General features: G+C 74.2%; 45 protein-coding genes and 3 tRNA genes (1 of these 48 running past the window's edge). 15 read left to right on the forward strand and 33 right to left on the reverse strand.

Annotated elements, in window-relative coordinates; all coding sequences use genetic code 11:
- Positions 1 to 3 precede the first annotated feature (3 nt).
- The 4 genes from ACSNN9_RS08090 to ACSNN9_RS08105 form a co-directional block, all read right to left on the reverse strand.
- Positions 4 to 76: transfer RNA gene (locus ACSNN9_RS08090), tRNA-Glu, on the reverse strand.
- 265 nt (positions 77 to 341) lie between these two features.
- Positions 342 to 414: transfer RNA gene (locus ACSNN9_RS08095), tRNA-Glu, on the reverse strand.
- 134 nt (positions 415 to 548) lie between these two features.
- A tRNA-Gln gene (locus ACSNN9_RS08100) sits at positions 549 to 620 on the reverse strand.
- 106 nt (positions 621 to 726) lie between these two features.
- The gene (locus ACSNN9_RS08105) at positions 727 to 1,530 is read right to left on the reverse strand and encodes a fumarylacetoacetate hydrolase family protein (RefSeq protein ID WP_436672235.1); all 804 of its coding nucleotides are present in this window, start codon (positions 1,528 to 1,530) and stop codon (positions 727 to 729) included.
- A 195-nt stretch (positions 1,531 to 1,725) separates the two neighbouring features.
- On the opposite strand from ACSNN9_RS08105, the gene ACSNN9_RS08110 reads away from it, so the two are divergent.
- Together ACSNN9_RS08110 and ACSNN9_RS08115 are read left to right on the forward strand one after the other, a co-directional pair.
- Positions 1,726 to 3,006, forward strand: coding sequence for a hypothetical protein (locus ACSNN9_RS08110; protein WP_436672236.1), 1,281 nt, complete (start codon positions 1,726 to 1,728; stop codon positions 3,004 to 3,006).
- Positions 3,007 to 3,040: 34 nt separating this feature from the next.
- A complete protein-coding gene (locus tag ACSNN9_RS08115) occupies positions 3,041 to 3,931 on the forward strand; it encodes a 3-methyladenine DNA glycosylase (RefSeq protein ID WP_436672238.1) in 891 nt (296 codons plus the stop codon).
- 69 nt (positions 3,932 to 4,000) lie between these two features.
- Here the strand turns inward: ACSNN9_RS08115 and arfB are convergent, their stop codons facing one another.
- The 7 genes from arfB to ACSNN9_RS08150 form a co-directional block, all read right to left on the reverse strand.
- Positions 4,001 to 4,426 (reverse strand): alternative ribosome rescue aminoacyl-tRNA hydrolase ArfB, encoded by a 426-nt coding sequence (gene arfB, locus ACSNN9_RS08120; RefSeq protein WP_436672239.1) that lies wholly within the window; start codon positions 4,424 to 4,426, stop codon positions 4,001 to 4,003.
- 9 nt (positions 4,427 to 4,435) lie between these two features.
- On the reverse strand, positions 4,436 to 4,738 hold the full coding sequence (locus ACSNN9_RS08125) for a hypothetical protein (RefSeq protein ID WP_436672241.1): 303 nt from the start codon (positions 4,736 to 4,738) through the stop codon (positions 4,436 to 4,438).
- Between the two features lie 109 nt (positions 4,739 to 4,847).
- Positions 4,848 to 5,711, reverse strand: coding sequence for a S1C family serine protease (locus ACSNN9_RS08130; RefSeq protein WP_436672242.1), 864 nt, complete (start codon positions 5,709 to 5,711; stop codon positions 4,848 to 4,850).
- A gap of 44 nt (positions 5,712 to 5,755) precedes the next feature.
- Positions 5,756 to 6,715, reverse strand: coding sequence for a VWA domain-containing protein (locus ACSNN9_RS08135; protein WP_358084593.1), 960 nt, complete (start codon positions 6,713 to 6,715; stop codon positions 5,756 to 5,758).
- Positions 6,712 to 7,698: a DUF58 domain-containing protein gene (locus ACSNN9_RS08140; protein WP_436672290.1), complete on the reverse strand. Its 987-nt coding sequence runs from the start codon at positions 7,696 to 7,698 to the stop codon at positions 6,712 to 6,714. Before ACSNN9_RS08140 ends, ACSNN9_RS08135 begins: the two co-directional genes overlap by 4 nt.
- Before the next feature lie 29 nt (positions 7,699 to 7,727).
- Positions 7,728 to 8,777, reverse strand: a complete 1,050-nt coding sequence (locus ACSNN9_RS08145) for an AAA family ATPase (RefSeq protein ID WP_436672243.1) — start codon at positions 8,775 to 8,777, stop codon at positions 7,728 to 7,730.
- A 190-nt stretch (positions 8,778 to 8,967) separates the two neighbouring features.
- The gene (locus ACSNN9_RS08150) at positions 8,968 to 9,486 is read right to left on the reverse strand and encodes a hypothetical protein (RefSeq protein ID WP_436672244.1); all 519 of its coding nucleotides are present in this window, start codon (positions 9,484 to 9,486) and stop codon (positions 8,968 to 8,970) included.
- A 447-nt stretch (positions 9,487 to 9,933) separates the two neighbouring features.
- On the opposite strand from ACSNN9_RS08150, the gene ACSNN9_RS08155 reads away from it, so the two are divergent.
- Positions 9,934 to 10,881, forward strand: coding sequence for an endonuclease/exonuclease/phosphatase family protein (locus tag ACSNN9_RS08155; protein ID WP_436672292.1), 948 nt, complete (start codon positions 9,934 to 9,936; stop codon positions 10,879 to 10,881).
- 4 nt (positions 10,882 to 10,885) lie between these two features.
- Here ACSNN9_RS08155 and cimA read toward each other — a convergent pair whose 3' ends face one another.
- Positions 10,886 to 12,466: a citramalate synthase gene (gene cimA / locus ACSNN9_RS08160; protein ID WP_436672246.1), complete on the reverse strand. Its 1,581-nt coding sequence runs from the start codon at positions 12,464 to 12,466 to the stop codon at positions 10,886 to 10,888.
- Between the two features lie 328 nt (positions 12,467 to 12,794).
- Here cimA and ACSNN9_RS08165 point away from each other — a divergent pair, with 328 nt between their 5' ends.
- The 4 genes from ACSNN9_RS08165 (at position 12,795) to ACSNN9_RS08180 (ending at position 15,310) form a co-directional block, all read left to right on the forward strand.
- On the forward strand, positions 12,795 to 13,355 hold the full coding sequence (locus ACSNN9_RS08165; protein ID WP_121396157.1) for a peroxiredoxin: 561 nt from the start codon (positions 12,795 to 12,797) through the stop codon (positions 13,353 to 13,355).
- A 2-nt stretch (positions 13,356 to 13,357) separates the two neighbouring features.
- A complete protein-coding gene (locus ACSNN9_RS08170) occupies positions 13,358 to 13,888 on the forward strand; it encodes a carboxymuconolactone decarboxylase family protein (protein WP_436672247.1) in 531 nt (176 codons plus the stop codon).
- 169 nt (positions 13,889 to 14,057) lie between these two features.
- Positions 14,058 to 14,516, forward strand: a complete 459-nt coding sequence (locus ACSNN9_RS08175; protein ID WP_357879794.1) for a PRC-barrel domain-containing protein — start codon at positions 14,058 to 14,060, stop codon at positions 14,514 to 14,516.
- 32 nt (positions 14,517 to 14,548) lie between these two features.
- Entirely contained in the window at positions 14,549 to 15,310 is a 762-nt protein-coding gene (locus tag ACSNN9_RS08180) for a tyrosine-protein phosphatase (RefSeq protein WP_436672249.1), read from the forward strand.
- A 65-nt stretch (positions 15,311 to 15,375) separates the two neighbouring features.
- Here ACSNN9_RS08180 and ACSNN9_RS08185 read toward each other — a convergent pair whose 3' ends face one another.
- On the reverse strand, positions 15,376 to 16,473 hold the full coding sequence (locus ACSNN9_RS08185; protein ID WP_436672251.1) for a branched-chain amino acid aminotransferase: 1,098 nt from the start codon (positions 16,471 to 16,473) through the stop codon (positions 15,376 to 15,378).
- A gap of 196 nt (positions 16,474 to 16,669) precedes the next feature.
- The gene (locus tag ACSNN9_RS08190) at positions 16,670 to 17,701 is read right to left on the reverse strand and encodes a 3-isopropylmalate dehydrogenase (RefSeq protein WP_436672253.1); all 1,032 of its coding nucleotides are present in this window, start codon (positions 17,699 to 17,701) and stop codon (positions 16,670 to 16,672) included.
- A gap of 223 nt (positions 17,702 to 17,924) precedes the next feature.
- Here ACSNN9_RS08190 and ACSNN9_RS08195 point away from each other — a divergent pair, with 223 nt between their 5' ends.
- Complete coding sequence (locus ACSNN9_RS08195; RefSeq protein ID WP_436672254.1) at positions 17,925 to 18,770, forward strand: FAD:protein FMN transferase; 846 nt, start codon at positions 17,925 to 17,927, stop codon at positions 18,768 to 18,770.
- Between the two features lie 316 nt (positions 18,771 to 19,086).
- Entirely contained in the window at positions 19,087 to 19,443 is a 357-nt protein-coding gene (locus tag ACSNN9_RS08200) for a hypothetical protein (protein ID WP_436672255.1), read from the forward strand.
- 64 nt (positions 19,444 to 19,507) lie between these two features.
- Here ACSNN9_RS08200 and serA read toward each other — a convergent pair whose 3' ends face one another.
- From serA to ACSNN9_RS08225, 5 genes are all read right to left on the reverse strand, one after another.
- Positions 19,508 to 21,106 (reverse strand): phosphoglycerate dehydrogenase, encoded by a 1,599-nt coding sequence (gene serA / locus ACSNN9_RS08205; RefSeq protein ID WP_358084620.1) that lies wholly within the window; start codon positions 21,104 to 21,106, stop codon positions 19,508 to 19,510.
- A gap of 431 nt (positions 21,107 to 21,537) precedes the next feature.
- The gene (gene ilvC, locus ACSNN9_RS08210; protein ID WP_436672256.1) at positions 21,538 to 22,551 is read right to left on the reverse strand and encodes a ketol-acid reductoisomerase; all 1,014 of its coding nucleotides are present in this window, start codon (positions 22,549 to 22,551) and stop codon (positions 21,538 to 21,540) included.
- 131 nt (positions 22,552 to 22,682) lie between these two features.
- Complete coding sequence (ilvN, locus tag ACSNN9_RS08215; RefSeq protein WP_210837033.1) at positions 22,683 to 23,198, reverse strand: acetolactate synthase small subunit; 516 nt, start codon at positions 23,196 to 23,198, stop codon at positions 22,683 to 22,685.
- On the reverse strand, positions 23,198 to 25,084 hold the full coding sequence (locus tag ACSNN9_RS08220) for an acetolactate synthase large subunit (protein WP_436672257.1): 1,887 nt from the start codon (positions 25,082 to 25,084) through the stop codon (positions 23,198 to 23,200). Before ACSNN9_RS08220 ends, ilvN begins: the two co-directional genes overlap by 1 nt.
- 268 nt (positions 25,085 to 25,352) lie before the next feature.
- Positions 25,353 to 27,695 (reverse strand): putative bifunctional diguanylate cyclase/phosphodiesterase, encoded by a 2,343-nt coding sequence (locus tag ACSNN9_RS08225; protein WP_436672259.1) that lies wholly within the window; start codon positions 27,693 to 27,695, stop codon positions 25,353 to 25,355.
- 110 nt (positions 27,696 to 27,805) lie between these two features.
- On the opposite strand from ACSNN9_RS08225, the gene ilvD reads away from it, so the two are divergent.
- Entirely contained in the window at positions 27,806 to 29,653 is a 1,848-nt protein-coding gene (gene ilvD / locus ACSNN9_RS08230) for a dihydroxy-acid dehydratase (protein WP_436672261.1), read from the forward strand.
- 235 nt (positions 29,654 to 29,888) lie between these two features.
- Here ilvD and ACSNN9_RS08235 read toward each other — a convergent pair whose 3' ends face one another.
- From ACSNN9_RS08235 to ACSNN9_RS08255, 5 genes are all read right to left on the reverse strand, one after another.
- Positions 29,889 to 30,023, reverse strand: a complete 135-nt coding sequence (locus tag ACSNN9_RS08235) for a hypothetical protein (RefSeq protein ID WP_436672262.1) — start codon at positions 30,021 to 30,023, stop codon at positions 29,889 to 29,891.
- A 64-nt stretch (positions 30,024 to 30,087) separates the two neighbouring features.
- The gene (locus ACSNN9_RS08240; RefSeq protein ID WP_436672263.1) at positions 30,088 to 32,601 is read right to left on the reverse strand and encodes a glycoside hydrolase family 2 protein; all 2,514 of its coding nucleotides are present in this window, start codon (positions 32,599 to 32,601) and stop codon (positions 30,088 to 30,090) included.
- Positions 32,598 to 33,485, reverse strand: coding sequence for a carbohydrate ABC transporter permease (locus ACSNN9_RS08245; protein WP_436672264.1), 888 nt, complete (start codon positions 33,483 to 33,485; stop codon positions 32,598 to 32,600). The genes ACSNN9_RS08240 and ACSNN9_RS08245 overlap by 4 nt, the downstream gene beginning before the upstream one ends.
- Positions 33,486 to 33,537: 52 nt before the next feature.
- Entirely contained in the window at positions 33,538 to 34,554 is a 1,017-nt protein-coding gene (locus tag ACSNN9_RS08250) for a carbohydrate ABC transporter permease (protein ID WP_436672265.1), read from the reverse strand.
- 83 nt (positions 34,555 to 34,637) lie between these two features.
- Positions 34,638 to 35,927, reverse strand: a complete 1,290-nt coding sequence (locus ACSNN9_RS08255; protein ID WP_436672266.1) for an ABC transporter substrate-binding protein — start codon at positions 35,925 to 35,927, stop codon at positions 34,638 to 34,640.
- A 373-nt stretch (positions 35,928 to 36,300) separates the two neighbouring features.
- Between ACSNN9_RS08255 and ACSNN9_RS08260 the strand changes: the two genes are divergently transcribed.
- Positions 36,301 to 37,320: a LacI family DNA-binding transcriptional regulator gene (locus ACSNN9_RS08260; RefSeq protein ID WP_436672267.1), complete on the forward strand. Its 1,020-nt coding sequence runs from the start codon at positions 36,301 to 36,303 to the stop codon at positions 37,318 to 37,320.
- 10 nt (positions 37,321 to 37,330) lie between these two features.
- Here ACSNN9_RS08260 and ACSNN9_RS08265 read toward each other — a convergent pair whose 3' ends face one another.
- Together ACSNN9_RS08265 and ACSNN9_RS08270 are read right to left on the reverse strand one after the other, a co-directional pair.
- A complete protein-coding gene (locus tag ACSNN9_RS08265; protein WP_436672268.1) occupies positions 37,331 to 38,164 on the reverse strand; it encodes a MerR family transcriptional regulator in 834 nt (277 codons plus the stop codon).
- Positions 38,165 to 38,258: 94 nt separating this feature from the next.
- On the reverse strand, positions 38,259 to 40,406 hold the full coding sequence (locus ACSNN9_RS08270; protein ID WP_436672270.1) for an EAL domain-containing protein: 2,148 nt from the start codon (positions 40,404 to 40,406) through the stop codon (positions 38,259 to 38,261).
- A gap of 204 nt (positions 40,407 to 40,610) precedes the next feature.
- Here ACSNN9_RS08270 and ACSNN9_RS08275 point away from each other — a divergent pair, with 204 nt between their 5' ends.
- The gene (locus tag ACSNN9_RS08275) at positions 40,611 to 40,988 is read left to right on the forward strand and encodes a PH domain-containing protein (RefSeq protein WP_436672272.1); all 378 of its coding nucleotides are present in this window, start codon (positions 40,611 to 40,613) and stop codon (positions 40,986 to 40,988) included.
- 21 nt (positions 40,989 to 41,009) lie between these two features.
- On the opposite strand, the gene ACSNN9_RS08280 is transcribed toward ACSNN9_RS08275, so the two are convergent.
- Positions 41,010 to 41,936: a 2-hydroxyacid dehydrogenase gene (locus tag ACSNN9_RS08280; RefSeq protein ID WP_436672273.1), complete on the reverse strand. Its 927-nt coding sequence runs from the start codon at positions 41,934 to 41,936 to the stop codon at positions 41,010 to 41,012.
- Between the two features lie 191 nt (positions 41,937 to 42,127).
- Here ACSNN9_RS08280 and ACSNN9_RS08285 point away from each other — a divergent pair, with 191 nt between their 5' ends.
- The 3 genes from ACSNN9_RS08285 to ACSNN9_RS08295 all read left to right on the forward strand — a co-directional run bounded on the left by ACSNN9_RS08285 (position 42,128) and on the right by ACSNN9_RS08295 (position 46,814).
- Complete coding sequence (locus ACSNN9_RS08285; protein WP_436672275.1) at positions 42,128 to 43,939, forward strand: SpoIIE family protein phosphatase; 1,812 nt, start codon at positions 42,128 to 42,130, stop codon at positions 43,937 to 43,939.
- 67 nt (positions 43,940 to 44,006) lie between these two features.
- On the forward strand, positions 44,007 to 45,182 hold the full coding sequence (locus tag ACSNN9_RS08290; RefSeq protein ID WP_436672276.1) for a PQQ-dependent sugar dehydrogenase: 1,176 nt from the start codon (positions 44,007 to 44,009) through the stop codon (positions 45,180 to 45,182).
- A 57-nt stretch (positions 45,183 to 45,239) separates the two neighbouring features.
- Positions 45,240 to 46,814, forward strand: coding sequence for a metallophosphoesterase (locus tag ACSNN9_RS08295; protein WP_436672278.1), 1,575 nt, complete (start codon positions 45,240 to 45,242; stop codon positions 46,812 to 46,814).
- A 769-nt stretch (positions 46,815 to 47,583) separates the two neighbouring features.
- On the opposite strand, the gene ACSNN9_RS08300 is transcribed toward ACSNN9_RS08295, so the two are convergent.
- From ACSNN9_RS08300 to ligA, 6 genes are all read right to left on the reverse strand, one after another.
- Complete coding sequence (locus ACSNN9_RS08300) at positions 47,584 to 49,941, reverse strand: transketolase-like TK C-terminal-containing protein (RefSeq protein ID WP_436672279.1); 2,358 nt, start codon at positions 49,939 to 49,941, stop codon at positions 47,584 to 47,586.
- A 174-nt stretch (positions 49,942 to 50,115) separates the two neighbouring features.
- Positions 50,116 to 51,609: an Asp-tRNA(Asn)/Glu-tRNA(Gln) amidotransferase subunit GatB gene (gene gatB / locus ACSNN9_RS08305; protein ID WP_358084675.1), complete on the reverse strand. Its 1,494-nt coding sequence runs from the start codon at positions 51,607 to 51,609 to the stop codon at positions 50,116 to 50,118.
- 13 nt (positions 51,610 to 51,622) lie between these two features.
- Positions 51,623 to 53,104 carry an Asp-tRNA(Asn)/Glu-tRNA(Gln) amidotransferase subunit GatA gene (gatA, locus tag ACSNN9_RS08310; protein WP_436672281.1) on the reverse strand — a complete coding sequence of 494 codons (1,482 nt, stop codon included), beginning with the start codon at positions 53,102 to 53,104 and terminating at the stop codon, positions 51,623 to 51,625.
- The gene (gatC, locus tag ACSNN9_RS08315) at positions 53,101 to 53,406 is read right to left on the reverse strand and encodes an Asp-tRNA(Asn)/Glu-tRNA(Gln) amidotransferase subunit GatC (protein WP_350926882.1); all 306 of its coding nucleotides are present in this window, start codon (positions 53,404 to 53,406) and stop codon (positions 53,101 to 53,103) included. Before gatC ends, gatA begins: the two co-directional genes overlap by 4 nt.
- A 179-nt stretch (positions 53,407 to 53,585) precedes the next feature.
- Entirely contained in the window at positions 53,586 to 56,159 is a 2,574-nt protein-coding gene (locus ACSNN9_RS08320; RefSeq protein WP_436672282.1) for a putative bifunctional diguanylate cyclase/phosphodiesterase, read from the reverse strand.
- 174 nt (positions 56,160 to 56,333) lie between these two features.
- Positions 56,334 to 57,671, reverse strand: the 3' portion of a protein-coding gene (gene ligA, locus ACSNN9_RS08325) for an NAD-dependent DNA ligase LigA (protein WP_436672284.1). It continues 798 nt past the right edge of the window; only the last 1,338 of its 2,136 coding nucleotides appear in the window; the start codon falls outside the window, past its right edge; the stop codon is at positions 56,334 to 56,336.

Consider the following 57,671-nt stretch of genomic DNA (forward strand, 5'->3'; position numbering starts at 1 on the left):
GCGTAGCCCCGACCGGATTCGAACCGGCGCTACCGCCTTGAGAGGGCGGCGTCCTGGGCCGCTAGACGACGGGGCCAAGACTTCACTGCTTCCACCGCCCTTCCGAGCGGTGCCGCTGTAGTCTAGCGGCGTCCCCTCCGGGGCGGAAATCGGGGCGACCGGCACGGGGCGACACGAGACCGGGACACCGACAACGGGACACCGGCACCGGGACACGACACCACGACCGGGGCACCGGCACCGGGCGATCGACCGGTCGGGCCGTGCGCAGGGCGGCGACGCGGGTGCGGGACATGCGGAACGGCCCGCCCCACCGGAGTGGAACGGGCCGTTCGAGTGCGTAGCCCCGACCGGATTCGAACCGGCGCTACCGCCTTGAGAGGGCGGCGTCCTGGGCCGCTAGACGACGGGGCCAGAACTTGCTTGCGGCACCGCTCTGTCGAGCGGCGCCGCTGGACTCTACCAGAGAGAACCCCGATCCCCTGACGGGAACCGGAGTCGTCTCCTACGAGATCCAGCGCCCGAAGCTCTCGCGAACCTCGGCTGCGCTGGGGTACCAGGACTCGAACCTAGACTAACTGAACCAGAATCAGTCGGGCTGCCAATTACCCCATACCCCATTGGCCCCTTGCGGTGCCGGGAGCAAACTTTACCCTCCCGGCGCCGGCAGGCCAAATCGAGCCCCCCAAACCGCCCCTGAACTGCGGAAACGGGTCTCGACGCGGATCAGGCGACGGGCACCACCGGGTTGGTCAGCTCCCCGATCCCCTCGATCCGCACGGTGACCGTATCCCCGTCCACCAGCGGGCTAACCCCCGCCGGCGTGCCCGTGAGCACCACGTCGCCGGGCAGCAGCGTCATCACGTGCGAGACGTACGACACCAGGGCCGGCACGTCGAAGACCATGTCGCTGGTCCGGCCGAGCTGGCGGACCTCCATCTCCTCCGGGTTGCGACCCACCTCACAGCGGATCTCCAGGTCGCGGACGTCGAGCCCGGTGGTGATCCACGGCCCGATCGGGCAGAACGAGTCGAAGCCCTTGGCGCGGGTCCACTGGCCGTCGGAGCGCTGGAGGTCCCGGGCGGTGACGTCATTGGCGCAGGCGTAGCCGAAGATGGCCCGCTCCGCGGCGGCCCGGTCGGCCCGGCGGGCGCCCGGCGCGCCGATCACCACGGCGAGCTCGGCCTCGTGTTCGACCTGCTTGGAGAAGATCGGCAGCCGGATCGCGTCGCGGGGCCCGATCACGGAGGTGGACGGCTTGAGGAAGAGCAGCGGCTCCTTCGGTACCTCGCTGCCGTGCTCGGCGGCGTGCTCGGCGTAGTTGCGGCCGACGCAGACGACCTTGCTGGGCAGGATCGGCGAGAGCAGGCGGACGTCCGACAGCGCCCAACGGGCACCGCTGAAGGTGAGCTGGCCGAACGGGTGGCCCTCGATCTCGGCGACGGTCAGGCCCTGCGGGCCCGCCTCCGGCTCGCCCTCGACGACCCCGAACGACATTCCCTTGGCATGAGCAAAACGAGCGATACGCACCAGGCCAATCTAGCCCCGGCCACCCGCGCCCCGGCCGAGGCGGGAAGGTGGCGCACCGGACGGCCGGCGGCGCGCCCGGGCACCCGGGGAGGGCGCGCACCCTACGCCACCGGCCGTTCGCGGGGGCGGAATTCGCGACTTCGTACCCGCCCGGCGTCGCCGCGCCCCTAGCGTCGGCTCCGGAGGTTCGTTCGTATGCCTGCATCGACACGACACCACAGGGCCCTCGCAGTGTTCGTACACTGCCTCGGCATTCTCGCCGCCGTGCCGGCACTGCCCACGGCGGCCCGACCCGCGGCGGCCGCGCCACCACCGGTGCTCGCGCCGACCCCGCAGCCGGCGATGCCGTCGGCGCCGCCGGCGGTGCCCACCCCGACCCGGGCCGCCCCGCCGGTGGCGAAGCCGCCGGTCACGGTCGCGGTGGTGCCGGAGAGCACGTCGGCGCCGCGGTACCGGATCCAGGTCCGCAACACCGGCGGCACGCCGGTGGACACCACCGTCCGGCAGGAGCTGCCGCCCGGGGCCTCGGCGACCGCCATCACCGACGGGGGCCGGGCCACCCGGAGCGCCGGGCAGTCGGCCACCGAGGTGACCTGGCAGCTGAAGCTGCCCGCCCGCAGCACCACCACCCTGGGCACGGCGCTCAGCACCGCCGCCCCGGCCCGGCCGCTGACCGCGCCGGCCTGCGCCTTCGCCCGCGACGGCAGCCGGCCGTACGACTGCGCGACCGCGACCTGGCACGCGGGCGCGCCGGCCGCCGCGCCCGGGCGGTCCGAGGCGCCACCGTGGCGCCGGACGCCGGTGCTGCTGGCCGGGCTCGCCACGGTGGCGGTGCTCGCGGTGGGCGGGGCCTGGACCTGGCGGCGGCGCCGCCGGCCGGTCGCCGCGGCCCTCTCCGGCGGGGGGCCGGGGACGGTCTACCCGCGCCCGGCCGCGCCGCGCCCCGAACAGATCCGTCGCAAGCCGTCCGTCTGGTTGATCGTCCCGGTGGCCGCCGCCGTGCTCGCCGGCACGGTGGGCACCGCCGCCTGGACGGCCACCCGCCAGGTCGCCGCCGTCGACACCGACAGCCAGCCCACCGGCGGCGCGTGGGTCGGCCGGGGGGTCAACGGCGCCGTCGGCGAGCCGCTGCGCGAGTCGGCGTTCGAGTTCACCGTGTACCGCGTCGCGTGCGAGCCCGGCGCGGCGGCCCGGCAGTGCGAGGCCACGGTCGGGGTGCGCAACCTCACCCCCGAGCAGCAGAGCTGGCACGGCCGGCTGCAACGGGCGTACCTGCCCGACGGCAACTTCGTCAGCACCGACGAGCAGGCGACGCGGGCGGCCAACCAGGGCCGGGACGTCTTCGCCCAGCCGATGGCGGCCGGCAGCCGGGCGGTGCTGCCGCTGGTCTTCACGGTCGACGGGCAGGCGCCGCCGGAGCAGTTGGAGCTGCGCAGCGGGGTGTTCTCCGCCGGGGTCCGGGTGGACGTGCCCTGACCGGGCGCCCGGTGGCGGTCGTACCCTGGGGTCCGTGACCGCCGCCCTCGCCCCGACCACCGTGCTCGACGCGGCGCGGTGGCAGGCGCGGCGCCGCGCGCACGAGGAACGGGTCGACGCCTGGCTCACCCCGCACCTGGCGCGTCGCCGCCGGGGCGGGAAGCACCCGGTCGAGGACTTCCTCTTCACCTACTACTCGCACCGCCCGGCCCAGTTGCGCCGCTGGCACCCGGGCGCCGGGGTGGTGCTGCGCGACGCGGACCCGGCCGGATTCGGCCGGGACTACCGCGCCACCGCCGCCGGGCTCACCCTCGACACCGCGGCGGTACGCGCGCGGCGCGCCGAGTCGATCGGGTGGATCCGGGCGCTGCTGGCGGCGACGGCCGACCGGCCGGCGCACCTCGGCTGCTTCGGGATGCACGAGTGGGCCATGGTCTACCGGCAGACCCAGGAGGAGGTACGCCACAACGCGTGGCCGCTGCGGCTCAGCCCCGGGGCGACGGCGGCCGTGGTCGAGGAGCGCGGCGTGCGGTGCAGCCACTTCGACGCGTACCGGTTCTTCACCGCGCCGGCCCGGCCGTTGAACCTGCTCACCCCGACGCGCGAGACCCAGCACGCGCACGAGCAGCCGGGCTGCCTGCACGCCAACATGGACCTCTACAAGTGGGCGTACAAGCTCTCCCCGCTGGTGCCGAGCGAGCTGGTCGCGGACGCGTTCGAGCTGGCCCGGGAGATCCGCACGCTGGACATGCGCGCCTCTCCGTACGACCTCACCGCCCTCGGCTACCCGCCCGTGCGGGTGGAGACCGTCGAGGGTCGGCACGAGTACGTGCGGGCGCAGCGGTCGTTCGCGGAGCGCGCCGCACCCCTGCGGGCGCGCCTGGTCGCCGAGTGCGACCGCCTGCTGTCGACCGTGGACGACTGAGCGGGCCAGTCCCACGCCCTGGCCGGGGGCACCTGACCGCCGGGCGCGGCGGCGGCGCCGGATCGCGGGCTACTCGCCGTCGACGCGGCGGTCGCGCTTGCGCTGTGACCGGCGCTTCTTCTCGGCCAGCCGGCGCTCCTTCGCGCCGCGCGAGGGGCGGGTGGGCCGGCGGGGCGGGGGCGGCGGGGCGGCGGCCTCGCGCAGCAGCGCGGCCAGCCGTTCCCGGGCGGCCTCCCGGTTGGCCAGCTGCGCCCGGTGCTCGCTGGCGGTGACGGTGAGCACGCCGTCGACCAGCCGGCCGGCGAGCCGCTCCAGCGCCCGCGCCCGCAGCGGCTCGGGCACGCCGGGCGAGGCGGCCAGGTCGTAGCTCAGCTCGACCCGCGAGTCGGTGGTGTTGACGCCCTGACCACCGGGCCCCGACGACCGGGAGAAGCGTTCCCGCAGCTCGGCGGCGGGCACGGTCCATCGGTCGGTCACCCGCAGTCCGTCGTCCACTCCCCGAGGCTAACGCCCCTGGCGGACGCTCGGGGTCGCGGACGGGCTCGGGGTCTGCCCGGGCGGGGCGGGGCTGCCGTCGGAGCCGGCGGCGGCGTACGCGACCGCCCCCACCAGCAGCAGGGCGATCACCCCGATCTTCGTGGTGGCCACCTTGATCAGCAGCCACGCGGCGCGCCTCGCGCCGGGCACGGTCTTCCTGACGGTCTGGTAGTCGGCCCACCCACGTCGCGCCCGGGCGTACGCCGACCCCACCCCGGTACCGATCAACAGGCCCACCAGCAGGAGGACCACGAATTCAGGACGCTCCACCCACGCCAGTATCCATACTCAGCGTGATATTTCCATTGGCCGATCATTCCGCGCCGGGTATCCGACAGTTTTCACATTCCCGGGCCGTCCGGGCGGGCGTGACCGCAGCTCAGCCGCCCTTTCCGATGATCGTGTCGGCGGTCCGCTGCACCTGCTCGATGGGAATGGCGAAGCCGATGCCGATCGACCCGTTGCCGTCGATGGTGGCGATGGCCGTGTTCACCCCGACCACCTCGCCGCGCGCGTTGACCAGCGGGCCGCCCGAGTTGCCCGGGTTGATCGAGGCGTCGGTCTGCACGGCGGTGTGCCGGTTCTCGCCGAGGCGTACCTGCCGGTCCAGGGCGCTGACGATGCCGGCGGTGACGGTGCCGGGCAGCCCCAGCGGCGAGCCGACCGCCAGCACCGGCTCGCCCACCCGGGTGGAGCCCGGCTTCGCCAGCGGCAGCGCCGCCAGGCCGGCCGACGGCGGCACCCGGAGCACGGCGAGGTCGCTGCGCGGTTCCCGCCCGACCACCTCGGCGGCGAACCGCCGCCCGTCGGGCAGTTCCACCGTCACCGAGCCGCTGCGTCCCCTGGCCAGGATGTGGTCGTTGGTGATGATGTGCTGTTGGTCGTCGACGGCGAAGCCGGAGCCGGTGGCCGAGGCCCCGCCGGCCCCGCCCACGAGCACCGAGACGACTCCCGGCACGGTCTTCCCGGCCGCGGTCACCAGCTCCGCCGGGACCGGGGCCGCCGAAGCCGCCGCCGGGCCCGGAGGGTCGTCGCGGCCGGCCACGAGGCCGCCGGCCACCGCGCCGGAGGCGGTCGACAGGGCCACCACCGCCAGCGCCGCCAGCACCCGCCCGCCCGGGCCCCGCCGGTTCGGGCCACCGTCCGGGCCGGCCCCGTCCCACCGGGCCCGCCCGTCCGGATCCAGCTCCGGGGAGATGAACCAGGGGCCGCGCGGTTCGCCCAGCCCGGTCTGCACTGCCATGCGTACGCTCCTCACGTGTCCTTCTCGACGGTGGCCGTGCGGGTTCAGGGCAGCCGGGAGAACCAGCGCATCGAGCCGGCCGCGGCGCCCATGGCGAACACCAGCCCGAGACCGATGAACCGGGCCGAGACGTCCTGCCGTTCGGTGCGGTAGCCGACCGAGGTGCCGATGTCCTCGTAGACGGCGCGCAGCTCGTCGCTGGTGCTGGCCTCGTGGAACCCGCCCCCGGTCTCCTCGGCGACCGCGCGCAGGGTCTGCCCGTCGACGGGCACCTGGATCGGCCGGCCGCCCCGGTCGACGGTGCCGCCCGGGGTGCCGAACGAGATGGCGTGCACCGGCACCTTCATGTCGACCGCCTCGGACGCCGCCTCCATCGGGTCCATGCCGGAGGTGTTCGCCCCGTCGGAGAGCAGGATGATCCGGGCCGGCGGCGGGTCCTTCACCGCCTGGCTGTCGAAGCCCTTCACCGCGCCGAGCGAGGTGCTGATGGCCTCGCCGATGGCGGTGCCCTGCACCCCGGTGGCCCCCTCGACCAGCCGCTCGATCCCCTCGTGCAGGGCCTCCCGGTCGGTGCTCGGCGGCACCAGCACCGCCGCGCTGCCGGCGAACGCGACCAGTCCGACGTTGAACTCGTCCGGCAGGCCGTCGACGAAGCGCCGGGCGGACTCCTTGGCGGCGCTGAGCCGGTCCGGTTCCACGTCGCCGGCGAGCATCGAGGTGGAGACGTCGACGGCGACCATCACCGTGGCCCGTTCCCGGGGCACCCGGACCTCCGCCGTGGGCCGGGCGAAGCCGACCACCAGCAGGGCCAGCATGGCCAGGAAGAGCCCGGCCGGCAGGTGCCGCCGCCAGGTCGGGCGGTGCGGCGCGACCCGGTCGAGCAGCCGCAGGTTGGTGAAGCGGACGGCGTACCGGCTGCGGCGGCGCTGCATCAGCAGGTAGCCGGCGGCCAGGGCGAGCACCCCGAGCAGGAGCCAGAGCCGGACGGGCGACTGCCAGATCACGCCGCACCTCCCCGGACCGCCCGGGCCGGGGCGGCGGCGAGCCGTCGCTGGGCGTGCACGTGCCGCACGATGTCGGCGCTCCAGTCCCGGTCGGTGCGCAGCGACAGGTGGGTGGCCCCGCTGCGGCGCAGCGCCTGGCGTACCTGGTCGCGCTGGGCGGTCGCGGCGGCGGCGTAGCGCTCGCGCAGCGCCCGGTCGCCGGTCCACACCTCGCGCCGCCGCCCGGTCTCGGGGTCGACCAGGGTGACCAGGCCGACGTCCGGCAGCTCCAGCTCCCGGGGGTCGGTGACCTCCACGGCGAGCACCTGGTGCCGCACGGCGAGGCGGCGCAGGGGCGCCTCCCAGGACGGTGCCTGCCGGGGGTCGTCGGGCAGTCCGTCGAGGAGGTCCGACACCACCACGACGAGACCGCGGCGCAGCGCCACCCGGTGCACGGCGGCCAGTCCGTCGGCCAGGTCGGGGCCCGTCGGCACCGGCCCGTCCCCGTCGTGGCCGCCGACGCGGGGTGCGGTCAACAGGGCCCGGAGCAGCCCGAGCAGGTGGGTACGCCCGCTGCGGGGCGGGAAGCGGCGCAGCCCGTCCGGGCCGAGCACCTGCGCGCCGAGGCGGTTGCCCGCGGCGCCGGTGAGGAAGCCGACCGCCGCGACGGCCGCCACGGCCAGCTCCCGCTTGTCCAGCTCGGCGGTGCCGTACTCCATGCTGGGGCTCGCGTCGACCAGCAGCCAGGTGGTCAGCTCCCGGTCGGCGTCGACCTCGCGCACGTGCGGGACCGTGGTGCGGGCGGTCACCGCCCAGTCCATCCGACGCACCTCGTCCTCACCGGGCCGGTACTCCCGGCTGCCGGCGGTCTCGCTGCCCGGCCCCGGCAGCAGGCCGCGGTACCGGCCGTGCAGCAGCCCGTCGAGCCGGCGCGTGACGGTCAGCTCCAGCCGGCGCAGGCGCCGGTCTCCGGTGAGGTCCGCCAGTCCCGGGTCGGCCGGCACGAGGGCCGGCGCGGTGGCCCCGCGCCACCTCATGCCGCCGCCAGGTCGGCCGCGTGTTCCGGGTGGGCGGTGGCGACGCGGGGCGGCGGCACGGCCTCCACCAGCCGCCGGACCACCGCCTCGGCGGCCACCCCGTCGGCGACCGCGTCGAAGGAGAGCACCAGCCGGTGGGCGAGCACGTCGACGGCCAGTTCGCGGACGTCCTCGGGCAGCACGTACTCGCGACCGCGCAGCAGCGCCTGGGCCCGCGCGGCGCGGACCAGCCCGAGGGTGGCCCGGGGGCTGGCCCCGTACGCGAGCAGCGGGGCGATCTCGGGCAGGCCGAACCGGCCGGGATCGCGGGTGGCGAAGATCAGCCGCACCACGTACTCGGCGATCGCGTGGTGCACGAAGACGTGGGCGGCGCGGGCCTGGAGGTCCCGCAGGCGCTGCGGGTCCAGCACCCGCCGGGCGACGGGCCGGTCGGCGCTCATCCGGTAGAGGATGGCGAGTTCGTCGGCGTCGCTCGGGTAGTCGACGACGACCTTCATCATGAACCGGTCGCGCTGCGCCTCCGGCAGCTGGTAGACCCCTTCCGACTCGATCGGGTTCTGGGTGGCCAGCACCAGGAACGGCTCCGGCACCCGATGGCTGTGCCCGCCGATGGAGACCTGACGCTCGGCCATCGCCTCGAGCAGGGCGGACTGCACCTTGGCCGGGGCCCGGTTGATCTCGTCGGCGAGCACCAGGTTCGCCATGATCGGGCCCAGTTCGGTGTCGAAGTCCTCCCGCGACGCCCGGTAGATCCTGGTGCCGACGATGTCGGAGGGGACCAGGTCCGGGGTGAACTGGATCCGGGAGAAGGTGCCGCCGACCACGGTGGCCAGGGTCTGCGCGGCGAGCGTCTTCGCCACCCCGGGCACGCCCTCCAGGAGGCAGTGCCCGTCCGCGATGAGGGCGGTGAGCAGGCGCTCGACGAGCCGATCCTGCCCGACGATCACGCGTTTGACCTCGAAGAGCGTCTGTTCCAGGTCGGCCGGGGTCGCATCGGGATCGGCCGGGCTGGGCACGCTGGCCAGGGTGTCCGAGATGTCCGTCACGGTGCTTGCTTCCCGTGCCGGCGGTCGGACAAACGTCGGATTATCTGCGCCGGGGCGGCCCTTAGGGGCCTGAACCGGGACGAGCCACCCGGCCCGGCAGGGACGGCGCGCCGGCGCCGGGCCGACGTGACGGGAAGGGCCCCTCCCACCGCCTGGGGCGCGGGGAGGGGCCCTCCGTCACATCCGTTGATCAGTTGGCGATGACCAGGTGGAACGGCCGGTCGGCCGCACTCCCGGAAGAGGTGCGGGTCTGGACGAAGACCGCGTTCGGCGTCTGGAGCCGCGGCGCGACGGAGACCTCGCCACCCGGGGGCACGTTGTACGGGTCGGTGGTGCCGATGGTCGCCACGAACGTCTTCAGCGAGACGTTGTAGTTGAACAGCACCTGGTACTGCCCGGGACCGTACCGGGTGGCGGAGACCACCTCGGGCGAGCCACGGAGCAGGGTACCGCCGCTGCTGACGACGGCGGAGGCGACGGTGCCCGGCGCGGTCGCCAGCGCGGACGGGCCCTGCGCCAGCGCCGCCTTGGCCTTGCGGGCCTCGGCGGGGGTCACGGCCGGCTGGCTGCCGGAGCCGGGCTGGCGGACGGCGACCTCGGCGGGCGCCTGCGCCGCCGGCTGGGCGACGGCGATCCCGCCCCCGGCCAGGGTGAGCGCCAGCGCGGTGAACGCGACCGCCACCGCCTTGCGTCGGAAGAGTGTGGTCATGACAGGGTCTCCCTTTGTTGACCGTGCGGATTCGACCGGTCCCACCGATGGCGGGACGGCTGATTTCCATTTCTTGGGCCGGGAAAACTGAGCGACAACCGCCTGGAAGCCCGCACCTCAGGCCGCACCCTAGATGTTGTCGCTACAACGATTTTCACCGGCTCTGAGCTGGGATTACTACTCAGAGTTTTGACGTCTCAACCCACTGGAAGGTAGCACCGGAAAAAGCCGGACGTCAATAGTTGATCACGCTTCGTCAATCACTGGTTCCCGGGTCGAAAAATTGTGAGAAGCGAGCGCTTCGCCATTCACGAATGGGCGGCGTGCACGCTTCCGGGCCACCGACCGGGCGCGCGTGCCGGACCGCCGGGCGGGCGCGGAGGAGCTACCCTCCACCGGGTGATCATCGAGTCCGCACGGCCGGCGCCAGGCAACCGGACGGCGCGGTTGCGCACCGCGCTCTGCTGGGCCGCCGTCGCGCCCGGGGTCGCCTGGGCGACGGTACGACTGGGCGGCCTCGACCGGGGACCGCTGGTGCAACTGCTCGCCTTCACCCCGTACGCCGCCGCCGGGAGCCTGCTGCCGCTGGTGCTCGCGCTCGCCCTGCGGCGCCGCTGGCCCGCGGTGGTCGCGGCGCTGGCCACGGCGACCCTGGTGGCCGTGGTGGCGCCCCGGGCCCTGCCGTCCGGCCAGCCCCCGGTCACCGGGCCGACGGTGCGGCTGCTGACCGCCAACCTGCTCGCCGGGGCCGGCGACGCGCGGGCGCTGGTCGGCCTGGTCCGGCGGCACCGCGTCGACGTGCTCGCCGTGCAGGAGTTCACCCCGGAGGCCGAGGCGGAGCTGGACCGGCTCGGCCTGGACCGGCTGCTCCCCCACCGGCAGCTCGGCCCACGGCCCGGCACCGTCGGCTCCGGCCTCTACGCGCGGTTCCCGATCGGCGAGGGCGGCGTCCGGCACAATCGCGGTGGCTGGGGCTTCGACCAGGCCTACGGCACGGTGGCGGTCCCCGGGGCGCCGGCGGTGCGGGTCGAATCGGCGCACCCGTCGGCCCCGTACGCGGTGGACCAGGTCGGCCACTGGCGCACCGACCTGGCGGCGCAGCCGCCCGCCACCCCGGACGGGCCGCTGCGGATCCTGGCCGGCGACTTCAACGCCACCCTCGACCACGCCCCGCTGCGCGCCCTGCTGGACACCGGCTACGTCGACGCCGCCGACCAGGCCGGCGCGGGCCTGGTCGGCACCTGGGGCCCGTACGACGGGGACCCGATCCCGCCGGTGACCATCGACCACGTGCTGGTCGACCGGCGGATCGCCGTGCGGGCGGTCAGCGTGCACCGGGTGCCGGGCAGCGACCACCGCGCCGTCCTGGCCGAACTGCGCCTTCCGGCCGGGTGACGGCTCAGACCCGGGCGCGGTCCAGGCCGTAGGTGAGCGCGTCGACGAGGGCGTGCCAGGACGCCTCGACGACGTTGGGGTGCACGCCGACCGTGGTCCAGTCGCGGCCGACGCCGTCGACCGTCTCCAGCAGCACCCGGGTGACCGCGCCGGTGCCGTGGGTGCCCTCCAGGATCCGCACCTTGTAGTCGGCCAGCTCGAAGTCGCGCAGCTCCGGGTAGTGCCGGGCCAGCCCGGCCCGCAGCGCCTCGTCCAGGGCGTTGACCGGACCGTTGCCCTCGGCGGTGGCGATCACCCGCTCCCCGCGTACGCGGATCTTGACGGTCGCCTCGGAGACCACCGCGCCGTCCTCCCGGTGCTCGACCAGCACCCGGTACGACTCCAGCGCGAACGGCCTGGCCGGGGAGGTGTCCAGCTCCGAGCGGACCAGCAGCTCGAACGACGCGTCGGCGGCCTCGAACGACCAGCCGCCGGCCTCCAGCTCCTTGACCCGCCGGGTGACCCGCGACAGCGCCTCCGGATGGCCGGCCAGGTCCAGGCCGAGCTCACGGCTCTTGAGCTCGACGCTGGCCCGGCCGGCCATCTCGGTGATGAGGATCCGCATGTCGTTGCCCACCACCTGTGGGTCCACGTGGTTGTAGAGCAGCGGATCCACCTTGATCGCGCTCGCGTGCAGCCCCGCCTTGTGGGCGAAGGCCGCGGCCCCGACGTACGCCTGGTGGGTGTCGGGGGCGATGTTGGCGATCTCGGCGATGGCGTGGGAGACCCGCACCATCTGCCCCAGGCAGCCCTCCGGTAGGACGGGCAGCCCGAGCTTGAGTTGGAGGTTGGCGACCACGGCGAAGATGTCCGCGTTGCCGGGGCGCTCGCCGTAGCCGTTGGCGGTGCCCTGGAAGTGGCGCACCCCGGCTTCGACGGCGGCGACGGTGTTGGCCACCGCGCAGGCCGTGTCGTTCTGGCAGTGGATGCCGAGCAGCTCCGCGCCGACGCCCAGCCGCGCGGTCAGGTCGGCGACGGCGGCGCTCACCTGGGAGGGCAGCATCCCGCCGTTGGTGTCGCAGAGCACGAACCGCTCGGCGCCGGCGGCGAGCGCGGTCTCCACCACGGCGGCGGTGTACGCCGGGTCGAACCGGTAGCCGTCGAAGAAGTGCTCCCCGTCGACGAAGACCCGGCGCCCCTCGGCCACCAGGTGCGCCACCGTGTCCCGGACCATCGCCAGGTTCTCGGCCGCGGTGGTGCGCAGCGCCCGCTCGACGTGCCGCAGGTCCGCCTTGGCGACCAGGGCGACCGCCGGCGTCTGCGCGTCGAGCAGGCCCCGGACCTGCGGGTCCTCCCCGACGGCCACCCCGGCCCGGCGGGTGGCCCCGAACGCGACCAGCAGCGCGTGCGTCAGGTCGAGCTCGGTGCGCGCCCGGCGGAAGAACTCGGTGTCCTTCGGCACGGCCCCGGGCCAGCCCCCCTCGATGAAGCCGACCCCGAACTCGTCGAGCAGCCGGGCCACCGCGAGCTTGTCGACCACCGAGTAGCTGAGCCCCTCGCGCTGGGCGCCGTCGCGCAGCGTGGTGTCGTACACCTGGAACGTCATCAGGGTCCTTTCTCAGAGCAACAAAAAGACCCCCCGCGGATGCGGGAGGTCTGCGCGCTCGGCGGAGGGGGAGGCCGGCGCGCTAGGTGCGAATAATCAGGTGGGTGCTGGTCACGACCGCCACTCTGCCACCCGGGCCCGGTTTTGGGAGGCAGAATCCACATGGCGGGACGGCCGCGCTACTCCATCGACGGCCGGCCCGCCGGCACAACCCGCCGCTCGTGATCGACTTCACAAGTCACCCGGCCGCCACCCGGCGGAAACGGGGCTGCGGAAGTATCTGGAACCGATCCAGTTACCGGCCTCGTGCCGCTGTCAAGGAGGACCTGTGCTCACTGTCGGTGACCGCTTCCCCGAGTACGAACTCACCGCCTGCGTGTCGCTGGACGCCGACAAGGCGTTCGAGTCGATCAACCACAAGTCCCACCAGGGGAAGTGGCGGGTCGTCTTCTTCTGGCCGAAGGACTTCACCTTCGTCTGCCCGACCGAGATCGCAGAGTTCGGCCGGCTGAACGAGGAGTTCGCCGACCGGGACGCCCAGGTGCTCGGCGTGTCGGTGGACAACGAGTTCGTCCACTACGCGTGGCGCAAGGACCACCCGGACCTGCGCGAGCTGCCGTTCCCGATGCTCAGCGACGTCAAGCGCGAGCTGACCGCCGCCTGCGGCGTGCTCGGCGAGGACGGCGTGGCCCAGCGGGCGACCTTCATCGTCGACCCGGACAACGAGATCCAGTTCGTCATGGTGACCGCCGGCTCGGTCGGCCGGAACGTCTCCGAGGTGCTGCGGGTGCTCGACGCCCTCCAGACCGACGAGCTCTGCCCGTGCAACTGGAACAAGGGCGGCGAGACCCTGGACGCCACCAAGCTCCTCGCCGGCGCCGGGGCCTGACCATGGGTCTGGACGCGATCAAGGCGGCTCTGCCGGAGTACGCCAAGGACATCAAGCTCAACCTCGGCTCCACCATCGGCACCAGCACGCTGAAGCCGGAGCAGGCGTGGGGCACGGCCCTGGCCTGCGCCGTCGCGGCGCGCAACCCGGTGGTGCTGCGGGAGATCGCCGCCGAGGCGGCCACCCACCTCGGACCGGAGGCGGTCGAGGCGGCCAAGGGCGCCGCCGCGATCATGGCGATGAACAACGTCTACTACCGGGCCAAGCACCTGATCGGCGACGAGCAGTACCAGTCGATCCCGGCCCGGCTGCGGATGCAGATCATCGCCAAGCCGGGCGTGGAGAAGGCCGACTTCGAGCTCTGGTGCCTGGCGGTCTCGGCGATCACCGGCTGCGGGGTGTGCCTGGAGTCGCACGAGAAGACCCTGCGCAACGCGGGCTTCAGCCGCGAGCAGGTGCACGAGGGGCTGCGCATCGCCGCCGTCGTGCACGCCGCCGCGGTCGCCCTGGACGCCCAGGCCGCGCTCGCCTGACGCGTACGCCCGGTGGGCCGGTGCCGCGGTGCGGCGCCGGCCCACCGTCGTCCGCGGGCCCCGCACCCCGCCGTTTCCGGTGCCGACCCCCCGGGTAGCTGGACGGGTGGAGGCGAGAGACACCCGGACCGGCGAGACGACTGGCGACAGTCGGGGCAGGAGTTGTCAGATGGACAGGCTCGACCCGCACAGCACCCACGGCAGCCCGGACCCGCTGCGCGGCGGCGGCCAGGGCGAGTTCGCCGGTGGCGCCCCGGCCGGCACGTTCGACCCGTGGCGTTACCGGGACACCGCGACCGTCGCCGACGCCGACCTGGTCGGCTACAAGGTCGAGGCCACCGACGGCGGCATCGGCAAGATCGACAGCGCCAGCCACGAGGTCAACGACAGCTACCTGGTGGTGGACACCGGCCCGTGGATCTTCGGCCGCAAGGTCATGATCCCGGCCGGCACCGTCAACCACGTCGACCACGACGAGCGCAAGGTGCACGTCGACCGGAGCAAGGACCAGATCAAGGCCGCCCCGGAGTACGACGAGACCGCCGACACCGACCCCACCTACCGGGACCGGCTCGGCGGCTACTACGGCGAGACGTACTCGGCCATCCCGCCCGGCACCGCCCGCTGACCGGCACGGCGCGCGACGGCCTCCCGCTAAACGTGGGGGGCCGTTACCGTGTCAGCGTGGACTCCATCGAGGTCGGTCGCCGGATCCCGTTCTCCGCGATGTTCAACTTCCGCGACGCGGGCGGCCACGTCGGCCACGACGGTCGCACGGTGCGCCCGGGGCGCCTCTACCGCTCCGACTCGCTGCACCGCATCGACGACACCGACCGGGCGGCGTTCGCCGCCCTCGGCGTCCGCACGGTCATCGACCTGCGCCGCCCGTACGAGGTGGAGCGTGACGGGCGTGTCCCCCACTTCGACGGCCTGACCTGGCGCAACATCCACCCGGAGCACGCGGAGTGGGGCGAGCGGCCCTACCGGCCCGGCACCGACCTGGCCCGCTACCTGGCCGACCGGTACGCCGACCTCGCCGGGACCGGCGGCGCCGGGCTCGCCGAGGCGATCGGGCTGATCGCCGACTCCGCCAACGCCCCCGTCGTCGTGCACTGCGTCGCCGGCAAGGACCGCACGGGCATCGTCTGCGGGCTCACCCTCGCGGTGCTCGGGGTCGCCGACGACGCCATCGCCGCCGACTACGCCCTGAGCACCGAGGCCGGCGAGCGCTACCGCGCCTGGTTCGAGTCCACCGGCCGGCGGACCGGGCAGACGCTGCCGGTGCTGACCTGCCCCGCCGAGGCCATGACGCTCTTCCTCACCGAGCTGCGGCAGGCCCACGGCTCGGTCGAGGGCTACCTGCGCCACGCCGGCGTCACCGACGCCCAGCTCGCCGCGCTGCGCGACCACCTGCTCGGCTGACGGCGGTGTGACGCCGCCGCCCCCGCGCCGGGCGGCACGGGGGCGGCGGTGGTGTCGCGGGCGGGTCAGAGGATGCGGCGGACCCAGCCGTGCGGGTCGTCGCCCCTGCCGCGCTGGAGGTCGACGAGCTGCTGGCGCAGGGCCATCGTGACGCGGCCGGGCTCGCCGCCGCCGACCAGGAACTCGCCGTCGGGGAAGCGCACCTGCCCGATCGGGGTGACGACCGCGGCGGTGCCGCAGGCGAACACCTCGCGGAGCCGACCGCTCGCGGCGTCCGCCTGCCAGTCGGCGAAGCTCACCGGCCGCTCCTCGATCCGGTGCCCCGCGTTGGCGGCCAGGGTGAGCACCGACTCCCGGGTGATGCCGGGCAGGATGGTGCCGGTCAGCGGCGGGGTGACCACGGTGTCGTCGTCGTAGACGAAGAACACGTTCATGCCGCCCAGCTCGTCGACGAAGCGCCGCTCCACCGCGTCCAGAAAGACGACCTGGTCGCAGCCGTGCTCGATCGCCTCGGCCTGCGCCACCAGCGAGGCGGCGTAGTTGCCGCCGCACTTCGCCGCGCCGGTGCCACCCGGAGCGGCCCGGGTGTAGTCCGGGGAGACCCAGACCGTCACCGGCTGCACCCCACCGGAGAAGTACGCGCCGACCGGCGAGGCGATCACCACGTAGAGGTACTCGTTGGCGGGCCGGACACCGAGGAACACCTCGCTGGCGAACATGAACGGCCGCAGGTAGAGGCTGCTGTCCTCGATCTCGGGGATCCAGCCCTGGTCGACCTCGACGAGTCTGCGCAGCGACTCGACGAACGCCTCCTCCGGCAGCGGCGGCATCGCCATGCGCCGGGCGGAGGTGGCGAACCGGGCGGCGTTGGCCTCCGGGCGGAACATGGTGACGCCGCCGTCGGCCGTCCGGTAGGCCTTCAGCCCTTCGAAGATCTCCTGCGCGTAGTGCAGCACCGCGGCGGCCGGGTCCATCGGGATCGGCGCCCGCGCCTCGACCCGGGCGTCGTACCAGCCCTTGCCGTCGGCGTAGCGGATGGTGACCATGTGGTCGGTGAAGACCCGGCCGAAACCCGGGTTGGCCAGCAGGGCGGCCCGGTCGGCGACGGATACCGGCGCGGGATTCGGACGGATCTCGAAGTCGAGCTTGTCACCACCGCTCATCGCGCTGACCTCCCTGCGGACTACGGCACACGGGTCCGCATGCCGAGAAATATGGTGCGAGAAACTTACCCCGAACGGTCGTTCAGCGGGTAGCGCCGCCCGGGCGTACCGGCAGCACCGGACGGGTGGACGCCGCCGGGCCGGGGTGCGGCCGGGCGGCGTCGTCGGAGCCTCCGGGGTGCGGTGGCGGGCGGCCTCAGGCGGTGGCGTAACCGGCCAGCCGGTCGCCGACCTCCTCGGTGCGCAGTGCCGCGCCCGGGGCCCGGCCGGCCAGCTCGGCGGCCACCGCGGCGGTGACCCGGGCGGCGGCCTCGGCGTGCCCGAGCTGGTCGAGCAGCAGGGCCGCCGAGAGTACGGCCGCCACCGGGTCGGCCACGCCACGCCCGGCGATGTCCGGCGCCGAGCCGTGTACCGGCTCGAACATCGAGGGGTACGCCCCCTCGGGGTTGATGCTGCCGCTGGCGGCCAGCCCGATCCCGCCGGTGACGGCGGCGGCGATGTCGGTGAGGATGTCGCCGAACAGGTTGTCGGTGACCACCACGTCGTAGCGCTGGGGCTGAGTGACCAGGAACATCGCGGCGGCGTCGACGTGCTGGTACTCCGTGGCCACGTCGGGGTGCTCGGCGGCCACGGCCTCGAACGCGCGCGCCCACAGCGAACCGGCGTGGGTGAGCACGTTGGTCTTGTGCACGAGGGTGACCTTGCGCCGCTCCCGGCGCGTGGCGCGGGCGAAGGCGTCGCGGATCACCCGCTCCACGCCGTGCCGCGTGTTCAGGCTCTCCTCGGTGGCGACCTCCGCCGGGGTGCCCCGGTGCAGCGCGCCGCCGGCGCCGGCGTAGAGCCCCTCGGTGCCCTCGCGGACGACCACGAGGTCGACCTCGCCGGGCTTGACGCTCGCCAGCGGCCCGGCCACGCCGGGCCAGAGGCGCGACGGGCGCAGGTTGACGTACTGGTCGAAGGCGAAGCGCAGCTTGAGCAGCAGGCCCCGCTCCAGCACGCCCGGCGGGACGGTCGGGTCGCCGACGGCGCCGAGCAGGATCGCGTCGTGCCCGGCCAGCTCGGTCAGCACCGAGTCGGGCAGCACCTCGCCGGTGCGGTGCCAGCGGGCGGCGCCGAGGTCGTACTCGGTGGCGTCCACCCCTGGCAGCACGGCGTCGATGACCTTGCGGGCCTGCGCGACCACCTCGGGTCCGATCCCGTCCCCGGCCACCACCGCGATCCGTGCCACGTCCCTGTGCTCCCTCGCCTCGCCGTTTCGTCCGACCGTACGCCGCCGTCCCGCCTCCCGGTACGAACCTTCCAGCATGCGGGAAAGGGAGATGCACAGGATCCTCCCAGGTGGCATTCATGGGGGGGTCATCTCCGCTGCCTAGCGTGGTGACGAGCGGGTCAACGGGGGCCCGTGACGGAGGCCGCGAGGACGCGGCCGGCGTCAGCGAGGGAGCAGTGTCATGCGGATCGACCAGCAGCCACGGACCCGATGGGTGGACCAGTCGGCCTTCGAGCCGCGCCGGCCGGACCTGCGGCTCGGGGCCCGCAGTCACCGCGTGGACCGGTCCGGCGCCGTCAGCGGGGACCGGATCGCCGTCCAGCACAGCGTGCGGACCTCGACGGCGGAATACTCGCTGCTGCTCAACGCCCCCGAGTGGCTGGGCCGTCGCGGCGTCGGGGAGGCGCTGCGGGACGCGGTCGCGGAGCTGCGCGCCGTCGACCTCACCTACGGCCCGACCCGGCCGGAGAGCCTGGTATCCCGGCTGCGCCGCGGCGAGATCAGCCCCGACTCGTACGCGCCGCTGGCCGACCTGGTGGACCGCTGCGCGGCCATGCGGGCGGCCACCGACGGCTGGTTCGACGCCTGGGCGGTGCCCGGCGGCTTCGACCCGGGCGGCCTGCTCGGCGGGTGGGCGGTGGAGCGGGCCGCCGCCCGGCTGCGCGCCGCCGGCATCCACGACTACGCCGTGCTCAGTGGCGCCGACCTCGTCGTACGCGGGCACGCGGCGCACGGCGGCCCGTGGCGGGTGGCGGTGCACCACCCGACGGACCGGCACCGGGCGCCGCTCGTGCTGGAGATGACGGCGGGCGCGGTCGGCACCTCGGGGGTGAGCGGCCGGCGGGGGCACGTGGTGGACCCGCATACCGGGGAACCCGCCGACCAGCTGGTCGCCGCGACGGTCGTCGGGCCGGACCTGGCCGTCGCCGACGCCTACGCCACCGCGCTCTACGCCGCCGGGCCGGCGGGACTGGTCTGGTTCCGCAACGGGTCGGACTACCGCCCGCTCTTCGCCCACCGCCGCTGAGCCCACCGCGCGTCGTCCGGGGTGGGGCCGGCCGGCGATCGGCCCCCACGGTCTCGGCAACGACCGTGAGGGCCGGTCAGCGACGAGTGCGCGTGGCTCGCGCAATCGAGGGGTGCGGGCCGGTCGGCCGGACGTCGACCTCGCCACCCGAAGACGGGCCTACGCCGCGAGCTCGGCCAGTGACCGCACCGGTACGCTAGCGAATCGACGCAACTCATCGCAAGGGTCTCCACTGCGGACCGTCGCGACAGGAGCGTGGCGATCCGGTGCCGGGGCGATTTCGACGCGGTGAACGGCGAATGGCACGCTGTCCGCCGTGAGTTTCGATCTGAGCGTGTGGGCCCTGGCGGACGGGGCGACACCCGAGGACGTGCGGGCGGCGGTGCTGCGGTGCCGGCAGGGGCAGCACGTCGACCGGCACCCTGACCCGCGGGTGGTGGGCTTCTACCGGGCCATCACCGGCAGCTACCCGGACCGGCCGGCCGGCCCGGGCACCCCGTGGGCGGTGGCGCCGCTGCACGCGGCCAACGACCACGTCGAGCTGAACCTGCACCCGACCTGCGAGGACCAGGTGCTGCTCGACATCGAACGGCTGGCCGGCACGTACGACCTGATGCTCTTCGACGCGCAGGACGGCTCGGTCTACCCGCCGCCGGCGCGGCTGCCCGGCTGACGCTGCCCCGGGTACGACGAGGGGCCCGGCGGATCCGCCGGGCCCCCGCTGTCGCGCGCTCGGGTCACTCGTCGCGCAGGTCCGCCGCGCTGGCCGCGACCGCGCCGATCGAGTCCGCCGCCGAGGTGAGCAGGTCGGCGCCGAGCGCCTGGTCGACCGTGAGGGTCATCAGGGTCTCGCCACCGGCCTCGCGGCGGGCCACCTGCATCGCCGCGATGTTGACGCCGGCCTCGCCGAGCAGCGTGCCGACCGTGCCGACCACGCCCGGGCGGTCGGCGTAGCGCAGGAAGACCAGGATGCCCTCCGCGCCGATCTCCACGTCGAAGCCGTCGACCTCGGTCAGCTTGATGACGTCGCGACCGCCGGCGGTGGTCACCGTGCCGGAGACGCTGACCGTACGGCCGTCGGGCAGCGCGCCGCGGACGGTGACCAGGTTGGGGTGGTCGACCGAGTCGGCCTGGGCGACCAGCGTGACCTCGACGCCGCGCTCGGCGGCCAGGTGCGGGGCGTTGACGTAGGTGACCTGCTCCTCGACCACCGAGCTGAACAGCCCCTTGGTGGCGGCGAGCTTCAGCACCGACACGTCGTGGTTGACGATCTCGCCGCGCACCTCGACGGTGACGCTGGCGGCGACGCCGCCCGCGACGGCGGTGAAGGCCCGGCCGAGCTTCTCGGCCAGCGGCAGCAGCGGCCGCACGTCCTCGGCGACCACGCCGCCGGCCTGCACGTTCACGGCGTCCGGCACGAACTCGCCCTGCAACGCCAGCTTCACGCTCTTGGCCACGGCCAGGCCGGCCTTGTCCTGCGCCTCGCCCGTGGAGGCGCCCAGGTGCGGGGTGGCGACCACGTTGTCGAAGGCGAACAGCGGCGAGGAGGTGCAGGGCTCCTTGGCGTAGACGTCCACGCCCGCGCCGGCCACCCGGCCCTCGGCGATCGCGTCCGCCAGGGCCTGCTCGTCGACCAGCCCGCCCCGGGCGGCGTTGACGATCCGGACGCCCGGCTTGACGACGGCCAGCTCCTTCTCACCGATCAGGCCGACGGTCTCCGGGGTCTTCGGCAGGTGGATCGAGATGAAGTCGCTCTCCCGCAGCAGCTCCTCCAGGCCCACCAGGCGGACGCCGAGCTGGGCGGCGCGGGCCGGCTGGATGTAGGGGTCGTACGCGATCAGCCGGGTGCCGAAGGCGGCGATCCGCTGGGCGAAGAGCACGCCGATGCGGCCGAGGCCGACCACGCCGACGGTCTTGCCCTGGATCTCGACGCCGGTGTACTTCGACCGCTTCCACTCCCCCGCCTTCAGCGCGGCGCTGGCGCTGGCGGTGTTGCGGGCCACGGCGAGCAGCAGCGCGAGCGCCTGCTCGGCGGCGGAGACGATGTTCGAGGTGGGGGCGTTGACGACCATGACGCCCCGCGCGGTGGCGGCCGGCACCTCGACGTTGTCCAGACCCACGCCCGCCCGGGCGACGACCTTCAGCCGGGGCGCGGCGGCGATCGCCTCGGCGTCGATCTGGGTGGCGCTGCGCACGATGACGGCGTCGGCCTCGGAGAGCGCCGAGAGCAGGGCCGGACGGTCGGTGCCGTCGACGTGACGGACGTCGAAGTCGTGGGCGAGCACCTCGATGGCGGCGGGTGCGAGTTCTTCGGCGATCAGTACGACAGGAGTCATTGGTCCTCGTAGTTGTCGTCAGAGCGGTGGGCCGGGCTGCGGGACGCCGCGCTGCGCCCTGCGCTGATCCGGGCCATGGCCGTCAGGTGCCGGCTACGCACCTACCCCGCGATCGTAGGGGCCCGGCCGGCCGGCATGTCCCAGACCGTGGGGTGAGTGCCCTCACAACGGGTGACGACCCGCCGGTGAACGGCGCACGACGGGACGCCCGCGCCGGGCGGGGCGACGCGGGACGGTCCGGCTCCGGGGTGCCGGCTCCGGCGCGGGGCGGGGCGGCTCCGGCTGGCGCGGCCGGCTGCTGCTCGGGGCGGCCGGGCCGTGCGCACCGGCGCGGCGGGCGGCGGTAAGGGACGTCGGTGGTGGTGCGCAGAGGAGGCGGCCCGGTCCGGGCACCGGGGAGAGCGCCCGGGCCGGGCCGCCGGGGGTGTGTCTCAGGCGGTCTCGGTGATCGGGCGGTCGACCCAGCTCATCATGCCGCGCAGCTTGCGGCCGGTCTCCTCGATCGGGTGCGCCGCGCCCTCGGCCTGCCACTTGCTGAAGTTGGGCCGGCCGGCCTCGTCCTCGGCCACCCACTCGCGGGCGAACTCGCCGGACTGGACCTCGCTGAGGATCTTGCGCATCTCCTCCTTGACCCGGGCGTCGACGACGCGCGGGCCACGGGAGAGGTCGCCGTACTCGGCCGTGTCGGAGATGCTGTAGCGCATCTTCGCGATGCCGCCCTCGTACATGAGGTCGACGATCAGCTTCAGCTCGTGCAGGCACTCGAAGTAGGCCACCTCGGGGGCGTAGCCCGCCTCGGTGAGCACCTCGAAGCCGGTCTGCACGAGCGCCGCCGCGCCGCCGCAGAGCACCGCCTGCTCGCCGAAGAGGTCGGTCTCGGTCTCCTCGGTGAAGGTGGTCCGGATGACGCCGGCCCGGGTGCCGCCGATGCCCTTGGCGTACGACAGGGCCAGCGCGAGGGCGCTGCCGCTGGCGTCCTGCTCGACGGCGACCAGGCAGGGCACGCCCTTGCCGTCGGCGTACTGACGGCGCACCAGGTGGCCCGGGCCCTTCGGCGCGACCATCGCCACGTCGACGTCGGCCGGGGGCTTGATCAGGCCGTAGCGGATGTTGAAGCCGTGGCCGAAGAAGAGCGCCTTGCCCGGAGCCAGGTTCGGCGCGATCGACTCGGCGTAGATGGTGCGCTGGGCGGTGTCCGGCGCGAGGATCATGATGACGTCGGCCTCGGCCGCCGCCTCGGCCGACGTGCGGACCCGCAGGCCCTGCTCCTCGGCCTTGGCCCGGCTCTTGGAGCCCTCGGGCAGACCGATCACCACGTCGACCCCGGAGTCGCGCAGCGACAGCGCGTGGGCGTGGCCCTGGCTGCCGTAGCCGATCACCGCGACCTTGCGGCCCTGGATCAGGCCCAGGTCGGCATCGTCGTCGTAGTACACCTCAACGCTCATGGTCTCCCTTTCGTACGGCGGCCCGGGCGGCCCGTCGTGGATCTGTGCGGTGTCGGTCCCAGGCGGCGCGACGCGCCGGCACTGGTCGGGCGGGTCCCGGCCGGCGCGTGGGGGCGCCGGCCGGGTCGGGGTCAGGCGGCCCGGAGCGAGGGCCCGGCGGTGATGGAGCGCGAGCCGCGCCCGATCGCCACCAGCCCGGACTGGACCATCTCCTTGATCCCGAAGGGTTCGAGGTCGCGCAGCAGCGCGTCGAGCTTGTCCGGGGTGCCGGTGGCCTCGACGGTCAGCGTGTCCGGAGCCACGTCGACCACCCGGGCCCGGAACAGGCCGACCGTCTCCAGCACCTGGGCCCGCGCCGCGCGGTCGGCGCGCACCTTGACCAGGAGCAGTTCCCGGGCGACCGAGACCTGCGGGTCCAGCTCGACGATCTTGAGCACGTTGACCAGCTTGTTGAGCTGCTTGGTGACCTGCTCCAGCGGGGACGACTCGGCGTTGACCACGATGGTGATCCGCGAGACGTCCGGGTTCTCCGTCTCCCCGACGGCGAGGCTGTCGATGTTGAAGCCGCGCCGGGAGAACAGCCCGGAGACCCGGGCCAGGACGCCCGGCTTGTTCTCCACCAGGACGCTCAGGGTGTGCATGGTCATCAGATGTCATCCTCGTCGAAGGCCGGGCGGACGCCCCGGGCGAACATGATCTCGTCGTTGCTGGTGCCGGCGGCGACCATCGGCCACACCATCGCGTCCTTGCCGACGACGAAGTCGATGACCACCGGGGCGTCCTCGATCGCCATCGCGGCGGCGATGGTCCGGTCGACGTCCTCGGCGTTCTCGCAGCGCAGCCCCACGCAGCCGAGCGCCTCGGCGAGCTTCACGAAGTCGGGGATGCGGTGCTTGTGGGTGCCGAGGTCGGTGTTGGAGTAGCGCTCCCCGTAGAACAGGGTCTGCCACTGCCGCACCATGCCGAGGTTGCCGTTGTTGATCACGGCGATCTTGACCGGGATGCCCTCCAGCGCGCAGGTGGCCAGCTCCTGGTTGGTCATCTGGAAGCAGCCGTCGCCGTCGACCGCCCACACCACCGTGTCGGGCTTGCCCACCTTGGCGCCCATCGCCGCCGGCACCGCGTAGCCCATGGTGCCGAGGCCGCCGGAGTTCAACCAGGTGTACGGCTTCTCGTAGGAGATGAACTGCGAGGCCCACATCTGGTGCTGGCCGACACCCGCCACGTAGATCGCGTCCGGGCCGACGAGTTCGCCGAGCCGCTTGATCACGTACTGCGGGGAGAGGGTGCCGTCGGCCGGCTCCTCGTAGCCCAGCGGGTACCGCTTGCGCAGGTCGTCGAGCTGGGTCCACCAGTCGGCGAGGTCGGCGCGCCGGCCGGCCGCCTGCTCGGTGGTCACCGCCGCGATCAGCTCGTCGATGACGTGCCGGGCGTCGCCGACGATCGGCACGTCCGCGTGCCGGTTCTTGCCGATCTCGGCCGGGTCGATGTCGGCGTGCACCACCGCCGCGTCCGGGGCGAACGAGTCCAGCTTGCCGGTGACCCGGTCGTCGAAGCGGGCGCCCAGGGCCACGATCAGGTCGGCCTTCTGCAGGCCGTAGACCGCGGAGACCGTGCCGTGCATGCCCGGCATGCCGAGGTGCTGCGGGTGCGAGTCGGGGAACGCGCCGAGCGCCATCAGCGTGGTGACCACCGGGATCCCGGTCAGCTCGGCCAGCTGGCGCAGCCCCTCCGTGGCGCCGGCCTTCAGCACGCCACCGCCGACGTAGAGCACCGGGCGGCGGGCGGTGGCCATCAGCCGGGCCGCCTCGCGGATCTGCTTGCCGTGCGGGTGCAGGGTCGGCCGGTAGCCGGGCAGGTCCAGCGTCGGCGGCCAGGTGAAGGTGGTGGGCGCCTGGAGGACGTCCTTGGGGATGTCGACCAGGACCGGCCCGGGCCGGCCCGTGGCGGCCAGGTGGAACGCCTCGGCCAGCACCCGGGGGATCTCCTCGGCCTCCTGCACCAGGAAGTTGTGCTTGGTGATCGGCAGGGTGATGCCCTGGATGTCCGCCTCCTGGAAGGCGTCCGTGCCGATCGAGGGCCGCGCGACCTGACCGGTGATGGCCACGATCGGCACCGAGTCCATGTACGCGTCGGCGATCGGGGTGACCAGGTTCGTCGCGCCGGGACCGGAGGTGGCCATGCAGACCCCCACCCGGCCGGTCGCCTGGGCGTAGCCCGTCGCCGCGTGCCCGGCGCCCTGCTCGTGGCGGACCAGGATGTGCCGGACCGTGGAGTCGTAGAGCGGGTCGTACGCGGGCAGGATGGCGCCCCCCGGGATGCCGAAGACGACGTCGACCCCGAGCGCCTCGAGGGACCGCACGAGCGAGCCGGCACCGCTGACCTGGGCCGGGGCGGGTGCGCGTACCCCCGGGACGGCCGGGTTGACCGCGTCGCGGGCGGCGCCGGCGTGCTCGGCGTCGTTCGCGGGCTCGGCGACCGTGCGGGCCCGCCGGGCGGAGTGGGCGAGTGTCTCTGGCGTGGGTCTCGTCATGGCGGTTCAGGCCTTCGGCTGGAGTGGGTGCGGCTGTTCGAGCGGGTGACGCGGGCGACGCCCGGCGTCGATGGGTCCGACGGCAACAAAAAAGCCCTCGTGCAGGATGCACGGGGCCAGCGCACTCTCGAGAGGGAGAGTGCGCTCAGGTAAGTACTCGCAGCGACCGGTACGACGACATGCGGCAAGCCTGACGCATCTCACGCGATGAGTCAACTGATCCCACATGTTGGTTCACGGACAGTCGGATTTCACCCGTCCGGGGCGCCTAGGAACCCCGCTCCACCTGCGCGGACCCCTGCTCGGAAGGGCGCGGGGCGGGCACCGTCGGCAGCCGGCGGGGCGGCGGCGACGCGGGCGCGCCGGCCGGGGGCGGCGCCGGGGCGGGCCGGGCCCCCGGAGACGTGGCGGCCTCCAGCATCGCCTCCAGGTGCTCGGCCGGCACGCCCCAGCCGAAGAGCGCCCCCTGGCCGAACCGGCAGCCGGCGGCGACCACGGCGGCCAGCTCGGTCGGCGTGGTCACCCCCTCGGCGATGACCTCCAAGCCGAGCTGGTGGCCGAGCCGCATGACGATGTCGACCATCGGCGCGAACGCCGGGCCGTCCCTGTCCGCCGGCCGCACCGGCTCGTGCTCCGCGACCAGCCCGTGGTCGATCTTCAGGATGTCGATCGGCAGGCGGCGCAGCTGGCCGAGCGAGGAGTAGCCGGCGCCGAAGTCGTCCAACGCGATCCGGACGCCGGTGGCCCGCAGCGCCGTCAGCCGCCGGATCAGCTCGTCGAGGTCCGTCGCGACGGCGTGCTCGGTGACCTCCAGCACCAGCCGCTGCGGCGGCACGCGGTGGGCGCGCAGCGCCTCGGCGACCTGGACCACGTACTCCGGGGCGTGCAGTTCGCGGGGGGACACGTTGACCGAGACCCAGACGTCGTGGCCGTCGGCCAGCCAGCGGGAGAGCTGGTGACACGCCTGGTGCAGCACCCAGGCGCCCAGCTTGGCGATCATCCCGCACTCCTCGGCCAGCGGGATGAACTCGTCCGGGCCGACGTTGCCCAGCACCGGGTGGCGCCAGCGCAGCAGCGCCTCCGCGCCGACCGGGCGCACCGAGGGCAGCGAGGCCACCGGCTGGAACGCCAGGCGCAGCTCGTCGCGCTCGATCGCGCCGCGCAGCTCGTGTTCCAGCGTGGTACGCCGGCGCAGCAGCTGGTCGTACGTGGCGTCGTAGCGCTCGATCCGGTTCTTGCCGCGCTGCTTGGCGTAGCGCAGCGCCAGGTCGGCGTGGCGCAGCAGCAGCTCCACGTCGGGCTCGCCGGCCCAGCCGGCCAGCCCGATGCTCACCGACAGGAAGACCGGCCCCGCCGGCTGGTCGTAGGCGCGCCCGAGCACGCCGAGCAGGCGCTCGGCCACCCGGTCCGCGTCGGCCGGGTGGCCGTGCATCAGCACCGCGAACTCGTCGCCGCCGAGCCGGGCCGCCACGTCACCGGGGCGCAGGTTGGCGCGCAGCCGCTCGCCCACCTCGGCCAACACCGCGTCGCCCACGTCGTGGCCGCGCATGTCGTTGACGTGCTTGAACCCGTCGAGGTCGAGCCCGAGCAGCACGCAGGGGGCGCCGGCCTCGGCGCACCGGTGCAGCGCCTGCAACAGCCCCCGCCGGTTGGCCAGCGCGGTCAGCTGGTCGGTGTGCGCCAGCTCACGGAAGTGCGATTCGCGCTCGGCCAGCCGCCGGGCGTAGCCGCGTACGTCGTGCAGCGTCAGGTACTGCCGGGCCACCAGGGCGAAGCCCTCCACGCTGCCGGCGACGATGCCGAGCGCGTCGAACCGGCCGTCCTGGAGCAGGTGGTACATCGCCGAGGCGGCCATGGCGAACATCGGGACGAACGCGTAGGCGCCGTCGCGGCGGATCAGGTCGAGGGCCGGCTGGGCCGTCGCGTCCAGCCGGCGGGCGGCCGACGCGGCGGCGACCAGGCCGGCGGCGAGCACCCCCGCCCCGACCAGCGCCACGCCCGGCCCGGCCTGGCAGAGCCCGGTGGCGATGCCGAGCCCGCCGCAGGTCACGGCCGTGGCCCCGGCGCCGAGCCGGGCGGCGCGACCGCGCGGCGACGGGGCGCGGAAGGCCACGATCAGGGCGAGCCCGGCGGTCAGGGCCGCGCTGACCGTGGCGAGCAGGATCGGCACGCAGGCCGCCGGGGTGGCGTCGCCGAGCAGCCGGGTGGGCTCGGAGAAGAGCACCCAGCCGACGAACCAGAACGCCGCCGCCATCACCAGGCCGTCGAGCGCCAGCCGGGCGGTGGCCGCCGCCGTGGCGGCCACGCCGGGCAGCCGGAGCAGCCCGGCGGAGAAGAGCAGCCCGCCGACCGCCGTGCCGATCGCCACGACGCCGGCCCAGCCGGTGCGCCGGTCCGGGGCGTGCCCCGCGTGCCCGGCGGTGGAGAGCGCCACGGCCACCCCGAGCAGCAGGGTGACCAGCACGACCCCGGACGCGGCGGCGAGCAGCGCGTACGCCTGCCGGTGGGGTCCGGCGCGACGCCGGGCGTCGACGGCCGACAGCGTGGTGGCCGCCGCGGCGACCAGCCCGCACAGCACCGCGACCGCGACCATGCCCGGGGGGAACTGCACGTCCCAACTGTGCCGGATGCGCGTTGGACGCGGGAGCCCGGGTGTGCATCCTTTGGGACACGGCGCGCACGGCGGCCGGCCGGCCCGGCGGCGGTGTCACACTGGTGGGCATGCCTGAGCTGCGGTCGAAGACCTCCACGCACGGTCGGACGATGGCCGGTGCCCGGGCCCTGTGGCGGGCCACCGGGATGACCGACGACGACTTCGGCAAGCCGATCGTCGCCATCGCCAACAGCTTCACCCAGTTCGTACCCGGTCACGTGCACCTCAAGGACATGGGCGGCCTGGTCGCCGACGCGGTGGCCGAGGCCGGCGGGGTGGGTCGCGAGTTCAACACCATCGCCGTGGACGACGGCATCGCCATGGGCCACGGCGGGATGCTCTACTCCCTGCCCAGCCGCGAGCTGATCGCCGACGCGGTGGAGTACATGGTCAACGCGCACTGCGCCGACGCCCTGGTCTGCATCTCCAACTGCGACAAGATCACCCCGGGCATGCTGCTGGCCGCCCTGCGGCTGAACATCCCGACCGTCTTCGTCTCCGGCGGGCCGATGGAGGCCGGCAAGACCGTGGCGATCGAGGGCGTCGTGCACTCCAAGATCGACCTGATCGACGCGATGATCGCCTCCTCCAACGAGGCCGTCACCGACGAACAGCTCGGCGAGATCGAGCGCTCGGCCTGCCCGACCTGCGGTTCCTGCTCCGGCATGTTCACCGCCAACTCGATGAACTGCCTCACCGAGGCGATCGGCCTGGCGCTGCCCGGCAACGGCTCGACGCTGGCGACCCACGCCGCGCGCCGCTCGCTCTTCGTCGAGGCCGGCCACACCGCCGTGGAGATCGCCAAGCGGTGGTACGACGGTGACGACGCCTCCGTGCTGCCGCGCGCCGTCGCCAGCCGGGCCGCGTTCGAGAACGCGGTCGCCCTGGACGTGGCGATGGGCGGCTCGACCAACACGATCCTGCACCTGCTCGCCGCCGCCCGCGAGGCCGAGCTGGACTTCGACGTCGCCGACATCGACGCCGTCTCCCGCCGGGTGCCCTGCCTGGCCAAGGTCGCGCCGAACTCCCCGCAGTACCACATGGAGGACGTGCACCGGGCCGGTGGCATCCCGGCCATCCTCGGCGAACTGGACCGGGCCGGCCTGCTCCACCGGGACGTGCACGCCGTGCACTCCCCCAGCCTGGAGCGCTGGCTCGCCGACTGGGACGTCCGGGGCGGTTCGGCGACGGCGGAGGCGGTCGAGCTGTTCCACGCCGCCCCGGGCGGGGTGCGCACCACCGAGCCGTTCTCCACCACCAACCGCTGGTCGTCGCTGGACACCGACGCGGCCGGGGGCTGCGTGCGGGACCTCGCCCACGCCTACAGCGCGGACGGCGGGCTGGCCATCCTGCACGGCAACCTGGCCCCGGAGGGCTGCGTGGTGAAGACCGCCGGGGTGCCCGAGGAGTGCCTGACCTTCCGGGGCCCGGCCAAGGTCTACGAGTCGCAGGACGACGCCGTCGAGGCGATCCTCAACAAGCGGATCGTCGCCGGCGACGTGGTGGTGATCCGCTACGAGGGGCCGAGGGGCGGCCCCGGTATGCAGGAGATGCTCTACCCGACCTCGTTCCTCAAGGGCCGGGGGCTGGGCCGGTCCTGCGCGCTGCTCACCGACGGCCGCTTCTCCGGCGGCACCTCCGGGCTCTCCATCGGGCACGTCTCACCGGAGGCGGCCTCCGGCGGGCTGATCGCCCTCGTCGAGTCCGGCGACGAGATCGTCATCGACATCCCGGCCCGGTCGATCGCGCTGAACGTGGCCCCCGACGTGCTGGAGGCCCGGCGGATCGCGCAGGAGAAGCGCGACAGGCCGTACACCCCGCTGGACCGGCAGCGGCCGGTGTCGGCGGCGCTGCGCGCGTACGCCTCGATGGCGACCTCGGCCAGCGACGGCGCCTACCGCCGCGTCCCCGAGTAGCCGCCGTGGCGCTTTCGCCAGTGCCCCGTCACGCAGCCTTGAACGGGCGATCCGTCCTCCCCGGGGCGGTGGTGGTCGCCGAGCGGTCCGCGGGCGAAGGGTCGTACGGACGCTTTCGAGCTGAGTCGTTTGTGACATCAGGGAGCGCGTCCGGGCCGCGCTGCGCCACCAGACTGCGATGAATCGTCTACGACATCAGCTCGACAGCGTTCTCCGTGTGCAGCGCCTCCACTCGTCAGCGGATGCGGGTGCCACGGGCCGCCGCGACACCGAGGGCCACCGCGACCGGGACCCGGCCGCGGTCGGCGACGAACCGGCGACGGGCGTCGGCGGCCACGGCCCGGACGCGGTCGCCGTGTGCGTCGGTCACGCGAGCGCCGCGGGCACCTGTTGCAGGGCGATGACCAACGCGATGCCGGCGGTGAAGCCCTCGATCAGGGGGACGGGGACGGGGAGGTAGTGGACGTACCGGCCGAGGCGGGCGAGGGCCAGCGCGATCGGTCGGTCACGATGTCGCTGACGTGGCGCAGGACGGGGCGGGTCGTCAGGGCCGCCGGGTCCAGCGGCGCGTCCGCCCGCACGGTGAAGGTGGCCGACTCGCCCGGCAGCAGGGTGACCAGCGCCTCGTCGACCTCGGCCGCCGGGTCCAGCCGGTCCGGGAAGAGGGTCACGTCGCGCAGCACCGTGCGGGCGGTGACCCGGACCCGGTGCCCGCCGTCGACCGGCTCGACCGACGCGTCGTAGCGGGCCGCCGGCCATTCCGCGTCGCGGTCCTCGGCGAAGAACCAGAGCGCCCGCTCCGCCGTCCCGCCCGCCTCCGCCACCAGCAGCTCGCGGCGGGCCTCCTCCGGCCGCGCCAGCTCCGCCGGCAGCGCCAGCTCGACCTTGGCGTACGCGGGGACGTCCAGCTCCAGCGTGGCCTTGGCCCGTGGCTCGCCGGCCAGCCTCAGCCGGGTCACCGAGGCGCTCGCCCGCCACGGGGCCGGCCCGTCGTTGACCGCGATCACGGCCAGGCCGCCCGCGCGGGGCTGAACGGTCAGCAGGCGGTCCGCGTACGCCCGGCGCAGCGCGTACCACAGCGGCTTGCGGCGGCCGTCGCCGTCGACGGCCGACCACGAGGTCACCGGCCAGCAGTCGTTGAGCTGCCAGACGATCGTGCCCGCGCAGACGTCCCGGTGGGAGCGGAAGTGCTCCACCGCGAGCTGGATGGCCCGCGCCTGGTTGAGCTGGGTCAGCCAGTGCCAGTCGTCGAAGTCCGCCGGCGCGGGCAGGTGGGCGTCGAGCCCCCGCCGGAGCTTGGCGTCGCCGTCGATCGCCTTCTGGTGGTGCGCCATCCCAGGCGAGTCGGGGGCCAGCGGCTCGTCCGACAGCGCCCGGCGCAGCGTCGCGTACGCGGGCGGGGCCTGGTAACCGAACTCGGCGACGAAGCGCGGCACGTACTCGCGGTACTTCGTGTAGTCGTCGGTGTTCCAGACGTCCCAGATGTGCGTGGTGCCGTGCGCCGGGTCGTTGGGGTGGAGCTCCTCGCTGCCCGACCACGGGCTGCCCGGCCAGTACGGCCGCGTCGGGTCCAGCTCCCCCACGATCCGGGGCAGCAGCTCCAGGTAGTAGCCGCGCCCCCAGGTGCGCCCCGCGAGGGGCTCCTGCCAGTCCCAGTCGTGCCAGCCCCAGATGTTCTCGTTGTTGCCGGTCCAGAGCACCAGCGACGGGTGCGGCGCCAGCCGCACCACCTGCTCGGCGGCTTCGGCGGCCACCTCGGCGCGGAACGGCTCCTCCTCCGGGTAGGCGGCGCAGGCGAAAAGGAAGTCCTGCTGCACCAGCAGGCCCAGCTCGTCGGCGAGGTCGTAGAAGTCGTCCGACTCGTACCGGCCGCCGCCCCAGACGCGCAGCAGGTTGACGTTCGCCCCGACGGCCTGGCGGAACCGGTGCGCCAGCCGGTCCCGGGTGATCCGGGTGGGGAACGCGTCGTCGGGGATCCAGTTCACCCCCCGCACGAAGACCGGCACGTCGTTGACGTGCAGGGCGAACGGCGTGCCGTGCGCGTCGGGGGCGGTGTCGAGGCGTACGGAGCGGAACCCGATCCGCCGGGACCAGGCGTCGAGCGGGCGCCCGTCGGCGTCGTGCAGCGCCACCTCCAGCGGGTGGCGGTGCTGCGCACCGTACCCCCGGGGCCACCAGAGCGCCGGGTCGCGGACGGTGAGGGTCAGCACGGCCGCGCGCTCCCCCGCCGGGACGATCGCCTCGGCCGCCGCGCCGGCGACGGTCGCCCGCACGGTGAGCGGCGCGTCCCCGGCCCGCTCGACCTCGACGTGCAGCTCCACCCGGCCGTCGCCGGCCTCGACGGTCACCAGGGGACGCACGACGGCCAGCCGGGCCGTGGACCAGGCGTGCAGCCCGATCTCCTGCCAGATGCCGGCGGTGACCAGCGTCGGCCCCCAGTCCCAGCCGAAGTTGCAGGCCATCTTGCGGATGAACGGGAACGGCTCCGGGTAGGCGTTCGGCCGGTCCCCGAGCCGGTCCCGCTGCGCCTCGGCGTAGCGGTAGGCGGAGTCGAGGCGTACGGCCAGGGTGTTGGACCCGGCGACCAGCAGCGACCGGACGTCGAAACGGTGCCCACGGTGCATGTTCTCGGCGCGGCCGACCTCGGCGCCGTTGAGGGTGAGCGTGGCGACGGTGTCCAGGCCGGCGCAGACCAGGTCGACCCGCTCGTCGTCGCCCGGCTGATGGTCGAAGGTGGTCTCGTAGACCCAGTCGGTCCGGCCGATCCAGGCCAGCCCCCGCTCGTTGTCGTCGAGGTACGGGTCACCGATCAGGCCGGCGGCGAGCAGGTCGGTGTGCACGCAGCCGGGGACGGTGGCCGGCACCGGGCGGCCCGCGATCGCCGGCGGCACCTGCGGCCCCGGTACCGCCCGCAGGCTCCAGCCCTCGTGCAACGCTTGCCGGGTCACGACTTCACCGCACCTTCCATGATTCCGCGGACGATCTGACGGCCGCCGACGAAGAGCATCACCAGCAGCGGGAGGGTGGCGACCAGGGCGCCGGCCAGCACCCGCCGGTACAGCACGTAGTTGCCGCTGGCGAGGTCGGACAGCGCGACCATCGAGGTCGGGTAGTCGGTGCCGCCGAGGGTGATCAGCGGCCACTGGAACTCGTTCCAGGTGGCGACGAACGTCAGCAGGCCGAGCACCGCCATGGCGGGCCGGACCGCCGGCACCACCACGCTCCAGAAGATCCGCATGGTGCTCGCGCCGTCCATCCGCGCGGCCTCGACCAGTTCGTCGGGCACCGCGTCGAGGATGAACTGCCGCATGTAGAAGACGCCGAACGCGCTGACCAGGCCGGGCACGATCACCGCGAGGAGGGTGCCGTTCCAGCCGCCCTCGCCGGGCATGCGGCCCATCAGGATGTAGAGCGCGACGACGCCGAGCTGGTTGGGCACCGTCATGGTCAGGACGACCATGACCATCAGCGCGTTGCGGCCCTTGAACCGCAGCTTGGCGAAGGCGAAGCCGGCCAGCGAGCAGAAGAAGAGCACCGACGCCGTCACCACCGACGACACGATCACGCTGTTGCCCAGCGACTGGAGGAAGAACACGTCCTGCATGGAGAAGACCTCCCGCAGGTTGGTGACCAGCTGCCCGCCGGGCAGCACCTGCGGCGGGATCTTCGCCAGCGCCTCGTCGGTGTTCGTGGCGATGACGAACATCCAGTAGAGCGGGAACGCCGAGAACGCGATCACGACGCTCAGGAACAGGTAGGTCCAGACGGTGCCGGGCAGGTGCTGCGGCGCCCGGCCCGTCAGCGCCGCCCGCCGGGAGTTCGGAACCTTCACCTGTGCCTCCCTTCGTTCGCGGCTGCGGGGCTCGCAAGCTCACTCCTCGCGCTCACCGCTTACCACCTCCCAGGCGGTTCGTGAGCAGGGCGTTGACCGCCGCGACGAGCAGGATGACCAGGAAGAGGGCCCAGGACATGGCGGCGGCGTAGCCGAGGTTCAGGTCCCGCCAGCCGACCTTGTAGATGAGCTGCGCGACGGTCTGCCACTGCCCGTCGTCGCCGCCGAGGCCCAGGGCCGGGTTGGCGTCGAAGAGCATCGGCTCGGTGAACAGTTGCAGGCCGCCGATGGTGGAGAGCACGACGGTGAAGATGACCACCGGCCGGATCATCGGGACGGTGATCCGCCACAGCTGGCGCCACGGTCCGGCCCCGTCGACGGCGGCGGCCTCGTAGACGTCGCGCGGGATGGACTGCATGGCGGCCAGGTAGAGCAGCGCGTTGTAGCCGATCCACTTCCAGTTGACCATGGTGGCGATGGCGATCCAGGAGGACCACTTGGCGGAGCGCCAGTCGATCGGCTCGGTCTCCCCGACGCCGAGCAGCGACAGCGCCCAGTTGGCGATGCCGGTGTCCCGGGCGAAGACCACGGAGAAGATCAGTGTGGAGGCGGTCACCGGGGTGATGTACGGCAGCAGCACCCCGACCCGGAACCACGTCTGGGCCCGCAGCTTCCGGTTCAGCAGCGACGCGACGATCAGCGCCAGCAGCAGTTGCGGCACGGTGGAGAGCAGGAAGATGCCGAAGGTGTTGGAGAGCGCGTTGAAGAAGTCGTCGTCGGTGAACAGGCGGCGGAAGTTCTCCAGCCCGGCCCAGCCGGTCAGCGTCGGGTCGTCGAGCCGCCAGTGGCGCAGCGCGACCACGCCGTTGAAGACGATCGGGAAGAGCCCGAAGACCGCGAAGAGCAGGAAGAACGGGGCGATCAGCAGGTACGGCGCGTAGCGCGTGTCGAAGCGGTGCAGCCGGGTGCGCCAGCGACCGGGCTCGTAGGGGCGGTTCCGGTGGCTGGCCGCCGCGCCGGAGTCCCGGCCGGGCCGGGGCGTCGCGGGGGCGGCGCGGGTGGTGGACATCGGGGGACCTCCAGGGACCGAAGGGGGACGGCCGGCCGGTCGGGCGGGTCGGGGCCGCCCGCCCCGACCGGTCCGGCGCGCGGTCAGGACGTGGCGGCCTTCTCGGCTTCCTTGACCGCCTCGGTCCACGCCTGGTCGGGCCTGCCCTTCAGGTTTCCGGTGGCCAGCCGGTTGAGGACGTTCTCCACCGCCACCCGGGTCGGGCCGTTGCGCCGGCCGAGGTACTGCGGGGTCAGGTTCTCCGCCGTGCTGGAGAAGATCTGGCCGACCGGGGCGTCGTTGAAGAAGGGGTTGGTGAAGTCCTTGATCGCCGGGTCCTGGTAGAGCGCCGGCTGGGAGGGCAGGTTGCCGACCTTCTTGAAGATCTCGATCTGCTGCTCGGGCTGGATGAGCCACTCGACAAACTTGTACGCCTCGTCGACGTTCTTTCCCTGCTTGGGAATGGTCAGGAAGGAGCCGCCCCAGTTGCCGCCCCCGCCGGGGATCGCGGCCACGTCCCACTTGCCGCTGGTGCCGGGGGCGGTGTTCTTGATGTGCCCCTGCATCCAGGCCGGGCAGGCGAGCACGGCGAAGTTGCCCTTGACGAAGCCGCTGTTCCACTCGGGGGAGAACGCGGCGAGGTTGGCCGAGAGGTCGGCGGCGATGGTGCGGGCCGCCACGTCGAAGGCGACCTTCGGGCCGCCGTCCATCTTCAGCGCCTCGCTCTCGTCGTAGAAGCCGACCGGCTGCTGGCCGAGGACGGGGTTGAAGACGTTGGTGCCGGAGTCGATGAACTTCTTGCCGCTCCTGGCCGTGTACCGCTGGCCGACCTCGATGAACCGGTCCCAGGTGGGCCAGAGCGCGGAGACCTGGTCGCGCCCGGTGGGCAGGCCGGCGGCGGCGAACAGGTCGGTGCGGTAGCACATGGCCAGGCCGCCGACGTCGGTGCCGAGGCCGATCTGGGCCTTGCCGTCGGGCGTCAGGGTCTGCTTCCACTTCCACGGCAGGTACTTCTGCTCGTACGTGCCGGCGCCCTTGTCGAGCAGGTTGACGAACTTGTCGGCCTGGCCGCGGAACTGGACGACGAAGCCCTCGTCGATGGCGGCGATGTCCGGCGCGCCGGAGCCGGCGATGAGCTTCTTCTGCAGGTCCTCGTGCTGGGCGTTGTACTCGCCGGTGTTCAGGCTGATCTTGACGTTCGGGTTGGCGTCCTCGTACTTCGTCTTGAGCTCGTCGAGCCCGAAGTCGCCCCAGAAGTTGATTTTCAGGGTGACCGGGCCGCTGGCGCGGGAGTCACCGCCGCCCCCGCTGTTGCCGCTGCACGCCGCGACCATGACCAGGCTGACCGCGCCGACGGCGGCCGCCCTGGCCCAGTGCGTCAAGGACCGTCTCATGTCATCCTCCGCGCCAGATGGGAACGCTCCCGACATCGAGAGCCGTTGACTGAACCGGATAAGTGCCGCCACCGTACGGGCCGGTTTCGGCAGTGTCAACGGGCGGTCACCGCCGCCGTCTCCCGGCAACCTGAGGCCGCCGTGGGAGCGCGATCATGGGAGGTAGAGCGTCTGGCAGGCGCACCGGGCCGCGCGCCCACGGCAAGGGGGCGGTGGATCGCCGACGACTTAACCGGGAAAGCCGGCGACCGGCCCGACCTCACGCGTCGGTCGGACCGGCCCGCCGCCGGCCGGTGCAGTAGCGTGGACCGCCGCCGGTCGCCCCGGCCTCGTGGTGACACCCGCCCGGGCGGGAGAGTGGAGGAGTACGCCGGTGAAGCGGCCCACGATCGCCGACGTCGCCCGCCGCGCCGGGGTGTCCAAGGGGGCGGTCTCCTACGCGCTGAACGGCCAGCCCGGGGTCTCCGAGGCCACCCGGCAGCGGATCCTCGCCATCGCCGCCGAGATCGGCTTCAACCCGAACCGCGCCGCCCGCTCCCTCTCCGGGGCCACCGCCGACGCGGTCGGCCTCACCCTGTGCCGCCCGGCCCGCACGCTCGGCATCGAGCCGTTCTTCATGGAGCTGATCAGCGGCGTCGAGGCCGAACTCTCCGCCCGCTCGTACGCCCTCACCCTCCAGGTGGTGGCCGACCAGGAGGCGGAGGTCGCGGTCTACCGCCGGTGGTGGGGCGAGCGCCGGGTGGACGGCGTCCTCGTCTGCGACCTGCGCGCCGACGACCGCCGGGTGCCGGTGCTGGAGGAGCTGGGCCTGCCCGCCGTGGTGATCGGCGGCCCGGGCGGCACCGGCGGGCTGGCCAGCGTGTGGTCCGACGACGCGGCGGCGCTGGTGGAGACCGTGGAGTACCTGGTCGCCCTCGGCCACCGCCGGATCGCCCGCGTCGGCGGCCTCCCCGCCCTGCTGCACACCGCGATCCGCACCGAGGCGTTCACCGAGGTGTGCCGGCGGCTCGGCCTGGCCGACGCGGTCACCGTGCCGTCCGACTACACCGGCGAGGAGGGGGCGCGCGCCACCCGCCGGCTGCTCAGCTCGGCCGGCCGCCCCACCGCCGTGATCTACGACAACGACGTGATGGCGATAGCGGGGCTGTCGGTGGCCCAGGAGATGGGCCTCGCCGTGCCGGGCGACCTGTCCATCGTGGCCTGGGACGACTCGCCGCTCTGCCAGTTGGTGCACCCGCCGCTGACCGCGCTCGGCCGGGACATCCCGGCGTACGGCGCGCACGCCGCCCGGCAGTTGCTCGCGGTGATCGGCGGCGCGCCGGCCGGCCAGGTGCAGGACGAGACGGCACACCTCACCCCGCGGGGCAGCACGGCGCCCCCGCGCGCCAGCTGAACCGCTTCAGTCACTCGCGACTCCTCGCCACCACCGGCAGTTGGATCTCGGTGACGCCCTGCGCGGGATCGTCCGGGCAGTAGTCCAGGTACAGCTCGCGGGCGTACCCGTCGGCCCGCCAGCCGTTCGCCTCCAGCCAGGAGGCGAGCGCCTGCATGCTGCGACCCACCTCGTCCATCGGCCCGTGGTGGATGATCGTCGCCGCGGTGGGCACCGGGGGCAGGTCGACGACGGCGAAGTCCCGGGCCGTCGAGGGGCCGGCGGCCACCGTCACCCCGGCGTGCACCACCACGGTCTCGCCCTCCCCCGCGGGCTCGTACCAGGCCAGCCCCGGGCCGGCGGGGGCGACGCCCGCCGCGTCGAGGCGCCGGAACAGCTCCGGGTAGAGCGGCTGGATCACGGTGGAGATCTCCGGGGTCTCGTAGCTGCGGGCCACCCCCGTCAGCTCCGCCACGCGGACCGCGGGCAGTTCCTTGAGTACGACGTCCTGGCTGGTCATCCGACCCTCCGTCTCGATCATGCGGAGCCTCGCCTCGACCCCGGCCAGCCGGGCGGTGTCGGCCGCAAGCTGGGCCTCCAGCTCCGACCGGCGCAGCCGCAGCATGCCGCGCAGCTCGGCGACCTCGACGGTGTCGTCGAGGATCGCCCGCACCTGCCCGAGGGTGAGCCCGAGTTCCTTCAGGGCGATCACCCGGTTGAGCCGGCGGAGCTGCTCGGCCCGGTAGAACCGGTATCCGGTGTGCGGGTCGACGGCGGCCGGGCGGAGCAGCCCGATGCCGTCGTAGTGACGCAGCATGCGGACCGACACCCGGCCGAGTCTGGCGAAGTCTCCGATGGTGAACATGGCCCCTCACACGTTCGGCCCTGACACGGTGTCAGAGTCAACCCCGGCCACGCGGGTGCCCGGCGTGGGCGAGCCCGCCCCGGGCCGTCGCCGGTCAGCGCGAGGCCGACGGGAACTCCTCGAGGTACGCCTCGACCCGCTCCGCGGTCGCCGGGCGGGCCAGCGCGAAACCCTGCCCGTACCGGCAGCCGGCCCGCCGCGCGCCGTCGACCAGGCTGACCGACTCCAGCTCCTCGGCCACGATGTCCAGCCCCAGCCGGTCCCCCACGTTGACCACCACGTCGATCAGCGGGCGCTGCGGGTCCGCCGGGTCGACCAGCTGCGGGCCGACCTTGAGCAGGTCGATCGGCAACCGGCGGAGCTGGGCCAGCGAGGCGTGCTCGGCCCGGAAGTCGTCCAGCGCGGTGCGCACGCCCAGCGAGCGCAGCCCCGCCAACCGGGCCACCACCGTCGGCAGCTCGGCGCCCACCCGGGGCTCCGCCACCTCGACCACCAGCCGGTCCGGCGCCAGCCCGTACGCGTCCAGCACCGCCGCCGTCCGCGGCACGAAGTCGGGCGCGGTCAGCTCCCGGACCGTCACGTTCACCGCCATCCAGAGCTGCCGGCTCCCCGCCGACCAGGCGGCGAGCTGCCGGCAGGCCCGGTCCAGCACCCAGCAGCCCAGCTCCCCCACCATGTCGAGGTCCTCGGCCACCGGCAGGAACTCGGCGGGCAGCACCGTGCCGAGCACCGGGCTGCGCCAGCGCAGCAGCGCCTCCGTGCCGACCGGCTGCCGGTCGGCCAGGGCGAGCACCGGCTGGTAGACGAGGTCCAGCTCGCCCCGGGCCACCGCCCCGGGCAGCTCCCGTTCCAGGTCGAGCCGGCGGACGAGCTGCTCCTCCAGGTAGGCGTCGTACCACTCGACCCGGTCCCGACCGAGCTGCACGGCCCGGCGCCGGGCCAGGTCCGCCTGGCGCAGCACGGCCTCCGGGGCGCCGCCGCCGAGCTCGGCCAGGCCCACACCGGCGCGCAGCCGCAGTACCCCGCCCGCCACCGGGTAGGGCTGCGTGAGCGCGGCGAGCAGCCGGGTGCCCAGCGCGTACGCCAGCACCGGGCCCACCTCGGTGACCACGGCGAAGCCGTTCGCGGTGACATCGGCGAGCAGGTCCCCGGGGCCGACGACGGCGCGGGCGCGGCGCACCACCTCGGCCAGCACGTCCTCGGGGACCTGGTGCCCGTCCGAGGCGGGGCCGGGGCCGTGCAGGTCGACGACGAGCAGCGCGCCGGCGGGAGCCCGCGCGTCCCGACGGGCCGCGAGGGCCCGCAGCAGCGCCGGCCGGTCCACGGGCGCGCCGGTGGTGTCCGGGTCCGCCGACCGGTGCCGGGCCGGCGGGGCGTCGGGGCGGGCCGCCTGCGCCGGGCCGTCCGCCCGGAGCAGGTCGCGCAGCACCAGCGGCGGGGCCAACGCGAGCGCGAGCAGGACCGCGGTGAGGTCCGGCGGCCCGCCGTCGCGCAGCTGCCAGCCGCTGGCCGCCACGGCCGCGACGGCCGGGACCACGGCCCGGGGCCACACCCTGGTCGGCAGGTCGGGCGGGGCGGGCTCCGGGCCGGTCGCCCGCCGCGCCCCCGCCGCCGTCAGCAGCACCCCGGACACCAGCGGGGGTACGGACAGCAGCGCCGCCCGGTCCGGTGTCGCGCCCGTGGGGAGCGCGGCCAGCATCACCAGCCCGGCCAGGGTGAGCGCCGCCCCGGCCCGGCAGCGGGCGGCGCCGGCACGCCGGTGTGGCCCGGTCAGCGCGACGAGCACGGCGAGCGCGAGCCCGCCCAGGGTCGCGGCCACGGCGAGCCGGACCGGCGGATCGAGGCGGTCGCGGGGCAGCAGCAGCCAACCGGCGAGGACCAGCCCCAGGCCGGCGGCGGTCGCGTCGACGACCCGGCGCAGCCGGACGCGGGCGGACGGGCGGGGCCGCCGCGCCGCCGGCGGCAGGCCCGCGACGAAGAGCGCGGCGGCGGCGGTCAGCCCCGACCCGACGACGGCGGGCCGGTGGCCCGGCTCCGCGAGCGGGAGCACGGCCGCGGTGAGCCGGGAGAGCCGGGTGCCCGCCAGGGCGCAGCTGGCGGCGCCGGCCAGCGCCACCACGGCCAGGGCTGGCACCCGACCGGCCGCGCCGGCGAGCAGGAGCAGCGCGACGGCGGCGAGGACGAGGATGTCCGGCACGGCGGGACGGGGAATGGACGCGCGTTGCGGGTACGCGAGGGGCACGGCGGTCGCCTTCGTGAGGGGGCACGGGCGGTGCGACGGTGCGGGGCGCCGGACTCGGGGTGGGTCCGCCGCCCATCAGTCGCCAACGAACGGGCGCGAGGTCGGTGACGCCACGCCGGCAGTGATCCGCGTCACTGTCGGCGCCGGGCCCACGGGTCGCCGCCCGGCGCGTACCGGGGCCGGCGGGGGTGGGATCATCGGGGGGTGAGCAGCTCCGACACCGTCCACTTCCGGCACAACCAGGCGATCCTGGCCGCCGCGATCGTCGCCTTCTTCGGCGCCCTGCCGGTGGCCGGCGCCCGGTGGTACCTGCTGCCGGTGCTGCTCGTCCCGATCGCCGTCGCGGTCTGGGCGTGGCGGGCCGGCACCGACGCCGACGCCCGCGAGCTGCGCCTGCGGGCGCTGGTCGGGCAGCGGCGGATCGGCTGGGAGCGGGTCGTCGAGCTGGCCGCCGACAAGCGCGGTCGGGCGGTCGCCCTGCTCGACGACGGCCAGCGCGTCATGCTGCCGGCCGTGCGCCGCACCGACCTGCCCCGGCTGGTCTCGGCCACGGGCCAGACCCTGCCGGGTGCGGCCGGCTGAGCACCGCCGGGCCGGCACCGCTCAGTAGCCGTCCACCACCGTGTTGATCAGCGGCTCGCCGGCCGCGAACCGGCGGACCTGGTCGGCGACCAGCCGGTACGCGCGCGGCAGCAGGCCGCGTACCGAGCCGGCGACGTGCGGGGTGAGCAGCACGTTCGGCATCGTCCACAGCTCGTGGTCGGCGGGCAGCGGCTCCGGGTCGGTGACGTCCAGCGCGGCCGAGATCCGGCCGGTACGCAGCTCGGCGACCAGCGCCTCGGTCCGGGCCACCGGCCCACGGGCGGCGTTGACCAGCAGCGCGCCGTCGCGCATGGCGGCGAGGAACGTCTCGTCGACCAGCCCCCGCGTGCGCTCGGTCAGCGGCACCAGCAGCACCACCACGTCGGCCTCGGGAAGCAGCCCCGGCAGCTCCTCGACGCCGTGCACGCCCTGCTCCGGGCGGGCGGTCCGGGCCACCAGCGTGAAGCTCACCTCGAACGGCGCGAGCCGGTCCCGTACCGCCGTGCCGATGGAGCCCGCCCCGACGATCAGCACCCGCTTGCCGGCCAGCTCGTCGGTGGGGGCCACCTCGTCGTACGCCCACTCGCGCCGGGCCTGCGCGCGGGCGAGGGCGGGGAAGGCGCGCAGCTGGGACAGGATCGCCGTGACCACCCACTCGGCGGTGGACGGGTCGTGCACGCCCCTGGCGTCGCAGAGCGTCACGCCCGGCGGGACCCGGCCGGCCCACGCGTCCGCCCCTGCGGAGAGGAGCTGCACCACCGCCAGGTCGGGCAGCTCGCGCAGCAGCGCGGTGGCGTCCCCGCCGGCCAGGAAGGGCGGCACCCAGAACCGGACGCCGGTGGTCTCCGAGGGGAGCCGGGAGGCGTCCTCGGCCACCTCGACCGTGACCTCCGGCGGCAGCTCACCGAGGAGCGCTCGACCGGCCTGGTGCGGGATCCATACCTTCACGCCCGCCGACGATAGGCCCCCGGCGGGTCCGTCCGCCCGCCGGGGCGGCTCGCGGCACCCGAACGGGCCCCGCCGACGCGGGTGAGGTGATCAGGGTGACGTTGCGGCGACCGAGTCGATTCTGGTTCGGAGGGGGTATAAGGGAGGACCGGAGTGCCGGTCGGCCTCCATCCGGCACGGACAGGTGGTCAATGACCGACGGCTCCCGCGACGACGCCCCGGAGCGGGCCGACCCGATCCCGGCGCTCCGCGACCCCGATCGGCTGCGGTCCCTCGCCGAGACCCGGCTGACGGCCACCCCCGACGAGGCGTTCGACCGGTTCGCCCGGCTGGTCGGCGACCTGCTCGACGTGCCGGTCGCCCTGGTCTCCCTGGTGGACGCCGAACGCCAGTTCTTCCCCGGCGAGGTGGGCCTGGCCCGGCCGTGGGCCACCCGGCGGGAGACCCCGCTGAGCCACTCGTTCTGCCAGCACGTCGTCGACCTCGGCACCCCGATGGTACTGCCGGACGCCCGGCTCCATCCCGCCCTGCGGGACAACCTCGCCGTGCCCGAGCTGGGCGTGGTGGCGTACGCCGGGATGCCGCTGACCGACCTGGAGGGCCGCGTCCTCGGCTCGCTCTGCGCGATCGACGACAAGCCGCGCGACTGGACCGCCGAGCAGTTGCGGACGCTCGCCGACCTGGCCGCCGCGTGTTCCTCGGAGCTACGGCTGCGGATCGCCCTCGACGGCGCCGAGCAGGCGCGGCGGCGCGCCGAGGAGGCCAACGGCCGGCTGGAGCTGCTGGCCGGGCTGGCCGGAACCCTGGCCGGCACGCTCGACGTGGCCACCGCGCTGCGCCACCTGCGCGACACGATGGTGCCGCTGCTGGCCGACTGGTCCCTGGTGACCCTGGTCGGGCCCGACGGGGCGCCCCGCGACGTGACCGCCGCGCACCGCGACCCGGCCCGGGCCCAGGACGTCGCCCGCTTCGCCGAGCTGATGCGCACGGGGCTGAGCCCCGACTCGATCACCCGGGCGGTGCTGCGCACCGGGCGGCCCGTGCTGGGCGGCGCCGGCACCCTCGCCGACGTGCGGCGGGGCACGATCGGACCGGAGATGCCGGAGATCGCCGCCCGCCTGGGCTTCTCCTCGCACCTCAGCGTGCCGATCACCGACGCCGGGCGGGTGCTCGGCTGCATCACCCTGATCAACGGCCCGCGGCGGCGGCAGTTCGACGACAGCGACCTGCTCATCGCCGAGGACGTCGGGCGCCGGGCCGGGCAGGCGATCGGCAACAGCCGGATGTACGGCGAGCAGCGGCACGTCGCGCACGTGCTGCAACACAGCATGCTGCCGCGGCTGCCCGTCACCGACGACCTCGAGCTGGCCGCCCGCTACCAGCCGGCGGCGGACCGGGTCGAGGTCGGCGGCGACTGGTACGACGCCTTCCGCCAGCCCGGCGGGGAGCTGATCGCGGCGATCGGCGACGTGGCCGGGCACGACATCGAGGCCGCCGCGACCATGGGCCAGCTGCGCAACCTCGTCCGGGGCAACGCGTACGGCCGGCCCGACACGGTCGGCGAGCTGATGAGCCGCCTGGACGAGACCATCCGCGGGCTGCACATCCCCGCCGCGGCCACCGCGACCCTGGTGCGGCTGGACGCCGACGACGCCGGCCAGCGGGTCGCCTGGTGCAACGCGGGCCACCCCGCGCCGCTCGTGGTCCGGGCCGGCGGCACGGTCGAGGTGCTCGCCGGCACGCCGGAGCCGCTGCTCGGGCTGAACCGTCCGGTGCGGCGCACCAGCCGGCACACCCGCCTGGCAACCGGCGACACCCTGCTGCTCTACACCGACGGGCTCATCGAACGGCGCGACCGGTCCATCGACGAGGGGATGACGGAGCTGGTCGCCCGGCTCGACGGCACGCACCGGCTGCCGCTGGGCAAGCTCTGCGACCTGCTGCTGACCGCCGCGCCCCACCGCGAGGACGACGTCGCGCTGCTCGCCGTCCGGGCGATCTGACCGCGCCACGGAGCCGGTCCGATCCGTCGACCCCGGTCCGACTTCCCCGGCGGACTACCCTGGGCCGGTGAGCGCCCGTCCCCCGTACCCCCGCGTCCACCGTCTGCGGACGGCCCTGGCGGCCTCGTGCGCGGCGCTGCTGCTGGCGACCGCCGGTTGCAGCTTCGGCGAGCCGGAGCCCGACCCGGCCGGTGAGCCGCCCAACTTCCCGACGCCGTCGGCGACGGCGAGCCCCGGCGACGCCGGCCAGGAGGTCGTCACCACCGTGCTGGCCAAGGGCCTGCGGGTGCCGTGGGCGATCGCCTTCCTGCCCGACGGCGCGGCGCTGGTCACCGAGCGGGACAGCGGCCGGATCCTGCGGGTCGGCCCCGAGTCCGGGCCCGACGGGCTGAAGGTCACCCCGGTGCAGACCATCGCGGACGTGGCGGCCTCCGGCGAGGGCGGGCTGATGGGCATCGCCGTCTCGCCCGACTACGCGCGGGACCGGACGGTCTTTGTCTACCACACCACCGAGCGGGACAACCGGATCGTCCGGCTGGAGCTGGGCGGCACGCCCACCCCGATCCTCACCGGCATCCCCAAGGCCGGCATCCACAACGGCGGCGGCCTCGCCTTCGGCCCGGACGGCCTGCTCTACGCGAGCACCGGCGACGCCGGCGACCGGCCGCAGGCACAGGACGTCAAGCGCCTCGGCGGCAAGATCCTGCGGATCACCAGGGACGGCAGGCCGGCGCCCGGCAACCCGTTCCCGAACTCCCCGGTGTGGTCCCTGGGCCACCGTAACGTCCAAGGCATGGCCTGGGACGCCGGCAAGCGGATGTACGCCGTGGAGTTCGGCCAGAACACCTGGGACGAGATCAACCAGATCACCAAGGGGCGCAACTACGGGTGGCCGACGGTCGAGGGGCGCGACGACGACAAGCGTTTCGTCAACCCGGTCGCCCAGTGGCCGACCTCGGACGCGTCCTGCTCCGGGCTGACCGCCGTGGACCGGCTGCTCGTCACCGCGTGCCTGCGCGGCAAGCGGCTCTGGCTGGTCGAGCTGACCGACACCGGCACCGTGCTCGGCCAGCCGCGGGAGCTGCTGACCGACCGGTTCGGCCGGCTGCGGGCCGTGGCCGCCGCCCCCGACGGCTCGATCTGGGTCAGCACCTCCAACCACGACGGGCGGGGCCAGCCGGTGCCCGAGGACGACCGGCTGCTGCGGCTCGTCTTCGCCGGCGGCGGGGCCGGCCGGAGCTGACGCACCGGCTCGTCGGGGTTTCCCAAGATCCTTCAGTGGGCAGGTCAGAATCTCACCATGGACGGCCAGGAGAACGAACAGCACGCGAACCGGGACGAGGGCGCCTCGGCGACCGGTCGCGCCCCGCGCCCGACACCGGGGTCGGACGGCGCCGACCGGACCGGCCGGCGAGTCCTCCGCGCGACCGGGGTGACCCTGGCGGTCCTCGTCATCGCCCTGGTCGGCGCGGTGCTCGGCGTGCTCGCCGGCGGCCGGGTGAGCACCGACATCGGCCCGTTCCAGGCCGACCTCACGGTCGCGCCGGCGATGGGCGGCGGCACCACCGTCGACATCCCGCCGCTGGGTGCGCTGCTGCTCGACAGCCACGACGGGCCGACCCACCTGACGGTGGAGCTGGGCGCGCTGGACCAGAGCCGCACCGAGGCGCTGCTCGACGATCCGGCGAGCATCAACCGGGCGAGCCAGTCGGCCGTCCACGACGTCCGCGAGGGCGTGCTGCGGCTCGGCCTGCGGACGCTCGCCTCGGCGGTGCTGGTCACCCTGCTGCTGGCCCTGCTGGTCTTCCGCGACACCCGCCGGGCGGCCTGGGCCGGCGGGCTGGCGCTGGTGATCACCGCCGGCAGCCTCGGCGCCGCCGCGGCCACCATCCGGCCGGAGTCGATCGAGGAGCCGCGCTACGAGGGGCTGCTGGTCAACGCCCCCGCGATCGTCGGTGACGCCCGCCGGATTGCGAACGACTACAGCCGGTACGCCGAGCAGCTCCAGCGCATCGTCGGCAACGTCAGCCAGCTCTACACCACCGTGTCGTCGCTGCCGGTCTACGAGCCGGCCCCCGGCACGACCCGCGTCCTGCACGTCTCCGACATGCACCTCAACCCGACCGGCTGGCAGCTCATCCGCACCGTCGTCGAGCAGTTCGGCATCGACGTGGTGATCGACACCGGGGACATCACCGACTGGGGCTCCGAGCCGGAGGCCTCGTACGTCGGCTCGATCGGTCTGCTCAAGAAGCCGTACGTCTACATCCGGGGCAACCACGACTCGGGGCGTACGGCGGCGGCCGTGGCCCGCCAGCCGAACGCGATCGTGCTGAACAACACGACCACCACGGTCGCGGGGCTGACGATCGCCGGTATCGGCGACCCGCGCTTCACCCCCGACAAGAACACCTCGCCGGCGGGCAGCGGGCTCACCCGGCAGACGGCGGACCAGCTCATCGGCGTCGGCGACCAGCTCGCGGCCACGGTAGGCAGCTCGCCACGCCCGGTGGACATCGCGCTGGTGCACGACCCGGCCTCCGCCGGCCCGCTGTCGGGCACCTGCCCGCTGGTGCTCGCCGGGCACACCCACGACCGGCAGGTCTCGAAGCTGCCGGAGGTGCCCGGGAAGGGACCCACCCAGCTGATGGTGCAGGGGTCCACGGGCGGCGCCGGCCTGCGCGGCCTGGAGGGCGAGAAGCCCACCCCGCTGTCGATGACCGTGCTCTACTTCGACAAGGACAAGCTGCTCCAGGCGTACGACGACATCACCGTCGGCGGCACGGGGCAGGCGCAGGTGAACCTGGAGCGGCACGTCGTGGAGGACCCGAAGGCCGGCGCGCCCGTCCCGGTCACCCCCACCCCGACCCGCTGACCCCGACCCCGCTGACGCCGACCCCGCTGACGCCGACCCGTTGCCCCCGACCCGTTGCCCCCGACCCCGTTGCCGCCGACCCGCTGGTCGCCCTGCCCTGCTCGCTCTGTCCCCGATCGCCCTGCGCCGCGCGGTCCGTCCTGAACGCCTTGCGCACTGCCCTCCACTCGGGCCCATTGCGCTGAGTAGCGGCACCGCCGGCCCTCGACCTAGCCACTCGGACGCTTTGCTCTGCATCCACGGACGCACCAGCAACTCCGAGTAGCGAAAGCCTGGCTGCCTTCGATCGGCAGTATCGACGTTGCTGCTGGTCAGCAGCGTGGTGCGTCGATGGCTGCAGAGCAAAGGGCGCAAGTGACCACCGTCGCACCCCACACCAACCGTCACCCTCAGTCACATCGAGGGCTGAAAACTGTCAGTGATTCCAGTATGGTCGCCAGCTGCCTCCGGGCGGAGACCGCGAAGATGACCCTGGCGCTGGCTCGCGGACCGTGCCCCTCTCAGTGCAAGTTGCCTCCTGGACCGAGGCCGTGTCGCCTACGTCCCGCACCGACGCGACCGTCGCCCGCGCGGCCGCCCACGCCGAAGCAGTGAGCCGGCCGTCCGAACCAGGCCGCGGTACCTGCCCACCCGGCGTCCCAGGCACGACTCCGAGCAGCACGTCACGGCCCGGAACAGCGCGGTGCGGCCCGCCCCGGCGCGGCATGACACGGCGCGGCATGACACGGCGCGGCACCGCGCGGTCCGGCCGGGGACGACGCCCTGCGAATCAGCGCAGGGAGAGGGCCGCGAGGGCGGCGTTGACGATGCTGCCGGGCAGCAGGTCGTGCAGGTCGTACAGGTCGTGGACGCTGCCGGACTGGCCGAACTCGTCCACGCCCAGCGGCACCGCCGGGGCGGCGAGCGCCGAGCCGAGCCAGGCCATGGCGTGCGAGGCGGCGTCGTGCACCGTCACCACCGGCACCCGGTCGGCGAACGCCGAGCGCAGCGCGCCGGGCACGCTCGGCACCGTGGCCGTGCGTACGCCCTGGCGCAGGGTGCGCTGCCAGGCCCGGTAGAGCCGGTCCAGCGAGGTGACGTCGACGACGTGCGCGGCGATGCCCTCCTCGGCCAGTTCCGCCGCCGCTTCGAGCACCTCGGGCAGCACCGCGCCGGAGGCGGCGAGCTGCACCACCGGGGCGTCGGCCAGGTGCGGGTACGCCTCGTGGGCGTCGACCAGCCGGTACGCCCCGGCGACCACCTGCCGGCGCAGCACCGCGTCGCCGAGCCGGGCCCGTGCCGCCTCGAAGGGCGCCTGGTCGATCGGGCGGGTGCTGAGCCGGAAGTAGTACGCCCCGTCCTCGGCGGGAGCGGCCGTCGCGGACGGGGTCGCCCCGCCGGCGATCTGGCCCAGCGCGTCGCAGAGCAGCCAGTCAAGGGTGGCCGCGTACGCGGGTTCGAGGAACGTCACCCCGGGCAGTTCCAGGCCCACCGAGGCGGTGATGGTCGACTGGTGGGCGCCGCCCTCCGGGGCGAGCGTGATGCCCGACGGGGTGCCGGCGACCACGAACCGGGAGCCCGAGTAGGTGCCGTAGAGGAACGCGTCCAGGCCACGCAGCACGAACGGGTCGTAGACCGTGCCGACCGGCAGCAGCGGCTGCGCCGACAGGTCCCAGGCGAGGCCGAGCTGCCCGAGCAGCAGGAACAGGTTCATCTCCGAGATGCCCAGCTCGATGTGCTGCCCGGCGGGACTCTCGGTCCAGCGCAGCATCCGGTCCTCGGTCCAGGAGCGCTGCTCCGTCGGGGCGAAGACGCCGGTCTTGTTGATGAACCCGGCCAGGTTGGTGGAGGTCGCGACGTCCGGCGCGGTGGTCACCAGGTATCGGCCCACCTCGGGGTTGCGGGCCAGCTCGACCAGCACCCGGCCGAAGACCTCCTGCGTCGAGATCGGCTTGTTCGCGCGTACCCGCGTCGTGTCCGGGACGGTGACGCCCAGCGCCCGCTCGCGGGGCGCGCGGGACAGCGCCTCCCGGCGCTCGCCGGCCCGGATGCCGGCCGGGGACGCCGGGTCCAGGCGGTCCCACTCGGTCTCCCGCGTCAGTCCGTGCGCCGCGCGCAGCGCGTCGAGCTGCTCGGTGGTGAGCAGCGCCGAGTGGTTGCGCGGATTGCCGGCGATCGGCAGCCCCCACCCCTTGACGGTGTACGCGAAGACCACGCTGGGCCGGTCGGTGACGGCGTCGCACTGGGCGTACGCGTCGAGCATCGCCGCCATGTCGTGCCCGCCCAGGTCGGTGACGAGCGGCCCCAGCTCGTCGTCGCCGATGTCGGCGATGAACGCCTCGATCCCGTCGGGCGCGCCGTCGAGGAACTGCCTGCGCAGCGCCGCGCCGGTCAGCCCGAACAGCGACTGGTACTGCTCGTTGGGCATCGCGTCGATCCAGACGCGCAGCGCCTCGCCGCCCGGCCGGGCGTACGCCTCGGCGAGCCGGCGGCCGTACTTGACCTCGACCACGTGCCAGCCGGCGGCCTCGAACTGGCCCCGCCACTGGTTGATCCGCACCCCGGGCACCACCCGGTCCAGCGACTGCCGGTTGAAGTCGACCAGCCACATCACGTTGCCCAGGCCGGTGGTGGCCGGGTCGGCGACGGCCTCCCAGATGTTCCCCTCGTCCAGTTCGGCGTCGCCGATCAGCGCGACGAACCGGGAGCGCGGGCGGGCCCCGAAGTGCGCGTCGACGTATCGGCGGGTCGCGGCGGCGAACAGCGGCGCCGCCGCGCCGAGCCCGACCGAGCCGGTGGAGAAGTCCACCTCGTCCGGGTCCTTGGTCCGCGACGGGTACGACTGGAGCCCGCCCCGGGCGCGCAGCCTCGTCAGGTAGGAGCGGTCGAGGTTGCCCAGCAGGTACTGGATGGCGTGGAAGACCGGCGAGGCGTGCGGCTTGACGGCCACCCGGTCCTCGGCGTCGAGGTGCGCGAACCACAGCGCCGTCATCGCCGTGACCAGCGAGGCGCTGGACGCCTGGTGCCCGCCCACCTTCACCCCGTCGCCGGTGTCTCGGTCGTGGTTGGCCGCGTCCACGATCCGGGTCGCGAGCCAGAGCACCCGCTGCTGGATCTCGTCGAGGACGTCGAGGTCGGTACGGTTCACGGTCGACTCCAGGGGTCCGGCACGTCACCGTTGACGGCCGGTCGGGGGCGGGCGGGTCGCGCGAGGTGCTTCGAGCTGCGCAGCCGCCGCGCGCGACGGGCGCACGCGGCGGCTCGGGGTTACGGAAGGCACCTCCCTGTACGAGGGGCGTCAGGAAGGTGCCTTCCCTGTCGGTCAGGCGCCGAGGCGCTCCAGGATCAGCTCGCGGACGGTCTTGGCGTCGGCCTGGCCCCGGGTGGTCTTCATGACCGCGCCGACCAGCGCGCCGGCCGCGGCGACCTTGCCGCTGCGGATCTTGTCGGCGATGTCGGGGTTGGCGGCGATCGCCTCGTCGACGGCGGCGGTGAGCGCGCCCGTGTCGGAGACGACCTCCAGGCCCCGGTTGGTCATGATCTGCGTCGGCGAGCCCTCACCGGCCACCACGCCCTCCAGGACGGCGCGGGCCAGCTTGTCGTTGAGCTTGCCGGCGTCGACCAGGCCCTGGAGCTCCGCCACCTGCGCCGGGGTGGCCCCGACGTCGGCCAGCTCCACGCCGGTCTCGTTGGCCCGCCGGGACAGCTCACCCAGCCACCACTTGCGGGCGGCGGCGGGGGTCGCGCCGGCGGCGACCGTGGCCTCGATCAGCTCGACCGCGCCAGCGTTGAGCACCGACTGCATGTCCGCGTCGGAGAGCCCCCACTGCTCCTGGAGCCGCCGGCGGTGCAGCCGGGGCAGCTCGGGCAGCGCGGCCTTCAGCTCGGCGACCCAGGCGGCGTCCGGGGCCAGCGGCACCAGGTCGGGCTCCGGGAAGTACCGGTAGTCGGTCGCCGTCTCCTTGGACCGGCCCGGCGTGGTGTCGCCGGTGTCCTCGTGGAAGTGCCGGGTCTCCTGGGTGATCCGGCCGCCCGCGTCGAGCACGGACGCCTGCCGGATGATCTCCGACCGGACGGCCCGCTCGACGGACCGCAGCGAGTTGACGTTCTTGGTCTCCGTCCGGGTGCCCCACTCCTCGCCGGGCAGGTTGAGGGAGGTGTTCACGTCGCAGCGCAGCGACCCCTCCTCCATCCGCACGTCGGAGACGCCCAGGGAACGGATCACGTCGCGCAGCTCGGTGACGTACGCGCGGGCCACCTCGGGGGCCAGCGCGCCGGTGCCGGGAACCGGCTTGGTGACGATCTCCACCAGCGGGATGCCGGCCCGGTTGTAGTCGACCAGCGACTCGGTGGCGCCGTGGATGCGCCCGGTGGCGCCGCCGACGTGCAGCGTCTTGCCGGTGTCCTCCTCCAGGTGCACCCGCTCGATGCCGATCCGGACCAGCTCGCCGTTCACCTCGACGTCCAGGTAGCCCTCGAAGCACAGCGGCTCGTCGTACTGGCTGATCTGGAAGTCCTTCGGCATGTCCGGGTAGAAGTAGTTCTTCCGCGCGAACCGGCACCACTCGGCGATCGAGCAGTTCAGCGCCAGGCCGATGCGGATGGTCGCCTCGATGGCGGCCCGGTTGGCGACCGGCAGGGAGCCCGGCAGGCCCAGGCAGACCGGGCAGACCCGGGTGTTCGGCTCGCCACCGAAGTCGGTCGGGCAGCCGCAGAACATCTTGGTGTTCGTGCCCAGCTCGACGTGGGTCTCCAGGCCGATCACCGGTTCGTAGCGCGCGACGACCTCGTCGTACGCGGGCAGTGTCGTCGTCATCTGAGCTCCTGCCTCACAGTGCCGGTGGGGTGAAGGTGCCGACGACGCTCTCCAGCGCGGCGGCGACCCGGTACATGCGGTCGTCGGCCATCGTCGGCGCCATGACCTGGAAGCCGACCGGCAGCCCGTCGGAGAGCCCGCACGGCACCGAGATGCCCGGCCCGCCGTACAGGTTCGTCGGGATGGTGAACAGGTCGGCCAGGTACATCTGGTACGGGTCGGCGGTGCGCGCGCCGATCGGGAACGCCACGAACGGGGTGGTCGGCGAGATCAGCGCGTCGACCTGCTCGAACGCGGCGGTGAAGTCCCGGGTGATCAGCGTCCGGACCTTCTGCGCCTGCCCGTAGTAGGCGTCGTAGTAGCCCGACGAGAGCGCGTACGTGCCGATCATGATCCGGCGCTTGACCTCGGCCCCGAAGCCGGCCTCGCGGGTCAGCGACATGACCTCCTCCAGCGACCGGTTGCCGTCGTCGCCGACCCGCAGGCCGAACCGGACGCCGTCGAACCGGGCCAGGTTGGAGGATGCCTCGCTCGGGGCGATCAGGTAGTACGCCGGCAGCGCGTACCGGAAGTGGGGGCAGGACACCTCGACGATCTCGGCGCCCAGCTTGGTCAGCGCGTCGACCGACTCGCGGAACGCCGCCATCACGCCCGGCTCGGCGCCCTCGCCGACGAACTCCGTGACGATGCCGAGCTTCACGCCCGTCAGGTCGCCGGTCGCGCCGAGCCTGGCGGCGGCCACCACGTCCGGCACCGGCTGCGGGATCGAGGTGGAGTCGCGCGGGTCGTGCCCGCCGATCACCTCGTGCAGCAGCGCCGCGTCCAGCACGTTACGGGCACAGGGGCCCGGGGTGTCCAGGGAGGACGAGAACGCCACCAGGCCGTAGCGGGAGGTGCCGCCGTAGGTGGGCTTCGCGCCGACGGTACCGGTGACCGCGCCGGGCTGGCGGATCGAGCCGCCGGTGTCGGAGCCGATCGCCAGCGGCGCCTCGTACGCGGCCAGCGCCGCGGCGCTGCCACCGCCCGAGCCGCCGGGGATGCGGCTGAGGTCCCACGGGTTGTGCGTCGGCCCGTACGCCGAGTACTCCGTGGAGGAGCCCATCGCGAACTCGTCCATGTTGGTCTTGCCGAGCATCACCGTGCCGGCGGCGCGCAGCCGCTGCACGATCGTCGAGTCGTACGGCGGGCGCCAGCCCTCCAGGATCCTCGACCCGACGGTGGTCGGCACGCCCTTGGTGGTCAGCACGTCCTTGACGGCCACCGGCACGCCGGCCAGCGGGCCCAGCTGCTCGCCGGCGGCGCGGCGGGCGTCGACCTCGCCGGCGGCGGCGAGCGCGCCCTCGGCGTCGACGTGCAGGAACGCGTTGACCCGGTCGTCGACGGCGGCGATCCGGTCCAGGTGCGCCCGGGTGACCTCGACGGCGGAGGTCTCACCGCTGGCGACGAGCCCCGCGATCTCCGTCGCGGTCAGTCTGGTCAGGTCGGTCTGCGTCATGACGCCACATCCTCATCCAGGATCCGCGGTACGCGGAACCGCTGCTCCTCGGCGTCGGGCGCGCCCGACAGCGCCTCCTGCGGGGTCAGCCCGGGCACCACCACGTCGTCCCGCAGGACGTTGGTCAGCGGCACCGAGTGCGACGTCGGCGGGATGTCCGCCGCGGCGACCTCGCCGACCTGCGCGACCGCCTGGAGGATCACGTCGAGCTGGCCGGCGAAGGTGTCCAGCTCCTCCTCCGTGACGGCGAGCCGCGACAGTCGCGCCAGGTGCGCGACCTCCTCGCGGGAGATGGCGGCCATCGGTGCCCCCTTCGTGACGGTGCTGCGGGTCGGACCGGGTGTCGGCCGCGCGGACGAGGTGCGTGACGCGCGGTGACCGGAGCGAGTCTATTGTTCCGCCCCGGCGGCGCGTCCCCGACTCCCCCTCCCACGCGGCGGGGCGTCGTGCGCCGACGGCCACACCGGCGAGGGGCGGTGGCTCAGCGGGCGTGCCGGCGGGGGATCTCCGCGTCGGGGCTGGGCGTGGGGCGGACCGGCCGGTAGCGGGCCAGCCAGCCGACCAGTTCCTCGGCCGGCATCGGCCGGGCGTAGAACCAGCCCTGCGCCGCGTCGCAGCCCGCCGCGTACAGCATGCGCCAGGTGCGCTCGTCCTCGACGCCCTCGGCGACCACCCGCAGCCCGAGCGCCTTCGCCAGCTCGATCGTCGACTTCACGATCGCCGCGTCGTCGGCGTCCTCGGCCATCCCGAGCACGAAGGAGCGGTCCACCTTCACCTCGGACAGCGGCAGCCGCCGCAGGTGCTGGAGGGAGGAGTAGCCGGTGCCGAAGTCGTCCAGCGCGATGCCCACGCCGATCCGGTGCAGCCGGGTGATGGTGGCCAGCACCCGGCGCGGGTCGGCCATCAGGGCGCCCTCGGTGATCTCCAGTTGCAGCCGCCGCGGCGGCACGCCGTACCGGGCGAGCCGGTCGGCGATCTGGTCGGCGATCTCGCCGGTGTGCAGGTCCCGCACGCTCACGTTGAGCGCCGCCGGCAGGCTCATCCCGGCGGCCGACCACTTGGCGAGCTGTTCCACCACGTCGTCCACCACCCGGCGGGTGAGCAGCCGCATCACCGCGCTCTGCTCGGCGACCCGGATCAGCTCCTCGGGGTCCACCATCCCCCGGCGGGGGTGCCGCCAGCGCAGCAGCGCCTCCACGCCGACCACCTCGCCGGTCGCGATGGCGATCTGCGGCTGGTAGTACATGGTGATTGCGCCCGCGTCGACGGCCGCGGCGGTGTCCGCGTCGTGCCCGCCGGCCGTGGCGTGCCGGGCCCCCCGCCGGCCCGTCGGGGCGCGGTCGCCGCCGCGATCCTCCACGCCGTCGTCGACGGGCGGGCCCTGCCGGCGTACGACTGCGGCGCCCTGCCCGCCCGGGCGCCCGGCACCGCCGCGACGGCCGGGACCGTCGCCCCGGTCGGGGCCGGTCTCCCCGGCGGCCACCGCCCGGCGGCGGATCGGGTCGGCGGCGGTCACGATCCGGTTGATCAGCTCGTCGGTGGGCGGCGGCCCCGGGCGCTGCCTGCGCCGGCGCAGCCGCCAGCGGCCGGACCCGGGGGCGAGACCCGCGACGTCCGCCGGGAGCGCGGCTCCGTCCCCGCCCCGCGCCCCGCCGGCGACCGGGGCGCCGTCCTCCGCTCGCCAGGGGGCGTCGTCGTCCGACAGGTCGGCCTCGACGGCCCGGACCGCCCCGGGCGGGTCGCCGGCCGGACGGCCCGCCTCCAGCACCCGGCGCAGGTCGGCGAGCAGGCCGAGCCGCTCGGCGGAGTTGTGGTCGGACTCGGCCGCGTAGACCGCCACGGTGTCGTTGCGGTGCTTGGCGTCGTACATCGCCACGTCGGCGTGGCGCATCAGGGTCGCGAAGTCCTCGCCGTGCTCGGGGAAGAGCGCGATGCCGATCGAGCCGCCCACGTCGAGCGGCAACCCGTCCAGCGACACCGGCTCGGCCAGCGCGCGGACCACCCGGCCGGCGAGCTCACGGGCCTCGTCGACGTCGGCCAGGCCGGTCGTCACGATGGCGAACTCGTCCCCGCCCAGCCGGGCGACCATGCCCTCACCGACCACGCCGGTCAGCCGGGCGCTCACCTCGACCAGCAGCCGGTCCCCCACCGCGTGCCCGAGCGCGTCGTTGACGTTCTTGAACCGGTCGAGGTCGATCAGGAGCAGGGCCAGCCGGGCGTCGGGCTCGCCGCGGGCCGCCCGTTCGGCGTGCAGGTGCACCTGCTCGCCGACCTCGGCCAGCAGCGCCTTGCGGTTGGGCAGGCCGGTGAGCGGGTCCAGGGAGGCGAGCTGCTGCTGCTCGACGCTGAGCCGGGCCATCCGGTAGACGGCGAACAGCGGCACCAGCACCAGCGGGATCAGCGCCGCGCTGGCCCGCGCCGCCGCGACCAGCACCGGGGCGAGCAGCAGCAACGAGCCGGTGGAGAGCAGCTCGAAGCCCAGCCCCTGCCGCAGGCTGGGCCACCACCGGTCGCCGAAGCGCAGCCGGACGGCCGCGCTGACCAGCGCGTAGTTGACGGCGAACCAGGCCACCGTCGCGCCGCCCACCGCCAGCACGTCCGTCCCGCGCAGCCGGCCACCGTCGAAGATGGTCCCCGGCCCCAGCCAGGTGACCGCGTACGCGGCGCCCAGCGCCGCGGCGTACTGGGCGGCGTTGAAGGCGGTCCGCCACGGGGCGTGGCCCATCCGCCAACCGGAGACGATGACGGCCACTGCCTGCACCAGGATCGCCGGGCCGAACCCCCAGCCGAGCAGGATGGCGAAGGTGAAGCAGGTGGACGGGAAGACGGCCGAGGTCTGCCGGCGTCCGGGCGGGACGAACGGGCGCGCGTCACAGCCGACGGCCAGGGCCGCCATCACCCAGAACGCCACCGGCAGTCGCGGCAGCTCGGCCGGGAGGTCGAGCAGCGGACGTACGCAGAGCACCGCCGCCAGCGCGACCACCGACCAGACGAAGGCGAAGAACGGGCGTGCCCGGCCAGGCGGAACGGAGTTTCGCGAGTCTGCGGCCTCCATCACACCTCCCGAGGGCTCGGTCCACGGGGCGTGACCCGGTGGCACGCCGTGCCACCAATGAAACGCCCTCCGTGTCGCAATGCCCGGCACGACAGTCGCGAATCGGTCGTAGTCGTAATTAAGTTGGTATCTCGACCTGCCCCGCCGGGCCGGTGGCCGCTCCCGCCCCCGGCGTCACTCCTCGGTGCGGGCGACCTCCCGGGCGGCCTCCGGGCCCGCGTCGAGCAGCACCCGGAAGCCGTCCTCGTCGAGGATCGGCAGCTTGAGGCTGGCCGCCTTGTCGGCCTTCGAGCCGGGGTTCTCGCCCACCACGACGAAGGACGTCTTCTTGGAGACCGAGCCGCTCACCTTGCCGCCCCGGCTCTGGATCGCCTCGGACGCCTGGTCGCGGCTGAACCCCGGCAGCGTGCCGGTCACCACGACGGTGAGCCCCTCCAGGGGGCGCGGCCCCTCGTCTCCCGCCTCCTCGGCCATCCGTACGCCGGCCTCGCGCCACTTGCGGACCACCTCGCGGTGCCAGTCCACGGCGAACCACTCCCGGATGCTCGCGGCGATCGTCGGCCCGACGCCGTCGACCGAGGAGAGCTCCTCCTCGCTGGCCCGGTCGATCGCCTCGATGGAGCGGAAGTGCCGGGCGAGCGCCTGCGCGGCGGTGGGGCCGACGTGCCGGATGGACAGGCCCACCAGCACCCGCCACAGGTCGCGCTCCCTGGCCACGGCGAGGTTGTCGAGCAGCTTGGCGGCGTTGCTGCCGAGGGTGCCGTCCTTGTTGACGAAGAAGGGCGACCGGGCGAGCTGCTTCTCGTCCAACGAGAACAGGTCGCCCTCGTCGGTGATGACCTGGGCGTCGAGCAGCGCCGCCGCGCCCTTGTGGCCGAGCGCCTCGATGTCGAACACCTTGCGACCGGCGAGGTGGAAGACCCGCTCCCGCAGCTGACCGGGGCAGGTGCGGGAGTTGGGGCAGCGGATGTCGACGTCGCCCTCCTTCGCCGGCGCGAGCGGCGTGCCGCAGGCCGGGCAGGTGGTGGGCATGACGAACGGCCGGGCGTCGGCGGGGCGCAGGTCGACCACCGGGCCGAGCACCTCGGGGATCACGTCGCCGGCCTTGCGCAGCACCACGGTGTCGCCGATCAGGACGCCCTTGCGTTCGACCTCCCGGGCGTTGTGCAGGGTGGCGTAGGCGACGGTGGAGCCGGCCACCTTGACCGGCTGGAGGACGGCCCGCGGCGTGACCCGGCCGGTGCGGCCGACCTCGACGTCGATGTCGAGCAGCTTCGTGTTCACCTCCTCCGGCGGATATTTGAAGGCGATCGCCCAGCGCGGGGCCCGGCTGGTCGAGCCGAGCCGCCCCTGGATGGAGACCGGGTCCACCTTGACCACCACGCCGTCGATCTCGTGCTCGACGTCGTGCCGGTGCTCGGCGTAGTGGGCGATGTATTCCGCGACACCGGCCAGGTCGGGCACCACCCGCCAGCGGTCGCTGGTCGGCAGCCCCCACGCCTTCAGGGCCGC

It is taken from the genome of Micromonospora sp. URMC 107 (assembly GCF_051386315.1).
Lineage (GTDB): Bacteria > Actinomycetota > Actinomycetes > Mycobacteriales > Micromonosporaceae > Micromonospora.

Bases quoted from the DNA above. Each gene is read 5' to 3' on its own strand.
- ACSNN9_RS08110 (WP_436672236.1), top strand. From the start codon at position 1,726: ATGCCTGCATCGACACGACACCACAGGGCCCTCGCAGTGTTCGTACAC.
- ACSNN9_RS08130 (WP_436672242.1), bottom strand. From the start codon at position 5,711: ATGGCAGTGCAGACCGGGCTGGGCGAACCGCGCGGCCCCTGGTTCATC.
- ACSNN9_RS08150 (WP_436672244.1), bottom strand. From the start codon at position 9,486: ATGACCACACTCTTCCGACGCAAGGCGGTGGCGGTCGCGTTCACCGCG.
- cimA (WP_436672246.1), bottom strand. From the start codon at position 12,466: ATGACGTTCCAGGTGTACGACACCACGCTGCGCGACGGCGCCCAGCGC.
- ACSNN9_RS08170 (WP_436672247.1), top strand. From the start codon at position 13,358: ATGGGTCTGGACGCGATCAAGGCGGCTCTGCCGGAGTACGCCAAGGAC.
- ACSNN9_RS08175 (WP_357879794.1), top strand. From the start codon at position 14,058: ATGGACAGGCTCGACCCGCACAGCACCCACGGCAGCCCGGACCCGCTG.
- ACSNN9_RS08185 (WP_436672251.1), bottom strand. From the start codon at position 16,473: ATGAGCGGTGGTGACAAGCTCGACTTCGAGATCCGTCCGAATCCCGCG.
- ACSNN9_RS08195 (WP_436672254.1), top strand. From the start codon at position 17,925: ATGCGGATCGACCAGCAGCCACGGACCCGATGGGTGGACCAGTCGGCC.
- serA (WP_358084620.1), bottom strand. From the start codon at position 21,106: ATGACTCCTGTCGTACTGATCGCCGAAGAACTCGCACCCGCCGCCATC.
- ilvC (WP_436672256.1), bottom strand. From the start codon at position 22,551: ATGAGCGTTGAGGTGTACTACGACGACGATGCCGACCTGGGCCTGATC.
- ilvN (WP_210837033.1), bottom strand. From the start codon at position 23,198: ATGACCATGCACACCCTGAGCGTCCTGGTGGAGAACAAGCCGGGCGTC.
- ACSNN9_RS08220 (WP_436672257.1), bottom strand. From the start codon at position 25,084: ATGACGAGACCCACGCCAGAGACACTCGCCCACTCCGCCCGGCGGGCC.
- ilvD (WP_436672261.1), top strand. From the start codon at position 27,806: ATGCCTGAGCTGCGGTCGAAGACCTCCACGCACGGTCGGACGATGGCC.
- ACSNN9_RS08250 (WP_436672265.1), bottom strand. From the start codon at position 34,554: ATGTCCACCACCCGCGCCGCCCCCGCGACGCCCCGGCCCGGCCGGGAC.
- ACSNN9_RS08255 (WP_436672266.1), bottom strand. From the start codon at position 35,927: ATGAGACGGTCCTTGACGCACTGGGCCAGGGCGGCCGCCGTCGGCGCG.
- ACSNN9_RS08265 (WP_436672268.1), bottom strand. From the start codon at position 38,164: ATGTTCACCATCGGAGACTTCGCCAGACTCGGCCGGGTGTCGGTCCGC.
- ACSNN9_RS08285 (WP_436672275.1), top strand. From the start codon at position 42,128: ATGACCGACGGCTCCCGCGACGACGCCCCGGAGCGGGCCGACCCGATC.
- ACSNN9_RS08295 (WP_436672278.1), top strand. From the start codon at position 45,240: ATGGACGGCCAGGAGAACGAACAGCACGCGAACCGGGACGAGGGCGCC.
- gatB (WP_358084675.1), bottom strand. From the start codon at position 51,609: ATGACGACGACACTGCCCGCGTACGACGAGGTCGTCGCGCGCTACGAA.
- gatA (WP_436672281.1), bottom strand. From the start codon at position 53,104: ATGACGCAGACCGACCTGACCAGACTGACCGCGACGGAGATCGCGGGG.
- gatC (WP_350926882.1), bottom strand. From the start codon at position 53,406: ATGGCCGCCATCTCCCGCGAGGAGGTCGCGCACCTGGCGCGACTGTCG.
- ACSNN9_RS08320 (WP_436672282.1), bottom strand. From the start codon at position 56,159: ATGGAGGCCGCAGACTCGCGAAACTCCGTTCCGCCTGGCCGGGCACGC.